Source organism: Mycobacterium sp. DL440 (assembly GCF_011745145.1).
Classification (GTDB): Bacteria; Actinomycetota; Actinomycetes; order Mycobacteriales; family Mycobacteriaceae; genus Mycobacterium.
On the sequence record NZ_CP050191.1, the window covers coordinates 2,494,818 to 2,552,488 of the forward strand.

Below are 57,671 nucleotides of genomic sequence, written 5' to 3' on the forward strand. Positions count from 1 at the left end.
TTTTTGGCCACATTCTTTTTCCCGTTTAGGGTGTGGTTGTTGTTTTTTTGATGCCAGTTTGTTGGTGTCTTTTGTTTGTGATCGGATTTTTCTGATTGAATTCTGCCTGGTTTTTGGACTGGGAAGTTTTTGTTTGGAGAGTTTGATTCTGGCTCAGGACGAACGCTGGCGGCGTGCTTAACACATGCAAGTCGAACGGAAAGGCCCTTCGGGGTACTCGAGTGGCGAACGGGTGAGTAACACGTGGGTGATCTGCCCTGCACTTTGGGATAAGCCTGGGAAACTGGGTCTAATACCGAATATGACCACACTCTTCCTGGTGTGTGGTGGAAAGCTTTTGCGGTGTGGGATGGGCCCGCGGCCTATCAGCTTGTTGGTGGGGTAATGGCCTACCAAGGCGACGACGGGTAGCCGGCCTGAGAGGGTGACCGGCCACACTGGGACTGAGATACGGCCCAGACTCCTACGGGAGGCAGCAGTGGGGAATATTGCACAATGGGCGCAAGCCTGATGCAGCGACGCCGCGTGAGGGATGACGGCCTTCGGGTTGTAAACCTCTTTCAATAGGGACGAAGCGCAAGTGACGGTACCTATAGAAGAAGGACCGGCCAACTACGTGCCAGCAGCCGCGGTAATACGTAGGGTCCGAGCGTTGTCCGGAATTACTGGGCGTAAAGAGCTCGTAGGTGGTTTGTCGCGTTGTTCGTGAAAACTCACAGCTTAACTGTGGGCGTGCGGGCGATACGGGCAGACTAGAGTACTGCAGGGGAGACTGGAATTCCTGGTGTAGCGGTGGAATGCGCAGATATCAGGAGGAACACCGGTGGCGAAGGCGGGTCTCTGGGCAGTAACTGACGCTGAGGAGCGAAAGCGTGGGGAGCGAACAGGATTAGATACCCTGGTAGTCCACGCCGTAAACGGTGGGTACTAGGTGTGGGTTTCCTTCCTTGGGATCCGTGCCGTAGCTAACGCATTAAGTACCCCGCCTGGGGAGTACGGCCGCAAGGCTAAAACTCAAAGAAATTGACGGGGGCCCGCACAAGCGGCGGAGCATGTGGATTAATTCGATGCAACGCGAAGAACCTTACCTGGGTTTGACATGCACAGGACGCCAGTAGAGATATTGGTTCCCTTGTGGCCTGTGTGCAGGTGGTGCATGGCTGTCGTCAGCTCGTGTCGTGAGATGTTGGGTTAAGTCCCGCAACGAGCGCAACCCTTGTCTCATGTTGCCAGCACGTAATGGTGGGGACTCGTGAGAGACTGCCGGGGTCAACTCGGAGGAAGGTGGGGATGACGTCAAGTCATCATGCCCCTTATGTCCAGGGCTTCACACATGCTACAATGGCCGGTACAAAGGGCTGCGATGCCGTGAGGTGGAGCGAATCCTTTCAAAGCCGGTCTCAGTTCGGATCGGGGTCTGCAACTCGACCCCGTGAAGTCGGAGTCGCTAGTAATCGCAGATCAGCAACGCTGCGGTGAATACGTTCCCGGGCCTTGTACACACCGCCCGTCACGTCATGAAAGTCGGTAACACCCGAAGCCGGTGGCCTAACCCCTTGTGGGAGGGAGCCGTCGAAGGTGGGATCGGCGATTGGGACGAAGTCGTAACAAGGTAGCCGTACCGGAAGGTGCGGCTGGATCACCTCCTTTCTAAGGAGCACCACGAGACTGCGGCCCGCCCACATCGTGTGGGGGTTCGGTGATCGCAGCGATTCGTTGGATGGACCGTTTTGACCTGTAGTGGGTCCGGTTCTGGTGCACTCAACAAACTTAGCGTGGGATGCGGGAAAGCATCTGCGGAGAATCATCAGACACACTATTGGGCTTTGAGACAACAGGCCCGTTTTTCCCCGGCCCCTGTGTGGGGTGGGAGGCGTGTTGTTGCTCCATCTTTGGTGGTGGGGTGTGGTGTTTGATTTGTGGATAGTGGTTGCGAGCATCTAGCACGCAAAATGTGTGGTCTCACCTCTTTGTGGGTGGGGCCTGGTTTTGTGTGTCATTGATGTGCAATTTCTTTTGAAACTCATTTTTGGTGTTTGTGTTGTAAGTGTTTAAGGGCGCATGGTGGATGCCTTGGCACTGGGAGCCGATGAAGGACGTTGGAGGCTGCGATATGCCTCGGGGAGCTGCCAACCGAGCGTTGATCCGAGGATGTCCGAATGGGGAAACCCAGCACGAGTGATGTCGTGTTACCCACTACTGAATACATAGGTAGTGGGAGGGAACGCGGGGAAGTGAAACATCTCAGTACCCGTAGGAAGAGAAAACAAAAGTGATTCCGTGAGTAGTGGCGAGCGAAAGCGGAGGATGGCTAAACCGTATGCATGTGATACCGGGTAGGGGTTGTGTGTGCGGGGTTGTGGGACCTGTTTTTCCAGTTCTGCCTGACTGGAGGGTAGTGAGAAAATGTCGTGGTTAACGGAAGTGGTTTGGGATGACCTGCCGTAGACGGTGAGAGCCCGGTACGTGAAAACCTGACATCTGCCTTGAACAGTGTTCCCGAGTAGCAGCGGGCCCGTGAAATCTGCTGTGAATCTGCCGGGACCACCCGGTAAGCCTGAATACTTCCCAGTGACCGATAGCGGATTAGTACCGTGAGGGAATGGTGAAAAGTACCCCGGGAGGGGAGTGAAATAGTACCTGAAACCGTGCGCTTACAATCCGTCAGAGCCCTCCTTCGTGGTGGGGTGATGGCGTGCCTTTTGAAGAATGAGCCTGCGAGTCAGGGACATGTCGCGAGGTTAACCCGTGTGGGGTAGCCGCAGCGAAAGCGAGTCTGAATAGGGCGTATCCACACAACAGTGTGTGGTGTAGTGGTGTGTTCTGGACCCGAAGCGGAGTGATCTACCCATGGCCAGGGTGAAGCGCGGGTAAGACCGCGTGGAGGCCCGAACCCACTTAGGTTGAAGACTGAGGGGATGAGCTGTGGGTAGGGGTGAAAGGCCAATCAAACTCCGTGATAGCTGGTTCTCCCCGAAATGCATTTAGGTGCAGCGTCACATGTTTCTTGTTGGAGGTAGAGCTACTGGATGGCCGATGGGCCCCACAGGGTTACTGACGTCAGCCAAACTCCGAATGCCGACAAGTCCAAGAATGTGGCAGTGAGACGGCGGGGGATAAGCTCCGTGCGTCGAGAGGGAAACAGCCCAGATCGCCGGCTAAGGCCCCTAAGCGTGTACTAAGTGGAAAAGGATGTGCAGTCGCGAAGACAACCAGGAGGTTGGCTTAGAAGCAGCCACCCTTGAAAGAGTGCGTAATAGCTCACTGGTCAAGTGATTGTGCGCCGATAATGTAGCGGGGCTCAAGTACACCGCCGAAGCCGCGGCAACGAACCTTGTGTTCGTTGGGTAGGGGAGCGTCCTGCATCCGGTGAAGCAGCAGAGTGATCTAGCTGTGGAGGGTGTGGGAGTGAGAATGCAGGCATGAGTAGCGAATAGGCAAGTGAGAACCTTGCCCGCCGAAAGACCAAGGGTTCCTGGGCCAGGCCAGTCCTCCCAGGGTGAGTCGGGACCTAAGGCGAGGCCGACAGGCGTAGTCGATGGACAACGGGTTGATATTCCCGTACCCGTGTATGTGCGTCCATGATGAATCCATTGTGCTAACCATCCAAAACCGTCGTGACCGATCCCTTCGGGGTGAGGCGTTGACGGGGCTGCGTGGGACCCCGGTGGGTAGTAGTCAAGCGATGGGGTGACGCAGGAAGGTAGCCGTACCAGTCAGTGGTTGTACTGGGGTAAGCCGGTAGGGAGTCAGATAGGCAAATCCGTCTGACATATATCCTGAGAGGTGATGCATAGCCGTTTGAGGCGAATTCGGTGATCCTATGCTGCCAAGAAAAGCCTCTAGCGAGGACATACACGGCCCGTACCCCAAACCAACACAGGTGGTCAGGTAGAGAATACTAAGGCGTACGAGTGAACTATGGTTAAGGAACTCGGCAAAATGCCCCCGTAACTTCGGGAGAAGGGGGACCCCCATATCGTCAAGGCTTTTGCGGCCGGCAGCGGGAGGGGGTGGCACAAACCAGTGAGAAGCGACTGTTTACTAAAAACACAGGTCCGTGCGAAGTCGCAAGACGATGTATACGGACTGACGCCTGCCCGGTGCTGGAAGGTTAAGAGGACCCGTTAACCCTTCGGGGTGAAGCGGAGAATTTAAGCCCCAGTAAACGGCGGTGGTAACTATAACCATCCTAAGGTAGCGAAATTCCTTGTCGGGTAAGTTCCGACCTGCACGAATGGCGTAACGACTTCTCAACTGTCTCAACCATAGACTCGGCGAAATTGCACTACGAGTAAAGATGCTCGTTACGCGCGGCAGGACGAAAAGACCCCGGGACCTTCACTACAACTTGGTATTGGTGCTCGATACGGTTTGTGTAGGATAGGTGGGAGACTGTGAAATTCACACGCCAGTGTGGGTGGAGTCATTGTTGAAATACCACTCTGATCGTATTGGGCCTCTAACCTCGGACCGTATATCCGGTTCAGGGACAGTGCCTGGTGGGTAGTTTAACTGGGGCGGTTGCCTCCCAAAATGTAACGGAGGCGCCCAAAGGTTCCCTCAACCTGGACGGCAATCAGGTGTTGAGTGTAAGTGCACAAGGGAGCTTGACTGCGAGACATACATGTCGAGCAGGGACGAAAGTCGGGACTAGTGATCCGGCACCTCTGAGTGGAAGGGGTGTCGCTCAACGGATAAAAGGTACCCCGGGGATAACAGGCTGATCTTCCCCAAGAGTCCATATCGACGGGATGGTTTGGCACCTCGATGTCGGCTCGTCGCATCCTGGGGCTGGAGCAGGTCCCAAGGGTTGGGCTGTTCGCCCATTAAAGCGGCACGCGAGCTGGGTTTAGAACGTCGTGAGACAGTTCGGTCTCTATCCGCCGCGCGCGTCAGAAGCTTGAGGAAATCTGTCCCTAGTACGAGAGGACCGGGACGGACGAACCTCTGGTATACCAGTTGTTCCACCAGGAGCACCGCTGGATAGCCACGTTCGGACAGGATAACCGCTGAAAGCATCTAAGCGGGAAACCCCCTCCAAGACCAGGCTTCTCACCCTTTTAGAGGGATAAGGCCCCCCGCAGACCACGGGATTGATAGACCAGACCTGGAAGCCCAGCAATGGGTGCAGGGAACTGGCACTAACCGGCCGAAAACTTACAACAACCAACAAACAACCAACGTTTGATGAGTTTGAAGTAAGAACACACATCTGTCTCGCAACCACACCACACATCGCACACTGCACTTGTGTAGGGAACATGAACATCATGCCCCACCACCAAAACACAAGATTTGCACTCGAAAACGAGTGAATAAAGTTACGGCGGTCCATAGCGGCAGGGAAACGCCCGGTCCCATCCCGAACCCGGAAGCTAAGCCTGCCAGCGCCGATGATACTACCCTCTCGGGTGGAAAAGTAGGACACCGCCGAACACAAATTAAGAATCGCCCCCCACGTTTTTACGTGGGGGGCGATTCGCTTTTGATTTTCAATTTCCATAGCGCATTCGATTGATATTCGGGTGATTACACGCTGCGTCGGCGCTCACATAATTATGTCGGCCGTGGCTCCTGCCAGTATCCTTTGCGGGACGGGCGGGTAGAAAGGCACACGTGGTCGGAGACAGACAGGGCGACGCAGAGCGGCGCCCGCGGCGTGCATCGAACGACCGCGCATCGAGCAACAGTTCGGGCCCTCGGCGGCACTACGATCAGCGCGGGCGGGATCAACGTGCCGGCGCCCCCCGGACCTCCGGGCCGGGCCGGGCACGGTCGGCGCAGCCCACCGAGGACGGCGATCCCAGGCAGGACGGCCCGAGACTGCCGGCCGACGTCGAGGCGAAAGAACTCGCGCCCGATGTACGTCGGGAATTGATCACCCTGGACAAGACGACCGCGGATTTCGTCGCCCGCCACCTCGTGATGGCCGGGAAGCTGCTGGATGAGGATCCCGAGACGGCGCTGGCCCACGCTCGTGCCGCCCGCAACCGGGCCGGCCGGATCGCGGTGGTGCGTGAGGCCGTCGGTATCGCGGCGTATCACAGCGGTGACTGGGCCCAGGCGCTCGCCGAGCTGCGTGCGGCGAGGCGGATGGGCAGCAAGTCGGCCCTGCTGCCGATGATCGCGGACTGCGAGCGCGGTGTCGGACGGCCCGAGCGGGCACTGGAACTGGCCCGCGGCGACGAGGCGCTCGCGCTCACCGGCGAGGATGCCGACGAGCTTCGCATCGTCACGGCTGGTGCACGTTCAGACCTCGGGCAGTTCGAGCAGGCATTGGCCATTCTGTCCTCCCCGCCGCTGGACCCGACCAGTGTGGGCCCGACCGCGGCCCGGCTGTTCTACGTTTACGCCGACACTCTGCTGGCGGTGGGACGTGGCGAGGAGGCCCTGCAATGGTTCGTCCACGCCGAGCAGGCTGACATCGACGGGATCACCGACGCGGAAGACCGGATCACGGAGCTGTCCTGACGTGACCACGCTTGCACGGCAACATGATTGCCTGCTGCTCGACCTCGATGGCACGGTGTTTCGCGGGCATGAGCCCACTGTGGGTGCACTGGAGAGCTTGTCCGGGCTGGACGCACGGGTGCTGTATGTCACCAACAATGCGTCGCGAGCGCCTGAGCAGGTCGCCGAGCATCTGCGTGAACTCGGCTTCGCCGCCGAATCCGACGACGTGGTGACCAGTGCGCAGAGTGCGGCGCACCTGCTGGCCGCCCATTTGCCGGTGGACTCAGCGGTTCTCGTCGTCGGGACGGATGCACTTGCCGGTGAGGTGAGCAAGGTCGGACTGCGGCCGGTTCGGACGTTCGACGAGGGTCCAGTCGCGGTGGTGCAGGGGCATTCGCCGACTACCGCATGGCCGGATCTGGCCGAGGCGGCACTCGCTATTCGCGCCGGCGCGCTGTGGGTGGCGGCCAACGCGGATCTGACGCTGCCGTCCGAGCGTGGCCTGCTGCCGGGCAACGGCTCGATGGTGGCGGCATTGCGGGTGGCGACCGGCCAGGAGCCATTGGTGGCCGGAAAGCCCCAACCGACTTTGATGAACGATGCCCTCAGCCGTGGGACGTTCGCGACGCCGCTGGTTGTGGGGGATCGGCTCGACACCGATATCGCCGGCGCCGTCGCGGCGGGGTTGCCGAGTCTCATGGTGCTCACCGGCGTCAGCACGGCCGGCGACGCGGTGCGTGCGGTTCCTGCCGAGCGCCCCGGGTACCTGGTCCCGGATCTGCGGGGGCTGCACGCGGATGCCGACGCGCTGCGCATCGCGGCGCAGCCGGCCTGGCGGATCGAGATCGACCGGGACACGGTGACCGTGCATGCCACCGGGCAGGATCCCCGGGACGACCTGTCGGTGGTACGGGCTACGGCGCATGCGGTCTGGAGCGCGGACCTCGACCACGCCGCTTTCACGGTGTCGGCCGGCGACGACACGGCCCGTCGCGCGCTGCAACGTTGGTCCTTGCTGTCGGTACCCATCGACTAGCGTGAGTGTCGCTATGAGTACCGATCCCGACGAACTGCGTGCCCAGGTCGCTGCGGTGTTGGCCGATGTGCCGGATCCGGCGGCGGACCCCTCTGCACTCGAAGGCAGGGACATCGACGTGGTGGCCGCGCGGCTCGAGCAGGCCCACGATCTGCTGGTGGCTGCCCTTGAATCCGTCGACAGGGGGCAACCAGGCGGACCGCAGGCGACCGGAAGGTGAGCGTCGGTGGCGCGGCGCGCTCGCGTTGATGCCGAGCTGGTGCGGCGGGGTCTGGCCCGGTCACGCCAGCAGGCGGCAGAGATGATCGAGGCCGGGCGCGTACGGATCGACGGTATGCCGGCGGCCAAACCGGCCACCGCGGTCGCCCCGGACACCAACATCACCGTGATCGCCACCGCGGAACGGACCTGGGTCTCGCGTGGCGCGCACAAACTGATCGGTGCGCTCGATGCGTTCGACGTCGCTGTCGAGGGCCGGCGCTGTCTTGATGCCGGGGCCTCCACCGGCGGCTTCACCGAGGTGCTGCTCGATCGTGGTGCCGCGGAGGTGGTGGCTGCCGATGTGGGCTATGGACAACTGGCCTGGCCGCTGCGGTCCGACGAACGGGTACACGTGCTGGAGCGCACGAATGTGCGGGAGCTGACCCCTGAGGCGATCGGCGGGCAGGTGCAGCTGATCGTGGCCGACCTGTCCTTCATATCGCTGGCCACGGTTCTTCCGGCGCTGACGGCCTGCGCGTCCGCCGACGCCGATATCGTTCCGATGGTGAAACCGCAGTTCGAGGTCGGCAAGGATCGCGTCGGCGCGGGCGGCGTGGTGTCCGATCCCGCATTACGCATCGACGCGGTGTGCACGGTCGCCCGCAAGGCGGCCGCATTGCAGTGGCATGCTGTCGATGTGACGGCCAGCCCGCTCCCCGGACCCTCGGGCAATGTCGAGTACTTCCTGCACCTGCGTGCCCAGAGCAACCGTCCGCTGGACGGCGAATTGCTCGAACAGGCAGTGCGGCGGGCGGTCGAGGAGGGTCCGCAATGACGGCTGAACGCACGATCCTGCTGGTGGTGCACACCGGCCGGGACGAGGCGACTGAAGTCGCCCGCCGGGTGGAAAAGGTGCTCGGCGACAACGGCATTGGTCTGAAGGTGCTTTCGGCGGAGGCCGTCGACCGCGGGCCGCTGCATCTGGCGCCCGATGACATGCGCGCGCTCGGTGTCGACATCGAGGTGGTCGACGCCGAGGAGCGCGCGGCCGAAGGCTGCGAGCTGGTTCTGGTGCTCGGCGGGGACGGCACCTTTCTGCGGGCCGCTGAGCTCGCGCGCAATGTCGAGATCCCGGTGCTGGGAGTCAATCTGGGCCGCATCGGATTCCTGGCCGAGGCCGAGGCCGAGGCCATCGACCACGTACTGGACAGCGTCATCGGGCGTGATTACCGCGTCGAGGAGAGGATGACCCTCGACATTTCGGTGCGGGTGGGTACCGATGTGGTGAATCGCGGCTGGGCGCTCAACGAGGCGAGCCTGGAGAAGGGCCCTCGGCTAGGAGTGCTCGGCGTGGTCTTGGAGGTGGACGGACGACCGGTGTCGTCGTTCGGCTGCGATGGCGTGCTGGTGTCGACCCCCACGGGATCCACTGCCTACGCGTTCTCGGCGGGCGGCCCGGTGCTGTGGCCGGACCTGGAGGCGATTCTGGTGGTGCCCAACAATGCTCACGCACTGTTCGCCCGTCCGATGGTCACCAGCCCGCTGGCCAGTATCGCGATCGAGATCGAGGCAAGCGGCAACGATGCCCTGGTGTTCTGTGACGGTCGCCGTCAAATGGTGGTACCGGCCGGAGGCCGGCTGGAAGTGACCCGCTGCGGTACGCCGCTGAAGTGGGTGCGGCTGGACTCGGCGCCGTTCACCGATCGGTTGGTACGCAAGTTCCGGCTGCCGGTCACCGGATGGCGGGGGCAGTAGATACCTGTGCTGTCGGAGATCCGTATCGAGTCATTGGGCGCCATCAGTGCCGCCACCGCGGAGTTCGACCGCGGGTTGACCGTGCTGACCGGGGAAACGGGCACCGGTAAGACGATGGTGGTGACCAGCCTGCACCTACTCGGCGGGGCCCGAGCGGACGCGACCAGGGTCCGTTCGGGATCTGACCGGGCCGTGGTGGAAGGCCGGTTCAGCACAATCGAACTCGGTGAGGACGTGTCCGGGAGGGTCGAGGAGATCCTGGAATCCTCCGGCGCTGAGCGTGATGATGACGGCAGTGTGATCGCGGCCCGTTCGGTGAGCCGGGCCGGACCGTCTCGGGCATATCTGGGCGGCCGCAGCGTGCCGGCCAAATCCTTGAGCAGTTTCACCGCCCAGGTGCTGGCGTTGCACGGCCAGAACGACCAGTTGCGGTTGATGCGGCCCGACGAGCAGCGGGCGGCACTGGACCGCTTCGCCGAGGTGGACAAGCCGCTGACCCGCTACCGGCGCATCCGCGACGAATGGCTGGCAGCGCGTCGTGACCTGACGGACCGTCGGCGCCGGGCCCGAGAACTGGCCCAGGAGGCCGACCGGCTCAGCTTCGGCATCCACGAGATCGACGCGGTCGCACCGCAACCCGGTGAGGACGAGGCGATCGTCGCTGACATCCGTCGTCTTTCGGAACTTGACGCGCTGCGCGAAGCGGCGCAGACCGCCCGCTTCGCGTTGTCCGGCGAGCTCGACGAGCCCACGGAGTCGACCTCCGCGGCCGACGGCGTGGGCCGGGCGCAGGCCGCGCTGGAATCCACCGATGATTCGGCGCTACAGGCACTGGCGGTCCGTCTGGCCGAGGCGATGGCGGTGATCGGTGACGTATCCGGCGAGCTCGGAGACTATCTCTCCGAATTGCCCAGCGATGCCAGCACTTTGGAGACGAAACTGGCGCGCCAGGCCGAGCTGCGCACGCTCACCCGCAAGTACGCCGCCGACGTCGACGGCGTGTTGGAGTGGTCGCGTGATGCCGCAGAGCGGTTGGCGCAGCTCGATGTGTCCGAGGAGAGTCTGGCTGCCCTCGACGGCAAGGTCGCCGAGCTGGAGGCGCAGTTGGTCACGGCTGCAGGCGAACTCACCAAGGCCAGGTCCAAGGCGGCCAAGGGGCTGGCCAAGGCGGTGACCGCGGAACTCGCCGGCCTGGCCATGGCCAATGCGGTGTTCACCATCGGGGTGGCGCCGATGCCGGCAAGGGCAGACGATTCCGCGCCGGTGACCATGCCGGACGGAGCGCTGCTGCACGCCGGTCACGACGGCGTGGACGCGGTCGAGTTCGGGTTCACCGCACACCGTGGCACCGATGTGCTGCCGCTGGCCAAGAGCGCCTCCGGTGGTGAGCTGTCCCGCGTGATGCTCGCTCTCGAGGTGGTGCTGTCGGTGTCGACGGCGGGCACCACGATGGTCTTCGACGAGGTCGACGCCGGGGTCGGCGGCCGGGCCGCGGTGCAGATCGGCCGGCGGCTGGCCCGGCTGGCGCGGACCCACCAGGTCATCGTGGTGACCCACCTGCCTCAGGTCGCGGCATTCGCCGATGCCCACCTACTGGTCGACAGCGGTGACGGCCGCGCCAAGTCCAGCGGTGTGCGGCGCATCGACGACGAGGACCGGGTCGCCGAATTGGCCCGGATGCTGGCCGGACTGGGGGAGTCCGACAGCGGCCGGGCACATGCCAGGGAGCTGCTCGAGGCCGCTCAGCAGGAGCGCAGCGCAGGCTGACCCGGGTTGGCCGGAGATAACTCGGCGGTGCTCCACCGCAACGGGCTGACGTGGGTCAACTCGACCACCTCGGAGACCGTGAAGTCGATCGCGCATTGTGCTCCGGTCGTCGAATCGGCTTTGTCCCAGCCGATTTCAGCGGTTCCGGTGAGCTGAACGGTTGATCCCGAGGACCAGTCGACCACCAACAGCCCGCACCTCGGATTGGCGCTGATGTTGCCCAGCGTCATGAACATGGAATTCCCGCGATAGTCCGGCCAGCGCAGGCGCCGGGGTGAGAGCACCTGCAGAAAGCCGGGATTGCCGCCGCGGTGTGACGCGTCGGCGTTGCCTGCCGCATCCGCCGAACCGATGAAGAAGGTGTCGGCAGTGGCGATGAGCTCTTGCTGTCGGTCGGTCAGTGACTCGCCACGCTGCATTTCGGGCAACTCCATCGAGGCTCGCACCTCGGCGATGTGCCTGCGAGAGATGTACTTCGGGCAGTTCGAATACACCTGATCGGTGTGGATCCGCAGGCCCGTGCCCACCGGTTCGGCGGAGCCGTTGACCCGCATCCGGCGTCGGGTCTGCGGTTCGATGGCGATCATCCCCATCTGCTGTCCGCTGCCCAGCACATCGCGGACCGGATCGCCCGGCGCAGGCAGCGCTTCCAGCAGGATCGTGCGCGGATCGTCGGCGTGGACGAAGCCGGGTGGGCCGGCGATCAGACTGGCCCAGACCCGGCCTCCGTCGTCGGCCGCGGCGACCACGATCATCGGCTGTTCGGAGAGGAATGCGGCGGCGGCCGCTGGAACTTCCGTGCGGATCATCCGGCTGACGCGTGCGGCGATGGTCTCCTGCCCCATCTGCCGCTGCACCGCCAACTCACCCGAGTGATACATGTTCTCCTACTCCGCTCAGAAGAATCCGCAGGTGGGGGCCGATCCGTTTGGTGCGGGAGCCGTCTGCGCCCCACTCGCCGCGTACACCTCGAGCCGGGTTCCGTCCGGGTCGGTGAAGAAGATGCCACCGGATGCGGTGCCCTCACCGTGCGCGACGACACCGTCGTGCGCGAACTCGGCGCCAAGGGTTTTCAGTGCTGCCTCGACGGTCCGAACCTCGTCGATGCTGGCCGCCTCGAACGAAAGATGGTGCAGGCCTGGTGTTTCCGTGGAGAACCTACCGTTGCTCTGCTGCCAGAGCGTCAGCCGCAGCGCGCCGCCGGCTCCCAGGAAGGCATACCGGTGCTCGCCCTCGTTGTTGACGGCCAGCGGTTCGAAGCCGAGGGCCGTTCGGTAGAAGGCGACGGAGCGGTCCAGATCGGTGACGTTGATGCCGACGTGTCCGGTGGCGAGCTGGGGCGTGGTGGTCCCGGTCATGCAGTCCTCCCAAATGGCTAACCGATGTACATGATTACATAGGTTATGGCGGATTCAGGGCCGGCGTCAACCGCCTAATCGAATTTCAACGGTTAGTTCGGCGGGTGACCGTTGGTGTCGGCGGCGCGTGGTTACCCTCAGGTATGCGTGATCCGCGCCCGCATGTCGGCGAACCTCTTGCGCTGGATCTGCTGAACACCCGGTGGATGTCGGCGGACGGACCGCAGGACCTGCTCGCTGATGCCGAAGGCCTGCGGTGCTGGTTGCTGGCCAACGGCCTGGGTGACCGCTGCGAGGCTGACGAGAAGTCGCGGGTCGCACTGGTCGCGGCCCGCGAGGCGATCCTGCGGGCCCTGCAGGCGGGATCCGTCGACGAGGTGAATGAGGTGCTGGAACGGGGCCGGATCCGGCGCACGCTGACAGCGTCGGGGCCTGTCGAGGCCGCCGATGTGTCACAGCCGGAATGGCTGGCCGGCTGGCTGGCCGCAGATGACTTGTTGCGGTTGCTGGGCGAGGTCCCCGACCGCATCAAGCAGTGTGCGCACCCGCACTGCATTCTGTGGTTCCACGACACCTCCAAGAACGGGGCGCGACGCTGGCACTCGATGGCCACGTGTGGCAACCGCGCGAAGGCGGCGCGGCACTATGCAGCGAAGCGCGATTGATACCGATTGGCTGTTACTGATGTGACAAAAGCCAACTTGTGAGGCTGGTGTTACGGCGCGCCTCCGCCTCCTGACCGGCGATGCCCGACAGAATCGGCGCATGAAGATGTCCACGCTGCTCACTCGCAATGCCAGTACGCGTCCCGGAGTGACCGGCACGGCGCGAGTGGACCGCGACATCGATCGGCTGCTGCGCCGCGTCGGCCCCGGCGACATCGTCGTCCTCGACGCCCAGGATCTGGACCGGATCACGGCCGATGCGCTTGTCGAGGCCCAGATCGCCGGTGTCGTCAACGCCTCGCCGTCCATCTCGGGGCGCTATCCGAACCTGGGGCCGGAAGTGCTCGTCGCCAATGGTGTGATGCTGATCGACGAGGCCGGGCCGGATGTCTTCCGCAAGATCAAGGACGGGGCGCGGATCCGCCTGAACAACGGCGGCGTCTACTCCGGTGACCGACGCATCGCGGTGGGTACCGAGCGCAACGATCAAGAGATCCACGAGTTGATGCACGACGCCAAGAGCGGTCTGGTGGCGCATCTGGAGGCGTTCGCGGGCAACACCATCGAGTTCATCCGCAGCGAGAGCCCGCTACTCATCGACGGCATCGGAATCCCGAACATCGACGTGGACCTGCACCGCCGCCACGTGGTGATCGTCGCCGAGGAACCCGACGCGGCCGAGGACCTCAAGGCGCTCAAGCCCTTCATCAAGGAGTACCAACCGGTGCTGGTCGGCGTCGGGGCCGGCGCGGACGTACTGCGCAAGGCCGGATACCGTCCCGCGCTGATCGTCGGCGACCCGGACAAGATGAGCGTCGAGGTGCTGCGGTGCGGTGCCCAGGTGGTGCTGCCCGCCGACGCCGACGGCCATGCCGCCGGGCTGGAACGAATCCAGGACCTCGGGGTGGGTGCGATGACCTTCCCTGCCGCGGGATCGGCGGCCGACCTGGCGCTACTGCTGTGTGATCACCACGGGGCGTCACTGATCGTGACGGCCGGTCACACCGCCTCGATCGAGGAGTTCTTCGACCGCTCGCGCCAGCGCAGCAACCCGTCGACGTTCTTGACCCGGTTGAAGGTCGGCGAGAAGCTCGTCGACGCCAAGGCGGTCGCGACCCTCTACCGCAGCCGGGTGTCCGGCGGGGCGATCGCGCTGCTGGTGCTGGCCATGCTGGTGGCCGTGGTCGTCGCGCTGTGGGTGTCGCGCGCAGACGGTGCCATATTCGATTGGGTTGTCGAGTACTGGAACCGCTTCACGCTCTGGGTGCAGGGCCTGGTCAGCTGAGTGGTAGGTGAGCTGTGATCACGCTACGTGCACACGCGATCTCGTTGGCGTCGGTGTTCCTGGCGCTGGCAATCGGGGTGGCACTGGGTTCGGGGCTGCTGTCGAACACGGTGCTGTCGGGTCTTCGTGACGACAAGTTGGAACTGCAGCACCAGATCGACACGCTCACCGACGGTAAGAATGCGTTGAATGAAAAGCTCAATGCCGCAGGAGAATTCGACGCACAGATGGCGCCCCGGATGGTGCGCGACGCATTGAAGGACAAGTCGGTGGTGGTGTTCCGCACCCCGGATGCCGTCGACGGCGACGTCGACGCCGTGTCGCGGTTCGTCCGCGACGCCGGCGGCACGGTGACCGGGAAAATCGCACTCACGAGCGAGTTCGTCGAAGCGAATTCGGCCGACAAACTACTTTCCGTGGTCAACTCGCCGATCGTGCCGGCCGGCAAACAGTTGAGCACCGCGGCGGTGGACCAGGGGTCTCAGGCCGGCGACCTGTTGGGCATCACGCTGCTGATCGACCGGAACCCGGCCGCAGCACCCGTCGATGACATGCAGCGGCAGACCGTGCTCACTGCGCTGCGCGACACCGGATTCCTGACCTATGACGATCCACACATCGGCGCGGCCAACACGGCGCTGATCGTGACCGGAGGCGGGCTGGGTGAAGACGGCGGCAACCGCGGCGCGACCATGGCCCGCTTCGCCGCCGGCCTGGCTCCGCACGGCACCGGGACGGTGCTCGTGGGGCGTTCGGGGGCGGCCTCTGGGACCGGACCGGTGGCCGTGACCAGGTCGGATGCCGGCTTGACCGCGATGGTCACCACAGTGGACGACGCCGATTCCAGCGCCGGTCAGATCACCGCGGTCCTGGCGCTGAGCGACCTCGCGGGCGGGGGGAAGCCTGGCAAGTACGGAACCGGGCAGGGTGCGACGTCGGTGACCGTCCCGCAATAGGCGGGTTTTGCCCGGGTGCGCGCGGCGCGCCAGCGACGGCTTGTCGGCGTCGGTGTTAAGGTGAACTTCCGTGGGTCGGCAGGCCACAGCTGGTTTATTGATTCCCTGCCCGTCGTCACGGAGGATGCTTTTGCCCGCCTTACGCAAGCACCCGCACACCGCCACCAAACACCTCTTCGTCACCGGTGGCGTGGCGTCTTCACTCGGTAAAGGATTGACCGCCTCGAGCCTGGGTCAGCTGCTGACCGCGCGGGGACTGCAGGTGACAATGCAGAAGCTCGACCCCTATCTGAACGTCGATCCCGGCACCATGAACCCGTTCCAGCACGGTGAGGTGTTCGTGACCGAGGACGGCGCCGAGACCGACCTCGACGTCGGCCACTACGAGCGATTCCTCGACCGCGACCTGTCCCAGTCGGCCAACGTCACCACTGGTCAGGTCTACTCGTCGGTGATCGCCAAGGAACGCCGCGGTGAGTACCTGGGCGACACCGTGCAGGTGATTCCCCACATCACCGACGAGATCAAGAGCCGCATCCTGGCGATGGCCGAGCCCGACGCGACCGGTCACCGTCCCGACATCGTGATCACCGAAATCGGCGGCACGGTCGGCGACATCGAGTCGTTGCCGTTCCTGGAGGCCGCCCGTCAGGTGCGCCACGAGGTGGGCCGGGACAACTGCTTCTTCCTGCACGTGTCGCTGGTGCCGTACCTGGCCCCGTCCGGTGAGCTCAAGACCAAGCCCACGCAGCATTCGGTGGCCGCGCTGCGCAGTATCGGTATCACCCCCGACGCACTGATCCTGCGATGTGACCGCGACGTGCCCGAGCCACTGAAGAACAAGATCGCGCTGATGTGCGACGTCGACATCGACGGGGTGATCTCCACCCCGGACGCGCCCTCGATCTACGACATCCCCAAGGTGCTGCACCGTGAGGAACTCGACGCGTACGTGGTGCGCCGGCTGAATCTGCCTTTCCGCGATGTCGACTGGACTGAGTGGGACGATCTGCTGCGCCGGGTGCACGAACCGCACGAGACGGTCCGGATTGCCTTGGTGGGCAAGTACATCGACCTCTCGGACGCCTACCTGTCGGTGGCCGAGGCGCTGCGCGCCGGCGGCTTCAAACACCGCGCCAAGGTGGAGATCCGGTGGGTGGCCTCCGATGACTGTGAGACCGACGCCGGCGCGGCGGCTGCGTTGTCCGATGTCGACGGGGTGCTCATTCCCGGCGGGTTCGGTATCCGCGGCATCGAGGGCAAGCTCGGGGCGATCTCCTTCGCCCGTAAACGCGGCCTGCCGGTGCTGGGTCTGTGTCTGGGACTGCAGTGCATCGTGATCGAGGCGGCCCGGTCGGTCGGCATCGCCGGCGCCAACTCTGCCGAGTTCGATCCGAAGACCCCGGATCCGGTGATCTCCACGATGGCCGATCAGAAGGACGTCGTCGCCGGCGAGGCCGACCTTGGCGGCACCATGCGACTGGGTGCGTACCCCGCAGTGCTGGAAGCCGGGTCCATCGTGTCGGAGGCCTATCAGGCCACCGAGGTATCCGAACGGCATCGGCACCGCTTCGAGGTCAACAACGCCTACCGGGACCGGATCGCCGAGAGCGGTCTGCGGTTCAGCGGCACCTCGCCCGACGGACACCTGGTGGAGTTCGTGGAGTACGACTCGAAGATCCACCCATTCCTGGTCGGGACGCAGGCCCACCCGGAGCTCAAGAGCCGGCCGACGCGGCCGCATCCGCTGTTCGCGGCATTCATCGGCGCATCACTGGCCTACAAGGCCGAGGAACGGCTGCCCGGGATGGAGCTTCCCGAGCAGTTCGACGAGGACGGTCGGGAAGCAGAAGCCGGCGAAAGTCCTTTGGGCGAAGCCGAAGCCGCTTCTCTTGGCTGAACACGACTTCGAGACCCTGGCCAGCGAAACCGTCTACGTCGGAAACATTTTCGCGCTGCGTGCGGACGAGGTCAGCATGCCCGGCGGCGGGTCGGCCCGGCGCGAGGTCGTCGAGCACTATGGTGCGGTCGCTGTGGTGGCCCTCGACGAGGACGGCAATGTGGTACTGGTGTACCAGTACCGTCACCCGCTGGGGCGTCGGCTCTGGGAACTGCCTGCCGGCCTCCTCGACCTGGGCGGGGAACCTCCGGAGGTGACCGCCGCGCGCGAACTCTCCGAAGAGGTCGGTCTGGCCGCCGCGCACTGGCGGGTGCTGGTGGACCTCGATTCGACGCCAGGGTTCTCCGACGAGAGCGTCAGGATCTTCCTGGCCACAGGGTTGACCGACATCGGCCGTCCCGAGGCCGAGCACGAGGAAGCTGACATGGTTGTCGAGCGGGTGCCGCTGGGGGAGGCCGTGCGGCGGGTGTTCTCCGGCGACATCGTGAATGGTATTGCGGTGGCAGGCATTCTGGCCGCGCACGCGATGCCCGACGCGGAGGCGCTACGACCGGTCGAAGCGGTGTGGACCGACCAGCCGACAGCGTTCAGGCGGCGCAAAGGTCTGTTATGACCACACCGTCGCCCCTCCGATCGGCCCTCGACGACCAACTGCAGGGCTACCTCGATCACCTGACGATCGAGCGGGGCGTGGCGGCCAACACCTTGAGTTCGTACCGGCGCGATCTGCGCCGTTATGCCGAACACCTGACCAAGCGTGGAATCGAGGACCTGGCCGCGGTGGCGGAGGCCGATGTCAGCGACTTCCTGATTGCCCTGCGTCGGGGCGACCCCGAATCGGGAGTGACCGCGCTGTCGGCGGTTTCGGCGGCCAGGGCCGTGGTCGCAGTCCGCGGACTGCACCGGTTCGCCACGGCCGAGGGCATCACCGAACTGGATGTCGCCCGCGGGGTCAAACCGCCCACCCCCAGTCGTCGGCTGCCCAAGAGCCTCACCCTCGACGAGGTGCTCGCCTTGCTCGAGGCCGCCGGCGGGGAGAGCGAGGCCGACGGTCCGCTGACGCTGCGTAACCGTGCACTGCTGGAACTGCTGTACTCCACCGGTGCCCGCATCTCCGAGGCGGTCGGACTCGACGTCGACGACATCGACACGCACGCGCGTTCGGTGCTGCTGCGCGGCAAGGGCGGTAAGCAGCGGCTCGTACCCATCGGACGCCCGGCGGTCACTGCGCTCGACGCGTACCTGGTGCGGGGGCGTCCGGATCTGGCCCGCCGGGGCCGCGGCACCCCCGGAATCTTCCTCAACGCCCGCGGCGGCCGGCTGTCCCGCCAGAGTGCCTGGCAGGTGTTGCAGGATGCGGCCGCTCGGGCCGGCATCACCTCGGCAGTGTCGCCGCACACGTTGCGGCACTCGTTCGCGACGCACCTGCTCGACGGTGGCGCCGACGTGCGCGTCGTACAGGAACTGCTGGGCCACGCTTCGGTCACCACTACGCAGATCTACACCATGGTCACCGTGCACACGCTGCGCGAGGTATGGGCGGGTGCACACCCGCGCGCGCGTTAACCCAGATACTCCGACTCCAGCACCAGATCGGGCAGCAGGGTCTGGTATTCGGCATGTGTCTTGTGCTGGGTGGTGTCCCACAGCGAGCCCTGATGCGCACTCATGTAGGCCAGGTACTTCGGCGCCCCCGGCAGCTTCACGTTGTCGGCCACCACGATCGAGCCCCGGTGCAGCCAACCGCGGTCCAGCAGGCTCTGCAGGTCCGGCAGGTAGGCGTTCTTGTCGTGGTCGAGGAACACGAAATCCAGCCCGCCGGTGTCGAACCCGCTCGCAACGAGCGCGTCCAGCGTGCGACCGCCGTCACCGATGGTCCCGACGACGCAGGTGATCCGGTCGGCCACCCCGGCGTGGGTCCAGATGCGTCGCGCGATGTCGGCGTTGGTGGGGGAGAACTCGACCGAGAACACCCGGGCAGCGGGCGCGGCGCGGGCGATGCGCATCGCGCCGTAACCGCAGTAGGTGCCCAGCTCGAGCGCCAGGCGCGGGTTGGCCCGGACGACTGCGGAGTCGAGCAGCGCACCCTTCTCGTCGCCGACGTTGATCAGGAACGACTTCTCGTAGGCGAACTTGTCGATGGTGGCGATGGCGTCGTCGAGGTCACCCGCGCGGGCGTTGGCCACGACATAGTCGGCGGCCGCGGCCTCCCTGCCATCGCCCCACTGCCCGGTCCGGGCGAAGTGTCTGGCGCCGATTCCCATCCGGATGAACGACCACCGCAACAGCGGTAGCCGCTGTTTGAGACTCATGACGCACACCATATGCGCCGGTTTGCCCGCGGGTCTGCCCGTTCTGGCTGCGTACCGACGTTAAACTTGCCGGGATGTATGCCGAGACTGCGGGATGCCCGACCAGGAGTGGTGGGGTATGACCGACGACGGCGGACATGACGGGCTGTTCGAACACAGCTCACCCGAACTCGGCCTGACCGGCCGGCCTCCGCGAGACATCCCCGAACCGCCGGCCCGTTCGACACACGGCCCGGCCAAGGTCATCGCGATGTGCAATCAGAAGGGCGGGGTTGGCAAGACCACCTCGACCATCAACCTGGGTGCCAGCCTGGCCGAGTACGGTCGCCGGGTGCTGCTGGTGGACCTCGATCCGCAGGGCGCGCTGTCGGCGGGCCTCGGGGTGCCGCACTACGAGCTCGAGCACACTGTGCACAACCTGCTGATCGAACCGCGGGTGTCCATCGATGAGGTGGTGATCAAGACCCGGGTCAGCGGCATGGACCTGGTGCCCAGCAACATCGACCTGTCGGCCGCCGAGATCCAGCTGGTCAACGAGGTCGGCCGCGAGCAGTCCCTGGCCCGGGCCCTCTACCCGGTGCTCGACCGCTACGACTACGTGCTGATCGACTGCCAGCCCTCGTTGGGTCTGCTCACGGTCAACGGGCTGGCCTGCGCCGACGGTGTGATCATCCCCACCGAATGCGAGTACTTCTCGCTGCGCGGATTGGCTCTGCTGACCGACACCGTGGCCAAGGTCCACGACCGGCTCAACCCGAAACTGTCCATCAGCGGCATCCTGGTCACCCGCTACGACCCGCGCACGGTCAACGCACGCGAGGTCATGGCCCGGGTGGTGGAACGGTTCGGCGACCTGGTGTTCGACACCGTGATCACCCGGACCGTGCGTTTCCCGGAGACCAGCGTGGCCGGCGAGCCGATCACCACCTGGGCGCCCAAATCGGGCGGTGCCGTCGCCTACCGGTCGCTGGCGCGCGAAGTCATCGACCGGTTCGGCGCGTGAACGATGTCCTGAACACCCCGGCCACTCCGACCGGCGATCCTGCCGAACCAGCTGCCGCGGCCGGGGATGAGCCCGCCACCGGTGATCAGCAGAACCGCTTCCAGGTTCGGCTCACCAACTTCGAGGGACCGTTCGACCTGCTGTTGCAGCTGATATTCGCGCACCGCCTCGATGTCACCGAGGTCGCATTGCACCAGGTCACCGATGATTTCATCGCCTACACCAAGGAGATCGGCGCCCGGCTCGAACTCGACGAGACCACGACGTTCCTGGTGATCGCGGCCACGCTGCTGGATTTGAAGGCGGCCCGGCTGCTGCCGTCGGGCGAGGTCCACGACGAGGAAGATCTCGCCCTGCTAGAGGTCCGTGACCTCTTGTTCGCGCGGCTGCTGCAGTACCGGGCGTTCAAGCATGTCGCGTTGATGTTCGCCGAACTGGAGGCCGCGGCGCTGCGCAGCTACCCGCGTGCAGTGTCGCTGGAGGACCGTTTCTCCGACCTGCTGCCCGAGGTGATGCTCGGCGTCGATGCCGGCAAGTTCGCCGAGATCGCGGCCGCCGCCTTCACCCCGCGTCCGGTGCCCACAGTCGGCATCGATCACATTCATGCGCCCAAGGTTTCGGTGCCTGAACAGGCGCACCGCATCATCGCCCTGCTCGAACAGCGCGGGATCGGCGAATGGGCCAGTTTCTCCGAACTGGTGGCCGAGTGCACGGACGGATTGCAGATCGTCGGCAGCTTCCTGGCGCTGCTCGAACTGTTCCGGGCCAGGGCGGTAGCATTCGAGCAACCAGAAGCGCTTGGAGTGCTCCAGATTTCGTGGACCGGAGATCGGCCGACCAGCGAACATCTGGCAACCGCTGATGCGGAAGAATAGCGAGAACAATGACTGACGAGATCTCCGATTCCGGAGAGCGGTCCGATGATGCCCCGGGTGATGTGATCCCGGTCGGAGATGACCTGGGCGTCGACGTGGCGACGGTTCCCGAGCTTGAGGACGGTGAACTGGGCGCGGTGCTCGAAGCGCTGCTGCTGGTGGTGGACACCCCGGTGACGGTGGATGCGCTGGCCTCGGCCACCGAACAGCCCGCGTACCGGGTGATGGCCAAGCTGCGCCTGATGGCCGAGGACTTCGGCGCGCGTGACAGCGGCATCGATCTGCGCGAGGCCGCGGGGGGCTGGCGGATGTACACCCGAGCGCGCTATGCCCCGTACGTCGAGCGGCTGCTGCTCGACGGCGCCAGGTCCAAGCTGACCCGGGCGGCGCTGGAGACCCTCGCGGTGGTGGCCTACCGGCAGCCGGTGACCCGGGCGCGGGTGAGCGCGGTGCGCGGTGTCAACGTGGACGCGGTGATACGCACGCTGGTGGCACGTGGCCTGATCACCGAGGCGGGCACCGATTCGGATTCGGGTGCGGTGATGTTCGCCACCACCGAATTGTTCCTGGAACGGCTGGGCTTGTCCTCGCTGACCGATCTGCCAGACATCGCGCCGCTGCTGCCCGATGTCGACGTGATCGACGATCTGAGCGAATCACTCGGCGACGAGCCGCGTTTCGCCAAACTCAACGGCGGCTCACCCGGCAGCAATCAGCCGCTGGCCTTCGACGTGGACAAGGACTGACATGGCTGAAGAAGGCGTACGGCTGCAGAAAGTGTTATCCCAGGCGGGAATTGCCTCCCGGCGGGTGGCTGAGCGGATGATCACCGACGGCCGCGTCGAGGTGGACGGCAGATTGGTGACTGAGCTCGGTACGCGGGTCGACCCGGCGGTCGCCGAGATCCGGGTGGACGGCTCACGGGTGGTCATCGATGACACGCTCGTCTATCTGGCGATCAACAAGCCGATCGGCATGCTGTCCACGATGTCCGACGAGCGTGGCCGCCCGTGCGTGGGAGATCTGGTGGAGCACCGGGTTCGGGGCAACAAGAAGCTGTTTCACGTCGGCCGCCTCGACGCCGACACCGAGGGGCTGCTGCTGCTGACCAACGATGGGGAGCTCGCGCACCGGCTGATGCACCCGTCGTACGAGATCCCCAAGACCTACGTGGCGACCGTGGTCGGTACGGTGCCGCGCGGGCTCGGGAAAAAGCTGCGCACCGGCGTCGAACTCGACGACGGCCCGGCACACGTCGACGACTTCGCGGTGGTGGACACGGTTCCCGGCAAGACTCTGGTGAAGGTCACCCTGCACGAGGGCCGCAACCGCATCGTGCGGCGCATGCTGGCCGCGGTGGATTTCCCGGTGCAGGAACTGGTCCGCACCGACATCGGTTCGGTGGCGCTGGGGGACCAGCGGCCGGGCAGTATCAGGGCGCTCAGCCGCAAGGAAATCGGCGAGCTTTATCAGGCGGTGGGAATGTGAGCGGATCTCTGGTGGTGGCGGTCGATGGACCGGCGGGGACCGGAAAGTCTTCGGTTTCAAGAAGTTTGGCGCAAGCCCTGGGAGCGAGCTACCTGGACACCGGCGCGATGTACCGCATCGTCACGTTGGCGGTCCTGCGCGCCGGGGCCGACCTGGACGATGCCGCGGCGATCGACGCGGTGGCCTCAGGTGCGGTGATCGGTGTGGGCTCGGATCCCGGTGAGGACCGCGCGTTCCTGGCCGGCGAAGACGTCTCGGACGAGATTCGCGGTGACGAGGTGACCCGCGCGGTCTCTGCGGTCTCGGCGGTACCTCAGGTGCGTGCCCGGTTGGTCGATCTGCAGCGCGAGTTGGCGTCTGCGGGTGGACGCGTGGTGGTCGAGGGCCGCGACATCGGAACTGTCGTGCTGCCCACGGCCGACGTCAAGATCTTCCTGACCGCCTCGGCCGAGGAGCGGGCCCGGCGTCGCAATGCCCAGAACCTCGCCAGCGGCCTGCCCGACGACTACGCGACCGTGCTCGCCGATGTGCAGCGGCGCGACCGCCTGGACTCCACGCGGGCCGTTTCCCCGCTGCGGGCAGCCGAGGATGCGCTGGTGGTCGACACCAGTGAGATGGACCAAACACAGGTCGTGGCATACCTTCTCGACCTGGTGACCCAGCATGCGGGGGTGCGCCGATGAGCTCCGATGGTGACGGCACCTGGTCGGACGAGAGCGACTGGGAGTTCAGCGACGAGGTCGCCGAGGTTCTCGAGGAGGCCGCCGCGCCGCCTCCGGTGCTGGCCGTGGTCGGCCGGCCCAATGTGGGGAAATCCACTCTGGTGAACCGGATCCTGGGGCGTCGCGAAGCCGTCGTGCAGGACATTCCCGGGGTGACCCGCGACCGGGTGTCCTATGACGCGAACTGGCTGAACCGCCGTTTCATGGTGCAGGACACCGGGGGATGGGAACCCGATGCCAAGGGTCTGCAGCAGTTGGTGGCCGACCAGGCGCTGGTGGCGATGCGCACTGCCGACGCGATCATCCTGGTGGTCGACGCGGTCGTCGGTGCCACCTCGGCCGACGAGGCGGCGGCCCGGATGCTGCGTAAGTCGGGCAAGCCGGTTTTCTTGGCGGCCAACAAGGTTGACACGCAGCGCGGTGAGTCCGACGCCGCGGCACTGTGGTCGCTTGGTATCGGCGAGCCGCACGCGATCAGCGCCATGCACGGCCGGGGCGTGGCCGATTTGCTGGACGTGGTGATGGAAAAGCTGCCGACCGTCTCGGAGGTGGCCGGCGGCGGTGTCGGCGGCCCGCGCCGGGTGGCGCTGGTGGGCAAGCCGAACGTGGGCAAGAGCTCCCTGCTGAACCGGCTGGCCGGTGACGAGCGTTCGGTGGTGCACGACGTCGCGGGCACCACGGTCGATCCCGTCGACTCGCTGATCGAATTAGGCGGCAAGACTTGGCGTTTCGTCGACACCGCGGGTTTGCGCCGCAAGGTCGGGCAGGCCAGTGGGCACGAGTTCTACGCCTCGGTGCGCACCCACGGTGCGATCGATGCGGCCGAGGTGGCGATCATGCTGATCGATGCCTCCCAGCCGCTGACCGAGCAGGACTTGCGGGTGCTGTCGATGGTCATCGAGGCCGGGCGTGCACTGGTCGTCGCGTTCAACAAATGGGACTTGGTCGACGAGGACCGGCGCTACCTGCTGGACAAAGAGATCGACCGTGAGCTGGCACAGGTGCAGTGGGCGCCGCGGGTCAACATCTCGGCCATGACCGGCCGGGCGGTGCAGAAGCTGGTGCCGGCGCTGGAGACATCACTGGCGTCCTGGGACAAGCGGATCTCGACCGGTCAGCTCAACAACTTCCTCAAAGAGATCGTGGCCGCAACGCCGCCGCCGGTGCGCGGCGGCAAGCAGCCCAAGATCCTGTTCGCCACCCAGGCAGCCACCCGGCCGCCGACCTTCGTGCTGTTCACCTCCGGGTTCCTGGAGGCCGGCTACCGCCGGTTCCTGGAGCGCCGCCTGCGTGAGACGTTCGGATTCGAGGGCAGCCCGGTGAAGATCAACGTCCGGGTCCGGGAGAAGCGCGGAGCACCCAAGAAGAAGCGCTGAACCGGGCCGATAGGCTGGCCCGAGTGTCCGTCACCCACATGATCCTGATCGCGCTGGCCGGTGTCGGTGCGGGCGCGATCAACGCGGTCGTCGGGTCCGGCACGCTGATCACCTTCCCCACGCTCGTGGCGCTGGGCTTTCCGCCGGTCACCTCGACGATGTCCAATGCCGTCGGGCTGGTCGCCGGCGGGGTTTCGGGCACCTGGGGCTATCGCCGCGAGTTGCGTGGTCAGTGGAAGCGGCTGCGGTGGCAGATTCCCGGATCGCTGATCGGGGCCGCGCTGGGCTCCTGGCTGCTGCTGCACCTGCCGGAAAAAGTGTTCGTCACGGTGGTGCCGGTGCTGCTGATATTGGCGCTGGCCCTGGTGGTCGTCGGTCCCCGGATCCAGGCCTGGGCGCGGCAACGCGCCGAGGCGTCCGGTCAATCTGCCGACCATGTGAGCACACGCCGGATGGCGCTGCTGGTGCTCGGCACGTTCGCCGTCGGTATCTACGGCGGCTACTTCACCGCGGCCCAGGGAATCCTGCTGATCGCGGTGATGGGTCTTCTGCTGCCCGAGTCGATCCAGCGCATGAACGCCGCGAAGAACCTGCTGTCGTTGTTGGTCAACATCGTGGCGGCGCTGGCATACACGATCGTCGCATTCGACCGCATCAGCTGGGCGGCAGCGGGCCTGATCGCGGTCGGTTCGCTGATCGGCGGTTTCCTCGGCGCGCATTACGGACGCCGGCTGTCGCCGAATGCGTTGCGCGCCGTGATCGTGGTGGTGGGACTGATCGGCCTGTACCGGTTGTTGAGCCTGTAGGGCAAGGCCTTGCCTGTCCGAAGGCTCAGGTAAAGTCACGTCGACTGTCGAGCAGGAAGGGGTGACCGGTGGCTGAACTCGCCTACCGCACCGCACCGTCTGCTCTGGCTGCCCTCGAGCCCTTCTGGCCCTCGCGCCGGCTGATGGCTTTCGACGAGTGGTGTTGCGCGGGTCTGTAGACACGCGCCCAACATTCCGTCGGGTCACCCGGGGCGGTGACCACAATCGAAAGCAGCCGAACCCATGCGTTCGCTTCTGATCTTCACGCTCGTCGGCCTCGGGGCCCAGTTGGTCGACGGTGCGCTCGGAATGGCGTTCGGTGTCACCGCCTCGACCCTGCTGGTGCTCAGCGGGGTGGCGTCGGCACAGGCCAGCGCCGCGGTGCACCTGGCTGAGGTCGGGACGACGCTGGCCTCTGCGGTGTCGCACTGGCGCTTCAAGAACATAAATTGGCCGATGGTGGCCAAGCTCGGCCTTCCCGGCGCTGCAGGTGCGTTCGCAGGTGCCACGGTGCTGTCGTCGTTGTCGACAGAGTCTGCGGCACCGCTCATGGCGGCGATCCTGCTGGGCATCGGACTCTACGTGCTGTTGCGGTTCTCGCTGGGTAAGCCGCTGAACCTGGGGGAGCACGGCACCAGTCACAGCGCGAAGTTCCTCGCCCCGCTGGGCTTGTTCGGCGGCTTCATCGACGCTTCCGGTGGCGGCGGGTGGGGCCCGGTGACCACCAGCACCCTGCTGTCGCAGGGCAAGACGGCACCGCGGACGGTGATCGGCTCGGTGAGCGCCTCGGAATTCCTCGTGTCGGTAGCGGCATCGGTCGGCTTCCTGATCGGGCTCCGCCAGGAATTCCTGGAGAACTGGCCCGTGGTCCTCGGGCTCATGGTCGGCGGCGTGATCGCCGCACCGTTCGCCGCATGGCTGGTCAGCCGCGTCAATCCGGCGCTGCTCGGCACGGCCGTCGGTGGGGTCATCCTGCTGACCAACAGCCAGAAGCTGGTGCATTACTTCGGTATCCACTGGCCGTGGTCGAGCGGGATCTACGTGGTCATCGTGGCGGGCTGGGCGGCTCTGGTGGTCCGGGCATGGCAGACCTCGCGGGCGCCGCGCGATGTCGAGGATTCGGTCGTCGCCGCGGTCGAGGAGCCGGCGGCCCGGGGCTAGTCGGTCCCTTTCGCGGGCTGCGGCAACCCGACGTACATCGTCTTGTGCAGCGACAGCACGTGATTGCGGGCTATCTCGGAGGCCGCCGGGCTGTCACGTCGGCGCAGCGCCTCCACCAGCTGGGCGTGCTCGCGGTTGGACTCATGCAGGTAGTTGATGGGGTACGGGATGAAGTAGCGGTACAGCCCGTGCAGCACGTCGCAGTAGGTGTTCATCGCCCAGCCGAGACCGCTTGCCGCGGCGACTGATTCGTGGAAACGCTGATCGGCGTGGTGGAAGCCGGTCCAGTCGGTGGTCGCGGCCGCCTCGGCGACGATGGCCGCGAGTGCGTCGAGTTCCTCATCGCCGGCGGCCTGCGCCGCGGCGGCACTGAGCGCATCCTCGGCGAGCGCGCGCAGGTCGATGAGGCGGCGCACCTCGGCGGCATCGGCGCGGAACGTGGCCGACGGACGATCGGTTCCGGGCGTGACACGGGCACCGCTTCGGGCGACGAACGTTCCGCCGGCCCGGCCCCGGCGGCGGACCACCAGGCCCTCGTCGGCCATCGACTGCAGGGCCCGGCGGACGGTGGCGACGCTGACGTCGAGGGCTTCGGCGATATCGGGTTCGGCGGGGAGCCGTTCCCCACCTGCCATGAGTTCCAACTCGATGGCCAGCTCGAGACGCGCCCGCACCGTGTCGACCGCACTGAGTCGGGTGATGCCCGCGACGGCGGGGGCGCTCAGCGCCGGGTGCGCGTCACCGACCTGCAACGTCATGGCACTCAGGGTACGTGAGCTATTGCCTTATTTGTTCGTGCTGAACTAATATCTCCGCTAAATTCGCTCATCCTGGGTTATTAATTCTTCGGAGGTTCTGTGTCCGGATCGATCACGGTGGCCGCCGTCCAGGCGGCACCGCTGGACATGGCCGGGCTGCCGGTGTTCGGCCGGGACGACACCGTCACGCAGTTCGCCGCCGATGTGCTTCGAGTGCGGTCGGCGGTGACCGGGCCGGCACTGATCGTCTATCCGGAGATCCACCTGTTCGGCACCGAGGACACCGACATGTTGGCCGCGGCGGCCGAACCGCTGGACGGTCCCCTGATCGCGGCCCTCGGTGAGATCGCCCGGGCCGCCGATGCGTGGCTGGTTCCCGGCTCAGTGTGCGAGCTGGGCGAGAACGGCGAATTATTCAACACTGCACCAGTTTTCGCCCCCGACGGACGGCTCATGGCGTCCTACCGCAAGATCTTCCCCTGGCGGCCGTTCGAGAAGTACACGCCGGGCAGCCATTTCGTCACCGCCGACATCCCTGACGTCGGCCGACTCGGACTGTCCATCTGCTACGACGCCTGGTTTCCCGAGGTCAGCCGCCACCTCGCCTGGATGGGTGCCGACATGATCGTCAATGTCGTCAAGACCACCACCGAGGACCGGAGTCAGGAGTTGGTGCTGGCCCGCGCCAATTCGATTGTGAACCAGGTGTTCACAGTGAGTGTCAACTGCGCCGGACCGGTCGGCAAGGGTCGCAGCATCATCGTCGACCCGGAAGGCGTTGTGCTCGAAGAGAGCTCGGACGATACGCCTGGGGTGTTGTGCCGGCGCATCGACTTCGGAGCCGTCGCCGCCGTCCGCGAGCGCGGCACCGCCGGGACCAACCGGATGTGGGACCAGTTCGGGCCGTCGGACCGCCCGATCCCACTGCCGCTGTACGACGGCCGCATCGACCCGCAGCGCTGGTCACCGTCGAACCACCACGCCGAATGAAAGGCACCCCATGACACCACCCTCCGCAGGGCAACCGACCCTGGTGCGGGCCCTCGGGTTGCGCTCGCTGGTGCTCTTCGGTCTGGCGTACATGACGCCGTTGATCGTGCTCGGTATCTTCGGGGTGGTCGCCTCCACCACCGCCGGGGCGTCAGCATCGGCCTATCTGATCGCGTTGGCGGCCATGCTGTTCACCGCATCCAGCTACGGCAGGATGGCGACCGCGTACCCGGTGTCGGGGTCGGCGTACACCTACGTGCGCCGCACCATCGACCCGCGCGTCGGATTCCTCACCGGCTGGGCAGTACTGCTCGACTACCTGTTCCTGCCCATGGTCATCTGGCTGATCGGGGCGGCGTATCTGGACGCCCAGTTCCCGGGCATCCCCGGCTGGCTGTGGGTGCTTGGCTTCATCCTGATCACCACCGTGCTCAACGTCGTCGGCATCAAGGTGGCCGACAAGGCCAACTATCTGCTGATGGCGTTCCAGTTGCTGGTCATTGTGTTGTTCGTGGGGCTGTCGGTGGCCTCGGTCTACCGCAGCAGCGGTGCCGGGGGACTGATCAGTGCAAGCCCCTTCGTCGGGATCGGTGCCGGCATAGGGGGAGTGACGGCCGGAGCGGCCATCGCCGCCTACTCCTTCCTGGGCTTCGATGCCGTGACCACGTTCACCGAGGAGGCCGTCGAACCGCGCAAGAACATGCCCCGCGCCATCATGCTCATCGCGCTGATCGGCGGTTCCATCTTCCTGGTCATCGCCTACACCACCCAATTGGTGCACCCCGGTGGGGAATTCGCCGATTCGTCGTCGGCCGCGCTCGAGATCGCCAAGCAGATCGGCGGCAATCTGTTCGGGGCGGTGTTCCTCGCGGGCCTGATCCTCGCGCAGTTCGCTTCCGGCATCGCCGCGCAGGCCTCGGCGTCGCGGCTGCTGTTCGCGATGGGTCGCGACGGCACCCTGCCGCGGTCGGTGTTCGGCACGCTGAGCGCCAAATTCCGCACCCCGGCGGCCAACCTGGTGATGGTCGGCGTGGTGGGCCTGCTGGCGATGTTCCTCGATGTCGCGACCTCGACGTCATTCATCAACTTCGGGGCGTTCGTCGCGTTCACTCTCGTGAACGTGTCGGTCATCGTCTACTACTTCCGCCGACGGACCGCCGGCGAGGGGCACAACCCGCTGCTGTACGTCCTAGCCCCCGCGATCGGTGCGGTCATCACGTCGTATCTGCTGACGCAGCTCGACCACCGGGCGATCATCCTCGGGCTGTGCTGGCTGGGCCTCGGCATCGTCGTCCTGGCTGTGACGAGTCGCGGCTTCAAGGCGCTGCCGCCGGAGATCGCGGCCGACGAAGCCGAGGCGGTGATCACCCAACCCGCGGCGCGGTGAGCGCCGACGTGTGACCGGTGGGGCGGATTAGAAGGAGGGCGGGCGGCTGCGGTAAGCTTTCGACTCGCTGCCGGTGCAAGCCGGAAGCACGCGGGCTGTGGCGCAGCTTGGTAGCGCACTTGACTGGGGGTCAAGTGGTCGCAGGTTCAAATCCTGTCAGCCCGACAGATGTAGTAGCAGGTCAGAGGCGGTTTCGGAGAAATCCGGAGCCGCCTTTCCGTTGTGGGAATCAAGCTGGGCGACAACGCTTGTTTAGATCGCCGATCGACCGACTGCCGCCTCGCTGTGACTACATCGCCCGAGCGGAGAACGAACCGTAATTCCGGAGGGCCGAGTATCGCTACGGTTCAGCAGTTGTGGAGGGCGATGTCCTTGGCCACGTACGGGTCGTAGCCGCGGCCAATGACGTAATTTGTGACAGCGCGAATGCAGTCGCTGCTGCCGCTGGTTGTGGCAATGTCGGCGACCGTCGCACACGTAGCGTCACGGTAGGTCCCTACGTGGTGCACTTCTTGTGGAATGAGTAGGTTGCCGAGTTCGCAGTAGTCATCAGCATGGGCTGTGGGAGCCGCCCCTAGGAACGGCAGGAGCAGGGCCGCGGCGACGCCGGCAAAATGCTTGGTCACCACGCCAGTATGGTCGCTCGACAGTCGCACCGGGTCCGAAACTTCAGCGCAGTGCAGCGGTGGGCAGTCGTACCTGGTCTGCCAACGGGGATGTGGGCGATGGCTCCCTGACGTTGTGCGAACCAGAACTATCCCGACGCCGCCCGACGAACCTCGGCTTCATCGGCCACCAATTCCAAGCTGTCACCGACGTACACCGTCACCACGGCCGTCGCCTGGAACAGCCCGTAGAAGTCGTCGGTCCGGGCAAACGTGTGCGCGCGGGAGAACAGCGGCTGCACGTCGAACACCTTCACCCGAAGCTTCTCACGCGTGAGTCTGCCCAATTCCCGGCCGGATTCGGGATCGGTGATCACCTGATCCGACTCGGAATGCACGGCGAAGATCATTCCCGGCGTCACACCCGCCTCGGCCCCACGGTTGAGGACCAACGTGTAGTCGTCCTCGATGAGGGCGACCTGGCCGGAGAGGGCGTGCTCGGTCATGATGCAGCCAGGGAAGTGTTTTCGCGCAACGACTTTGATACTGAGCCGACCCGGATTCGCGGCCGCGCGTCATGGTCGTCCACCGAGAGCACCGCATCGAATGCCGTGTCCTGCTCGGTCCCGAGCGTGAGTTCGACTGCGGTCTTGGCCTGGAAGAGGGCGATCATCGCGTGCTGTTGCCGCTCGGCGCCGAAGGCGTTGAGGGCGAGCGTGAGCTTCTTGTCGACGTATTCGATCGAACGCTGCAGGTCTGGTGTCGAGACTCCGACGGCGGGGCTTTCCACGCGCGCCGAGGGCTGACCATTGACTGCGCTGTACCAGCGGTGCCCGAGCGCGCCGAGGGTGATCGAGCACAGCGGGATCACCACGACGATGCACGCGAGGCCGACAGTGCCGTCCAGTGCGATCGCGCCGACGATGCCCAGGAGCGTGAAGATGCCCATCAGGGTCAGCACGCGCACGGCCGGCGGCACTGCCTCGATCGCCAGGGACAGCTGTCGAGCGGTGCGGGCGCCATATCGAGCAACCGAGGCGATGAATCCCATGATGGCGGCTACGACCTTGCGGGCGATCCGTCCGACCTCGTCCGCCTGCTCGCGCGTCACCGGGGACTTGGGCATCGTCCAGCCGCGCTGCTGCGCGGACGGGGGACTGGCAACGGCTTCGGGTTCATCCGGCACGGCGTCGGTTTCCGGTCCGGACGTCGGCGGCACTGGTTCAGCGTTGGTCACATTTGCATCAACAACCACATCTGCATCATCGCGCTGTTGCTCGCAATGATGGTTCCGGCGCGCCGGAAGATCCGCAATTTCACCGCGGCAAAGGTGAACCCGACGGAGACGTGGGGCGACAGGTTTGGGCGTTCCGTGGCGAATCGCTTTTCGACGTGGTCGGAGCGGGCTATTAATCAATGGTGAGCAACCATCATGTGAACCTGACCCCGCAGGAAGAAACGTTGATCGCCGAGAGCAATCCCGAGGCGCTCGCCCGCATGGACGAAAAAGCGCTGAAAGATCTGCAGCGACGGCTCAGACAAGCGCGCGAGAAGAACTTCAGCCTGTTGCGCCGCCAGGGGGCTGCCCGAGTAGAGGCGGAAGGTGCCCGTGGTTCCGCCCAGCCGGCCAGCGAAAAACGCAGCGAAAAGGTGGACGTCTTCGGCGAGGCGCTGGCCCGCGTGAGCGAGCGCCTCGAAGCCGTCGGCGACACCGAGTAGCAGCCGGCGCGGCACACAGCATTCGGGGGTAGCGTTTCCTAGCGGGGCTAGGTAACCGCAGGCGAGCAGAGGAGCGGCACGTGGATCTCGGAATCTGGGGTGACCTCACGATTCTCGCCGGCGTGGTGGCGGTGACGTTGGCCGCGTGTGTGTTCGTGTACCTCGGCCGGTTGGAGAAGCGAACCCCGGCGTCCTTGGGTGAGAAAGTGGGCGCCCACAAGGCGGTGCTCGCCAAACTGCGCAAACGCGAACCGATGTCGCAGGACGAGTTCGATTACGCGACCGAACTGGTGAACGACGCTCGCTCGCCGCTTGCCTACGCGATGCCCGCCGTCCTTTTCACGATGGGCTTCTTCTACGTGGTCGGCTGCCTGTACATGTTGCATCGAGACGGCGGCAACCCGTCCTTCCGGACATTCATCGGCGGGATCCCGATGTTGACCTCCATGAACATCGCCGCTCAACTCCGCCGGGTCGCGGGGCTGAAGGGGAAGCTGCGCGACGTTCAGGTGACGGACGAAGCAACGGACGAGCTCAGTCCTGCTGCGAGAGGCTGACTTCCGTCACTTCTGGGACGGAGCGGCCGCGTCATCGTCCTCCCACAGCAGGAGCTGGCGAACCGATGCACGCGATCCGTACGGCTGCAGCATCTGACTCGCCGGCCGCGGCCGGACCCGCAGGGGCCACCAGAACCACCGGCCGAGCAGTGTTGCGATGGTCGGTGTCATGAACGACCGCACGATCAGTGTGTCGAACAGCAGACCGAGGGCGATCGTGGTGCCGATCTGACCGAGAACCCGCAGGTCGGCGAAGATGAATGAGGCCATGGTGGCGGCGAATACCAGACCGGCCGACGTCACCACCGCCCCGGAGCCGGCCATCGATCTGATGATGCCGGTGTTCAACCCCGCGTGTATCTCCTCCTTGAACCGGGAGACGAGGAGCAGGTTGTAGTCCGAGCCCACGGCCAACAACAGGATGACCGCCAGCGCCAGCACGATCCAGAACAAGTCGATGCCGAACAGGTCCTGCCAGATCAGCACCGAAAGTCCGAATGAGGCGCCCAGCGACAGTGCCACCGTGCCTACGATGACGAGTGCGGCGACGACGCTGCGGGTGATGAACATCATCACCAGCAGAATCAGGCTGAGCGCCGCGATGGCGGCGATCATCAGATCGTATTTGGCGCCGTCCTGAATGTCCTTGTAAGTCGCCGCAGTGCCGGCGAGGTAGATCTTGGATCCGGCCAGCGGCGTGCCCTTGACGGCTCCCTGGGCGGCATGCCTGATGGCATCGATGTGCGAAATGCCTTCCGGCGTAGCCGGATCCCCGTCGTGGGTGATGATCATCCGGGCGGCCTTGCCGTCCGGCGACATGAACAGCTTCATACCGCGCTGGAATTCGGGGTTGGTGAACGCCTCCGGCGGTAGATAGAAGGAGTCATCGGTTTTTGACGCGTCGTACGCCTGGCCGAGCGCGGTGGCATTCTCCAGCGCGGCCTCCGTCTGGGCGTTGATGCCCGAGTTGGTGGCGTAGTTGGTCATGGTCAGATCGCGGTTGGTCTGCTGGCTGGCGATCTGAGGCGGAATGAGCGCGAGCAATTTCGGTTGCAGCGCATCCAGTTTCGAGATGCTGCCCGAGACATTGGCCAGCTGGTCGGTCAGTTCGTCGATACCGTCGAGCGCATCGAAGACCGACCGCAACGCGGCGCACATCGGGATGTCGAAACAGTGCGGCTCCCAGTAGAAGTAGTTGCGCAGCGGTCGGAACTGGTCGTCGAAGTCGGCGATCTTGTCGCGCAGGTTCTGCGCCGTGGCGACCGTCTGCTGGAACGCCCTGGCCTGTTCGTCAGTGACGGCGGCCGACTGTTGTTGGAGGGCATACTGCTGGCGCAGAACGTCGATCGAATTGTTGATCACGCCAACCTGTTTGAGCAGATCGGCGGTGCGGGCCTGCTGGAAGGGCAGATTGTTGATCTGTTGTGCGCTGCCCGCACTGATCTGGAACGGGATCGACGTGTGGTCCAGTGGGGTGCCGAGGGGTCGGGTGATCGACTGGACCTGGGCGATGCCATCGGTGTGGAAGACCGCCTTGGCGACGCGTTCCAGCAGGATCATGTCGGTCGAATTGCGCAGATCGTGATCGGCTTCGATCATCAGCAGCTCGGGGTTGAGCCGGGCCTGAGAGAAGTGGCGTTCGGCGGCGGCGTAACCGACGTTGGCTGGAGCGCTGGCGGGCATGTAGGGCCGCGCGTCGTAACTCGTCTGGTAACGCGGCAGGGCGAGCAGGCCGATGAGGGCCACGGCGATCGTCACCGCCAGGATGGGGCCGGGCCAGCGCACGATCGCCGTCCCGATGCGCCGCCAACCCCGGGTGCGCATCGGCCGGGCGGGCTCGAACAACCCGAAATGGCGGCCGATGACCAGCAATGCCGGTGCCAGGGTCAACGCCGCCGCCACTGCGACCAGGACGCCGGTCCCGGCGGGTATACCCAGGCTCTGGAAATACGGGAGCCGGGTGAAGGTCAGACACAGCACCGCACCGGCGATCGTCAGGCCCGAACCCAAGATGATGTGCGCGGTTCCGTGGTACATCGTGTTGAACGCGGTGACGCGGTCCTGCCCGGCATGACGCGCTTCGTGGAACCGGCCGAGGATGAAGATCGCGTAGTCGGTGCCGGCGGCGATCACCAGGAGCGTCAGCAGATTGGTCGAATACGTCGACAGCTCGATGATGCCGGCGTTCGCGAGCACCGCGACGACACCTCGGGACGCGGTCAACTCGATCATCACCGTGAAGATCACGAAGAACACCGTGGTGAGCCGACGGTAGAGCGAGAACAGCATCAGGGCGATCACGCCGATGGTGATCAGGGTGGTTTTCAGGGTGCCGTGGCGGCCCACCTCGAACTGGTCGGTGACCAGGGGCGCGGCGCCGGTGACATAGGCCTTGACGCCCGGTGGCGGTGTTGTCTGGTTGACGATGTTGCGCACCGAGTCGACGGACTCATTGGCCAGTGACTCACCCTGGTTGCCGGCGAGGTACACCTGTACCAATGCGGCCTTGCCGTCGGTGCTCTGTGAGCCGGCGGCCGTCAGCGGATCGCCCCAGAAGTCCTGAATGTGCTGGACGTGTTTGGTGTCCTGGCGGAGCTTCTGGATCAACCCGTCGTAGTAGTGGTGCGCATCGGCGCCGAGCGGTTGATCGCCCTCGAGGACGATCATCGCCGAACTGTCGGAATCGAACTCGTCGAACACCTTGCCGATGCGCTTCGCGGCTTGCAGCGACGGCGCGTCCTGGGGGCTCAGCGACACGTTGTGCGATTCGGCGACGGTCTCGAGCTGCGGCACGAAAACGTTCGTCACCACCGCCAGGCCCAGCCAGAACAGCGCGATGAGTGCCGAGAACCGCCGGATGAAGTCCGGAACCCGGTGGGTGTTCATCCCGACTTGTCCAGGCACGAGGTGTAGGCGTTCAAGGTGTTCACCAATCTCTCGTCCTTGACCACGTCGTCGATCTTGATCCGGCACCCGATCGAACTGCTGTCGCCCTGGGCCTGGACATTGACGAACACCGCGGGCTGCGTGGTGGTCGTGTCATACGCCCACGGCAGGGTGACGTCGTCCGCGCGCTGTGGTTGGGCGTTGACGTCCAGGTAGGTGATGGTGGCTACTGTGCCGGGCGGGCCGAAGACCTCGATGACCACATGCTTGGGGTTGAACGGAACGATGTCGTTCACCGAGCCGCTGGGCGTGGCGGTGACGTCGTGGGAGGCGAAGATGCCGTGCAGCCGGTACACCACGAATCCAGCCACCAAGAGCACGACGATGGCCACCAGCACCATCCAGCGTTGGCCGAGTCGCCGAATGAACGAAACCCGTTGCATCCGTGACCCTTTCGTAGGCGGCGACCAGGCGCGGACGGTAGGGGAAGCTCCTCTAGGACGGCTAATCAACTAGGTTGACGTTATGGCACGCAGCCGGACATCACAACCGTGTGGGTCCGGAATGTTCCTGTGTGAAAGCTGGGAATGTGGACGGCAACGCCGCCAGTCGCAAGGGCTACGTCAGATACGTTTCGTGCCCGGTGGGGAATCCGCCGCCGTTGGTGGCGATGTGCACGTGGTCGAAGTGGTTGGCGGTGATCCCGCCGCGGTCCGACATCATTCTGGGCGCCTTGCCGCGGGAGTAGATGTGCTGGCGGAAGATCACGTGGTTCACCCCGAACCGATCCGCATTGTCGAGGGCGTACGCGACGATCTTGTCTCCGAGCGCTTTACCTTCCGGGGTGGCGTAGTTCGGGATCATCACGTCGATCGCCTGCCCGTTCGGGTGCCACTTCATGGAATCGGCCCGGACCCCGCCGATGTCGAGAATCTGGGGGAATCGCGCGCTGACTGCGCGGGCGGCCAGAATGGTCTCGACCTGTAGGCCCTTTTCGGAGGCCCGGCCGGCGGGTAGGGGGAACCTCATGTTCCGGCGTACGGCCCGCTCGGCCGGTACCGCCGGGGCGGCAGGTGCGGCGACAGGCTGGACGGCCGCTGCCGGCACGACTTCGGTGTCGCCCTGGGTGGCCGGCGCGGTGTCTGCGCCGACGACGATGAGTGCGGCGGCAGGCACGACGACCGCAGCCATGGCTGCGGATCGGCGACGCCGATCCTTTTTCAACTGGTGTCTACCCACGAGGACCGGACCCTACCGGCGGGTGGAACGATCCCCGGAATCGCGAAGTTCTCTGGTGCTGTCGATGGCAACCAGTTCGGCGGTTATGCGTCAACCGCGGCTTGACGCGCTGGGGTACCGGGGGAACCGGAGGTGAACAATGACCCATGTCCGGAGAATCGGCAGGTCAGACATCATTGTACGGCCGGCTGTCGGTCCAACTTTTCGGGGGTCGGTTCGGTGTCGGAGGTGGCTTTGGCGCGGTCGCACGGAGTGACCTGCGTCCGGGGCGGCAAAATTTATGGCATTTACCACATCTGTCGCTCAACAGTGCCTCCGGAGAGGCTGACGACGGCGTAATTTGAGCGAATCTGGCCCGTCGAAAACGGGGAGGGCGACCCATGACAGATGTCGACTACTGCGTAGTGGGTGCGGGGTTCGCGGGTCTGACCGCGGCCCTGCGGCTGAAGCAGGCCGGCCGCTCGGTGGCGCTGCTTGAGGCACGTGATCGGGTTGGTGGCCGCACCTTCACCGAGGTGCTGCCGGACGGCACGTGGATCGACCGGGGCGGGGCCTGGATCGGACCGGGCCAAGACCGCATCAAATCGCTGATGGCCGAGTTCGGCGTCGACGAATACAAGGAGTATGTCGACGGCAACGCGATGATGGTCCTCGACGGCAAACAGCACCGCTATTCCGGCACGATTCCGTGGGCGATGAGTCCGTGGGCGATCGCCAACCTCGGCGCCGGACTGCTCGAGGTGGAGCTGATGTGCAAGACGATTCCCTTCGAGGCCCCGTGGACGGCGAAGAAGGCGGTCGAGTGGGACCGGATCAGCCTGGGCGAGTGGATCAACCGTCATATGCGCTCCAAACAGGCGCGCGAGATGCTCGACATGGCGCTCGCAGGGGTCTACACCTCGGCGGGATCCGAGGTGTCGCTGTTGTGGGCGCTACACCAGATGGGGTCGGGCGGTGGCCCGGGCTTCGTCATCTCCAACAAGGGCGGTGCCCAGGATGCGCGGGTGCGCGGCGGCATGGCCGCCATCTACGGACCGATGGCGGCTGAACTGGCTGGGGCGCTGCATCTTTCGCAGCCGGTGCGTCTGATCGCGCACGACGACGATGGTGTGACGGTCCACGCCGAGGACATGACCGTGCGGGCGCGGCAGGCGATCGTCGCCGTCCCCTTGGCTGTGGCGAACCAGATCCACTATGAGCCAATGCTTCCCGTGGATCGAATGTTTCTCCATCAACGGATGCCCAGCGGTGCGGTATTCAAGATCTCGGTCGTCTATGACACGGCATTCTGGCGGGCCGACGGGCTGTGCGGGCAGTCCGCCGCACCCGGCAGTCCCGCGACGCTGACCATCGACGCGTGCACCGACACCGGCACCCCGGGGATCATGTGCGTCATCACCGAAGGTCCTGCCGCCCGTCGGCTCGGGCTGCTGGATGCTGCGGAACGCAAATCCGTGGTGATCGGCGAGCTGATCGACCGGTTCGGTCCGAAGGCCGCGTCTCCGATCAGCTACCACGAGCAGGATTGGACGACGGAGCGCTACTCGGGTGGCGGGATGATCAGCCACGCACCGCCCGGTGTGCTGACCGAATTCGGACATACCCTCCGGGAGCCGTGCGGGCGCATTCACTGGGCCGGCACGGAGAGTTCGGCCGTCATGTGCGGGTGGATCGACGGCGCGGTTCGGTCGGGTGAGCGCGCTGCCGCGGAGGTGATGGCGGCCGAGAGCGTGGCGGCCGCGTAATAACCCCGCGTAGCGCGTTGGCGAGGGTTACCGTGCAATTCGGACCAGCCTGCGGCGAGGTGATGTCGAGTGCACAGCGGTGAGTTGGAGAGTCGGCAGACACTCACACTCGACGAGTCCGTGCTCGCTGACGCCGAGGAACAAGATCGGCCGGTCGTCGATTTCCTGCGGGCCACACCGGGCCGGATAGCGGTGCTGGCCGTCGTTCTGGTGGCGGCAATCCTGATTGTCGGCGTGGCGGCGTCGGTGACGGAGTCCAGTCGGCAACGCCAACTCGGGACCCAGCGGTCGCACACCGAACCGCTGGCCGATGCAGCGCAACGGATCTACAGTGCGCTGTCGTCGGCCAACACCACCGCGGCCACCGCGTTTCTGGCCGGTGGCGTCGAACCGCACGAGGTCCGTGAGCGTTACGACACTGCCATAGGGGAGGCGTCGGCCGGATTGGTCACCGCATCGAATGGTGTGTCGCCCAACGACATCCGATCGCTGACGTTGCTCACCGACCTGTCCAACCAGCTGGCGGTGTACACCGGCATGATGGCGACCGCTCGTGCGACCAACCGCGGCGGCCGCCCGATCGGTGTCGGGTACCTCAGCGAATCGTCCACGTTGCTTCAGGAGTCCATCCTGCCCGATGCCGAGCGGCTGTACCGGACGCAGGCTGAGGCCGTCACGGCATCGGGACGGTCGGCCGCCACACCGCGCGTGTTGATCGCGGGAGCCGCGCTCGTGGTGGGGTTGCTGGTGGTGGCGCAGGTTTTTCTCGCCAGGAGCAGTCATCGGCGCCTCAACCCCGGCCTGGTGGTGGCGTCGGTGTTGATGATCGTGCTCGCGGTGTGGGTGGCAGTGGTGGGGTTGGTGGTGACGCATGCGGTCACCAGTGCCCGCACGGAAGGCGGCGAGCCACTGGAATCGGCGGTGACCGCCCGGATTCTTGTCCAGCAGGCCCGTGCCGACGAGATCCTCGGACTGCTCAAACGCGGGTCCGACCCGCTCTCCGACATCCGATTCGAACAGCGCACCACCGATGTCGGGCGGATTCTCGACGCGCACCCGGTAAATGGGGCGCAAGACGCACTGCAGGCCTGGAAGGCCTCGCACGCCGAGGCTCGGAGACTATTGGGCAGCGGCGATTACGCCGGGGCCGTGATGATCGCGCGGGACACCGGGTCTCAGCATTCCACGGCCCAGTTCGACCGGCTGGATGAAGCTTTGGGGGCTGACATCGGCCGCCTGCGCGATCGGCAGCGCGACGGGATCACCCGCGCCTACGCGGCGCTGAGTGCGCTTCCTGCCGGTGCCGCGGCCATCAGTGTGCTGGCCGCACTTGCGGTCGCCGCCGGTGTCGCGCCGAGGCTGAGCGAGTACCACTGATGCGGGCCGTCGCCGGACTTCTCGTCCTCTCCGCGACCGTGGCGGCGGGATGTTCCACGGCGCAACCACTTGCCCAGGTGTCCGCCTCGCTCACCACGGTGCCGCTGCCGAGCGGCGCCGCCGTGGCGTCGCGGGTGCCAGGTCTCCCGGTCGAGAGTTGCGATGCCACAGCGAGTTTGCGCCCTTCGACAGTGTCCGGACCGGCGGTGCAGGCGATTCGGCAGCGGGGCCGCCTGGTGGTCGGGATCGACCAGAGCACCAATCTGATGAGTTTTCGCGATCCGGTCTCGGGTGAGCTGCAGGGCTTCGACGTCGAGATCGCGCACGAGGTGGCCCGCGACCTGCTCGGCGATCCCGGCAGGGTGGAGTTCCGGCTGTTGACCTCGCCCGAGCGCATCAGCGCGGTACAGGACGGGGCCGTCGACATCGTCGTGAAGGCGATGACGATCACCTGCGCTCGCGCGGAGCAGATCGCCTTTTCGACGGTGTATCTCGGTGCGCAGCAGCGGTTGCTGGTGCCGAAGGATTCGCCGATCGAGGGGCCGGGAGATCTGGCCGGGAAGCGCGTTTGCTCACAGGTGGACACCACCTCGCTGGCCACGGTCGCCCGGGTTGCGCCCGAAGCGACCCTGCTCGGGGTTCAGAACTGGGACGACTGTCTGGTGGCGCTGCAACAGGGACAGACCGATGCGGTCAGTACCGACGACTCGATACTGGCCGGCATGGCGGTCCAGGATCCCAACCTGCAGCTGGTAGGCCCCAGCCTGCAGGGCGAGCCTTACGGCATCGGGATCAACAAGTCCCGCGAGGATCTGGTCCGGGCGGTCAACGGCACCCTGGAACGGATAAGGCGGGACGGGACCTGGTTGTCGCTGTATCGCAAGTGGCTCAACGTTCTCGGCGCTGCGCCGCGTCCGCCGGAGCCGAGGTACCGGGACTGACATGGCAGGAGAAGAAGGCACGCGAGCCGTCCTGGTGACCGAATCGGCACCGGTCAAGGCCGAGGGCGCGACAACCCGTCCGCGGCTGCGTACCGGCCGGCGGCGCGTCGGCGACGGCCTGGTCGAGATCCCGATTCGGGAGGACATCGAACCTGCCGGTGCCGTCCTCACCAATCCTGTTGTTGCCGAGGCGAAGCGGGATTGCCCCGGATGCGGGCGCCCGGTGGGACGGGGGAGTGCCGGACAGCCTGGCCTCAGCGACGGGGTGTGTCCGCAGTGCGGCACCGTGTTTTCGTTCTCACCGCAGCTGGAGGCCGGTGAGTTGGTGGCAGGTCAGTACGACGTTCAGGGGTGCATCGCACACGGCGGTGTCGGCTGGATCTACCTCGCGATCGACCGCAATGTCAGCGATCGGTGGGTGGTGCTGAAAGGCCTACTTCAACCCGGGGGACAGCAGGCGCAGGCGATCGCCGTCGCCGAACGGCAATTCCTCGCGATGGTCAACCACCCCGGCATCGTCAAGATCTACAACTTCGTCGAACACCCCGGATTCGACGGACGCCCGGTCGGCTACATCGTGATGGAGTACATCGGCGGAACCACGCTGGAAGCTGTCCTGGAGAAGCAGCAGCCCGCCGCGGGCGGAGAAGCCAGACAGATGATGCCGGTGGAGCAGGCCCTCGGGTATCTGCTCGACGTCATGCCCGCGCTGTCCTATCTGCACTCTCTCGGTCTGGTCTACAACGACCTCAAGCCGGACAACATCATGCTTACCGAGGACAATATCGAGTTGATCGACATGGGTGCGGTGTCCGGCGTCGAAGAGTGCGGATACATCTACGGCACCAAAGGATTTCAGGCACCCGAGATCGTCCGGACCGGGCCCACCGTCGCCACCGACGTCTACACGGTCGGCCGTACGCTGGCCAAGCTGACCGTCGACCTGCCCAACGACCGCTACGCCGAGACGTTGCCCAACAGTGACGAGGTACCGCTGTTCGAACGGCACGAGTCCTTCTACCGGCTGCTGGTCCGTGCCACCAACCCCCGTCCAGCACAGCGGTTCTCGTCGGTGGACGAGATGGCCCACCAGTGCCGGGGCGTGCTGCACGAAATCCTCGCCGAACAAACGGGGGCACCGAGTCCCCGAACATCGACGCTGTTCAGCCCGCCACATGCCACATTCGGCGCCGATCTGGCGTTGCGGGGGACCGACGTGTTCGTCGACGGCCGGCGGCGCACAGCGGCGCTGCACGCCCGCGACGTCGCAGCTGCCCTTCCGAGACCGATGTCGGCCGAGGAGTCCGACGAGGACTGGCGAATCGAATGGGACGACGGGATCGACGGCCTGCGGACCGGTGATCTGGAGGCGGCCCTGGCTTGTTTCGAGCGTGACGTCGCACTGCTCCCCGGTGAAGCCGCACCCAAGTTGGCGGCGGCCGCGACGGCGGAGCTGCTGCTCGGAGCGGATGACGTACCGGATGCGAAACGCTTGTGGCAGTTGGCCGAACGGAACTACCGAACCTTGTGGCGTACCGACCACGCGATGGTGAGTGCGGCGTTCGGCCTGGCCCGTGTCCTCGCCGGTCACGGTGATCGGGCGGGCGCGATCGAAGTGCTCGACCAGGTTCCGATGACCTCACGCCATTTTGGTGAGGCCCAACTGACCTCGGCAGTGCTGTTGCTCGATGGGCGGCCCAGCACGGAGATCACCGAGGCAGACTTGCGCGATGCCGCGCGGCGCGTGGGCGGCCTGCCTGAGACCGAGGCACGCGTTCTGCAGATCCGTGCGTTCGTCCTCGGCAACGCACTCGACTGGCTCCGCTCCGGCGGTGTGAACGCCTCCGGCGAACCGCTTCTCGACCATGCCTTCGACTACCGGGGACTACGCGTCGGTGTCGAGGAGGCGCTGCGGGAACTCGCGCGGCACTCGCCGCGGCGGCGTCACCGCTACCGGCTTGTCGACGTGGCGAATTCGATTCGGCCGCCCAGTTGGACGTGAGGCCTACACGTCCGTCCGGGTCACGCCTCGGACCACGGCGACGCAGAGGGTGGCGCATTCGGCCGCGAGTTCCTCGGTTGTTTCGGTGGGATCCTCGAGCCAGGCTTCGATGATCTGGTTCACGCCGCCGACCATGAACTGTGCGCCACGGCGCAATCCGGCCGGGCTCGGAGCCGCCGACTGCAGCACATCCGGTGCCAGCTGCACGATCAGGCCCGTGATCATCTCCAGGATGTGCGTGCGGTGCTCCGTCAGACCCGGGACGCTGCTGACATCGCCGGTGGCAATGCGGTGGATGTGCGGGTCGGCCGCGATGATGTCGAGGAATGCGGTGAGCGCCGACCGGAGTTTGTCGGTCAGGGTTCCCGGGTCGCCGACGCCGGCGTTGACCAGCGCGGTCAACAACTGATCCCGCACATCGTCGGAAATGGCGAACAGCAATGCGTCTCGGGTCTCGAACTGCTCGTAGAAGTAGCGTGACGTCAACCCGGCGGCACTGCAGACGGCACGCACGGTCACCTCGGTGATCCCGGATTCGCCCCAGATCTGTCGTCCGGCGGCGAGCAGCTTGCTCCGTCGTTCGGTCCGGCGGTCGGCTGCGCTGATGCCGCCGTATCCGCGTACCACCTGTACGCGCTTCATTGACAACACCCTACCGGGCGCCTAAATTCTGACTACGTACGTAGTCAATCGTGGGGCTGTTCTGTCCAGTTCGAACAAGCGCTTCGCCGAGACGATGCGGTGGGCGATGGACGTCATCGCCGACGGAGGTCTCGAGCCGTTGGGCGTCGGTTACCGGTCCACCTGATCCGCAGCGTCGCGGCGATGACATCGCTGGGCGGTATGGAACGCGCGGTCTCCCGCGGGCAACATCGGCGAGTCGGCAGTCCACGTGAGCAACGCAGCCTGATTCTGCGTCCTAGCGGCTCATCGACCCCAGGAAGTAGGACTCGTGCCCGGTGGGATATCCGCCGCCGTCGGTGGCGATGTGTACATGGTCGAAGTGGTTGGCCGTCTCGTTGCCGTAGTCCGCGGTCCAGTGCGGAGCGCCGATCCCGGGATAGAGGCCCTGACGCCAGATCACGTGCAGCACACCCCAGCGTTGGGCGTTGGCGAGGGCGAAACCCGCGATCTGATTTCCGAGCTCGATGCCGCCCTTGGAGTGATAGTTCGGGATCATCACGTCGATGGCGAGACCGTTGGGGTGCCACTTCAGCGCATCCTGGCGATACCCGCCGATCGTGGTGATCTCGGGGAACATCACGGCGATGGCGCGAGCCACCCAGATCGTCTTGACCTGAAGCCCACCCTCGGGTGCCGGACCTTTCGGCAGGGAGAACTGGAAGTCGCGGGCTACGACGGGCGCGCTGGCCGCCACCAACTCGGCCTGAGCGGGGACCGGCGCCGGTTGCTGATTGCTGGGCGGTGTTGCCGATGGGGCCTCCGGGCAGCATGTCGACTCGGTGTTCTGCACGTACACCATGCTCGCCGCGAGGGTGACGGAGGCGGCAAGCGCCAGCAAGCGTCCCCGCCCCCTAGCCAACCGTCGTTTCCCCACGGCAGCAATCTACTGCTGTCATCGCCTCGGCGGGCAATGTTCGCCATCCGAATGACGAGAATCTGTTAGCTGTCAGCCCACGCCCCCGGAGGCGTAGGGATACCCCGGCGGGTCGCCTTCGTCGGTCATGTTCACTTCTTCCGTCACGCAGTCGCCGAAACCCGCAGTCCCTCACATCCGCTCGCCGGCAGGACGAACTTGGCACCCACATCGGCGGCCCGGTCCTGCCACGGCTCGGTGAACTGGCTGCGGTAGTTGCAGTAGAACGTGGGCGGCCGTGCCGACCCGAGAATGATCCTGGCGATCGCGGCGTGATCCGGGTGCGCGAAATTGTCCCCGTTGGTCGAGATCAGATACCGCTTGGCCGCGATCGCATCGATCAGCTCTACGGTGACGTTGGCCCGGCTGCAGTGGTGCGGCAGCTTCACCAGATCCAGCCGAACACGTTCCTCGCCAACCGCTGTGGCGTACTTGCTCAAGGACTGCACGAGCACATCGGAGTGGGCGTCCGCGCCCAACAAGGCGCGTCGGTCCTCATATTCGACGATGAACGCAATACTCGACCCGTTGGCCTCCGAGTTGTCGGCGGTCGACGCCTTCGCCATCGTCCGCAGGATCTGGTCGGTGAGCTTGTCGGGTAGCGGTGGGACTTCCTTGTGGCGGATCGGCGGTGTCCGCGCCTCCAGCGGTGTTCCCTCGCCGGGTACCAAACCTGCTGCGGTGACCACTGATCGCCATTCGGTCGCCATCTTCTTCAGCTTCTGCCCGGTGGGGGACAACAGATGGACGGCGGCACCGCCGGGCAGTTCGATGACGGGAAGCTCCGTCCTTGAGGCCGAAACCACCACCGGCCCACCGACCTTGGTGCTGACCCGGTCGGGGAACGGGTTGTTCCAGCGGAACGGACCGTCGTTGATCCGCTGGGTGAGTCGCTCGCCGTCGACGGGCCCCAGCACACTGCCGCCACGTTCACAGTGCACGAATCCGTTGAACCAGATGTCCCGGATCCGGTGGCGCAGATCCGGATCGGCGAGGATCTGCAGGCTCCCGCCGATGTGATCCTCGTCGACATGGGTGATGACCATCGCCTCGTAGGTTTGGTCGGGCCTTGCCTTGAGGCGTTCACGCACGGCATCCCAGGAACGCGCGGTGCCGCCGTCGATGAGTATCCGGTGCGTGTCCGCGTTGGTGCCGTACTCGACGACGATGGCATCGCCGTGACCGCCGGGCAGCATCTCGATGGCCAGCATGACTTCTCCTACCCGACCAGCTCGAGGTCGATCTCACCGACGGCGACCAGCAGCAGGCCCACCAGGAGCCCGCCGGCGACCAGGTCGCGGCGGGCCTGGGTCAGCGCCGATCCCAACGTGATCCCGTCGATCGCCGCGTTTGCGAACAGCGCGGAGACAACAGCGATAGCGGCCTGGGAAGCGTGCTGGCCCTTGAACTTTGTCAGTGTCGCCACCACCGCTGCGGCGCCCTTGCGGATGAAGGTCGCGGGAAGCGCGCCGAAGACGTCACCTGAAATCGCGGAGTCGCAGGCGAACAACAAGACGACCGGTGCGGGATTGGTGGGGAGTCCGAGCTCGCGCGGCGAGATGTCCGGTTGGGACAGGGTCGAATGGCCGCCGATCTCGATCCGGAACTCGGACTGGGACTGGTCGGTGTGGCCCAGCACGACCAGCAGTTGCGGGTTGGTCTGCTTCACCGCCGTGCGCCACTTCGGCCAGGTCGATACCCGCGTGCAACTGGCGGGACCTACCCGCTGGGTGAGTGCGGACTCCAGTAGCTCCGACGGCAGTTGATCTGCCGGACTGCCGATGTCGGCGCGGTTGGCCGCTGCGTAGACAACGGGCCGCAAGGCCAGTTCAGCGAGCTTCGGGCGCGATTCAGTGGCCGGTACCCGGCCGAGTCGCACCGTCCGGGCGATGACCCGGTTCATTCCCCAGAACGCCCACGGGCACACCCGTTTGTTGGAGCGGGTCCTCGTGCACCCCTGCGCGGCGGGCCGTTGGCCGGCGCAATCGCACAGGGCCGCGGTCTCGGTCGGAGCGGGGCCGTCGTAGGCCAGCTCGAAGGGCAGGACGGTCGAGTCCGGGCGCACCATGACCGAGATGGTTCGGGCGTCCTGCAGGCCGAGTTCAGCGAGTTTGTCGGCAAATTGGCTGCCGCGCCGGGCGAGCAGGATCAGCAATCTCACCGCTTCGGGATCGGTGATCGCTCCGGGGGCGGAGTCGTTACCCAGCACCTGCGACGCCACCTGCTCGAACACCTTCGACCAATTCTCTGCGTCGGCAAGGGGAATGCCGTCGGCATGGTTGGTGCCGAGCACGGACAGCGTCACACCGTTGTCTTCGAGCGCGACATCCGCACCGGTGACCGCGGTGGGTTCCGAGGGTGAACTCAGGCCGATCGGCCAGAACTGGATCTCGTCGTCCGGCAGTGCGCTGCTGCGGACGACTGCGACGATCCGGCCTGCACGGATCGGCCGATTGCGGTACAGCACAGTGATGTTCAGCTGCAGAATCGTTCCATCGTCACCGGCCCGCACCGGGAATGCCGCCGTGGTGCTCGGACGGGTGTGGTCCTGCGGCAACACCATGGGCCGGGTGGCGTGAAATGTTCCGTCGTCGCTGGTTACATCGATGACCAGGTCGGCCGCTCCGTCCAGGTCGAACTCGACATCCTCTTCGTCGAAGTCGATGCCCCGCTGACCGCGGCGGGGGACGGCGATCCGCACCGCGAGCGTATGGTCTTGTCCCGGCGTCAGCACCGTGCAGACCGCATTGTCGCGGAAAAACTCGGCGATGAGCTGTCGTGGAGTATCGGTGTCGGTGTTCACAGGGGGTGCGACGTGGGCCACCGGGCCGTCGATGCCGCTGCGTGCGGCGTCGAAGGCAGCCGCCACATCCGGCATCGAGGCCATCACCTGTAGGCCCGTGATGTGATCCCATTGCGCCAGCCGAATGGCATCTTCGGCGGTGACGACGCGGACGTAGAGCACCGAGACATCGTGATCCTGTGCGCGTCCTACGGTCTTCCGCCACGCAGTATGGAGCCGGGGTGCTACTTGTGCCGTCAATTCCAGGTCCGGTGCCACCCAGTACGGTGGGTCCGTTGACCCGCCGGGGCCCGAATCCGCGCACATCTCGATCAGTTTGTCGAGCCTTTTCAACAGTTCGTCGACGTTCAACTGCGGCCCCAGCGAGTCGTTTCCCGTCAGCAATCCGGCAGCGAACAATACGTCGACAGGTATTGCTTCACCGGAGGTCATCGCCGGAATCTCCTACTCGACGCGTCGATCAGGAACTGATCAGAGTATCCATGGGCAGAGCTCGTCTGTCCGCTATTCAGATGAGGGCCGGGCGTCAGTCGAAACCATCTGTTTCTGCTTGCAAATAAATGGCTTTGAGTCATTTATGGGATCGGAGTGAACAATGGCATGGCGCAATTTCTGACCGGTAACCGAGGCTGTCTCTCGGATGCGGTGAGAACCAGTCCGTCCGGTGCCCACAACTCTTGGGATCTGCGTGATTCGATCGGCCTGAGCTGAACTCCGCGCAAAGGGCATGGCCAGCGAGTATCGATAATTGACGGCGCTATTTCCCGCTGGTTCGCGTTGACAGCTAACTGGGTCGTACTTAATCTCCCGCCCAAGCTGGCCAACGATAGGAATGACTGTGGGATCCGCACCGGAGTGCTCGCGCCGCGAGGCAATGACGCCGCTGTCGTCGTCGCGTGTCGACGTCTCACGGCGACCGGGGTAAACCCCGTGCCTCCCATTTTCGGCGCCGGGTCATGACAGCGGTTTCCTGGGCCAAACCCGCTTTCGCAGTCGGTGATTTCGTCGTCCTGGCCGGCGAGACCTTCGCCGCGATGGTGCGCCCGCCGTTCGCCTGGCGCGAGCTGCTCGATCAGATCTGGTTCGTGGCGCGGGTGTCGATCGTGCCCACCGTCGTGCTGTCCATCCCGTACACGGTGCTGATCGTGTTCACCCTCAACATCGTTCTGCTCGAGGTCGGAGCCGGTGACCTGTCCGGTGCCGGCGCAGCCCTGGCGTCGGTGACCCAGGTCGGTCCGGTGGTGACCGCGATCGTCGTGTCCGGCGCGGCCGCCACCGCGATGTGCGCGGACCTGGGCGCGCGCACGATCCGCGAGGAGATCGACGCGATGAAGGTGATCGGCGTCAACCCGGTGCAGGCGCTGGTGGTGCCGCGGGTGATCGCGGCGACTTTCGTTGCGCTGATGCTGTATTCGGTGGTCGCAGTGGTCGGGCTCACCGGAAGCTACATGTTCGTGGTGTACGTCCAGCACGTCACGCCCGGGGCGTTCGTCGCCGGTCTGACACTGCTGACCGGCCTGCCGCAGGTGGTGGTGTCTTTGGTCAAGGCGCTGTTGTTCGGGCTGTCGGCCGGCCTGATCGCCTGCTACAAGGGACTGTCGGTGGGCGGCGGCCCGACCGCTGTCGGCAACGCGGTCAACGAGACCGTGGTGTTCGCCTTCATGGCGCTGTTCTTCATCAACATTCTGGCCACTGCGTTCGGGGTGAAGGTGGCTCCGTGACAACCACTTCCGACGAGCGTGGACCGGAGATCCTGCATCGGGCCGTCGACGGCACGCGCCGCGTCGGGGAGCAGACCGCGTTCTACGGCCAGGCGCTGTTGTCCACCGGTGATGCGTTGCGGCGCTATCCGGGTGAGGTTCTTCGCCTCATCGCCACCATGGGCATGGGCACCGGGGCCCTGGCGGTGATCGGCGGGACCGTCGTGATCGTCGGATTCCTGACCCTGACGACCGGCGCCCTGATCGCCGTCCAGGGCTACAACACACTGTCCAACGTCGGAATCGAGGCTCTCACCGGGTTTCTGGGTGCCTTTCTCAACGTCCGGTTCATCGCTCCGGCGACGGCAGGTGTGGCATTGGCCGCCACGATCGGCGCCGGGGCCACCGCGCAACTGGGTGCGATGCGGATCAACGAGGAGATCGACGCGCTGGAAGTGATGGGCATCCGGGCGATCACGTACCTGGCGTCCACCCGCATTGTCGCGGGAGTGATGGCGGTGGTGCCGATCTATACGGTCGCGGTACTGATGTCGTTTCTGGCCACCAGGTTCGGTACCACGATCATCTACGGTCAGTCACGCGGCGTGTACGACCATTACTTCACCACGTTCCTGCATCCTGCCGACCTGGTGTGGTCGTTCACCGAGGCGCTCGCGATGGCGGCCGCGGTGATGGCCATCCATACCTACTACGGCTACACCGCCACCGGTGGACCCGCCGGGGTCGGTGAGGCGGTCGGCCGGGCGGTCCGCACATCGATCACCGCCGGGGTGTTCATCCTGTTGACCATCACACTGTCCGTCTACGGGCAGTCCGGCAACTTCCACCTGTCCGGGTAGGCGCGATGACCAATTCACCCAGGCGAGAAAAGATCGATCCCATCTGGTGGGCTCCGGTCCTGGTCATCGTGATCGTGGCCGTGACTGCCCTGACCGCACTGTTGTTCACCGGCACGCTGCGCCGCACCGTCCCGCTCACCCTGGTCTCCGATCGGGCCGGCCTGGTCATGGAGGACGGCGCAAAGGTCAAGCTGCGAGGTGTCCAGATCGGCGAAGTGTCGTCGATCGCAGCCGAAGCCGCGGCAGGGGAGTCCGGCGCAAGGCTCAGACTCAAGATCGATCCCGACGACTTCGCTTATCTCCCGGGCAATGTCGAAGCGGAGATCAAATCCAGCACCGCCTTCGGAGCCAAATATGTCGACCTCATCGTCCCGGAGGCCGGTGCGAGTCCAGAGCCTTTGCGCCCCGGGGCGGTGCTGCACTCACGCAACGTCACCGTCGAGGTCAACACCGTATTCGAGAACCTGCAGTCCGTTGTCACCGCGATCGACCCGGCGAAACTCAATGCGGTGCTCTCCGCCGTCGGGGAATCCCTGCGCGGAAAAGGGGAAGTCATCGGCCAGGCCATCTCCGACGCCAACAAGGTGCTGCTCGCGGTGAACCCCCGGATGGACACCATCCGTCAGGACTGGCAGTTGTTCGGAGGGACGACCCAGGCATACTCCGTTGCCGCGCAAGACATCCTGTCGATCCTGGACTCCTTCTCGACGACGGCGAACACCATCAGCAGCCACGCCGGGGCGCTCGACGAACTTCTGCTGTCCGCGGTCGGCTTCTCCCGCTCGGGTGTCGATACCCTCGGCGCAAACCAACCCAACCTCGTACGTGCGCTGAACCTGCTCGACCCGACCACCGCGCTGTTCATGAAGTACTCGCCGACCTACACCTGCCTGTTCCAGGGGGCGGTCTGGTTCCTCGAACACGGCGGCCGGGATGCACTGGGTGGCAACGGGAAATCGGTGATCATGGACGCCGCGTTGCTGGCCGGCGACGACCCCTACCGGTATCCGGACAACCTTCCGGTGGTCAACGCGAAGGGCGGGCCCGGGGGTAGGCCGAGTTGCGGCTCGCTGCCGGACGTCAGCAAGAACTTCCCGGTGAAGTACCTGGTGACCGACACCGGGTTCGGCACGGGACTGGATGTCCGGCCCAACCCGGGCATCGGGTTTCCCGGCTGGGCCAACTATTTCCCGGTCACCCGCGCGGTGCCGGAACCGCCGAGCATCCGCTATCCGGGCGCTCCGGCGCCGGGCCCGTTGCCGCCGTATTCGGGCGCACCTGCCTACGGCGCCCCCGAATACGGACCGGACGGAGCGCCGCTCTACCCGCCGCCGCCACAGGAGGGTCAGCCATGAGACGTGCAACGATCCGTGTCGCGACGCGGGTGGTGCTGTTCACCGGGCTGAGCCTGGTCTTCACCTTCATCCTGGTGACGGTGTTCGGGCAGTTCCGGTTCGATTCACGCGCTTCCTACAGCGCGGTGTTCACCAACGTGTCCGGCCTCAAGGGTGGCAATTTCGTGCGCATCGCGGGTGTCGAGGTGGGCAAGGTCAAAGACCTCACCCTGCACAAAGACGGGACGGTCACCGTCGACTTCGCCATCGACAAGACTCTGACGCTGACCGAGGGAACCCGCGCGGCGGTGCGTTACGAGAACCTGATCGGCGACCGTTACCTGTCCCTGGACGAGGGGCCCGGATCGGTTCGTAAACTTCGACCGGGACAGTCGATTCCGGTGGATCGCACAACTCCCGCACTGGACGTGGACGCCCTGATCGGCGGGTTCCGGCCGTTGTTCCGCGCGCTCGACCCGGATCAAGTCAACGCCCTGTCCGGGGAGCTGCTCAAGGTGTTCCAGGGGCAAGGCGGCACCATCTCATCGGTTCTGGCCCAAACCTCGGCGTTGACCACCACGTTGGCCGGGCGCGACCAACTCATCGGTCAGGTGATCACCAACCTCAACACGGTGCTCGGCACGTTTGCCAAACGCGACGAACAGTTCGCCGAAGGCCTGGACAAGCTGTCGGAGCTGGTTGCCGGGCTGGCCGAGCGCAGATCCGACATCGCCACCGGGACGGCCTATATCAACGCTGCGGCCGGCTCGGTGGCCGACTTGCTGACCACCGCGCGCGAACCGATCAAGGAGGCCGTGACGCAGACGGATCGGTTCTCGGGGCAGATCATGGCCGACCGGGACTACGTGGACGACTTGGTCAAGACCCTGCCCGACGCCTACCAGGTGCTCGCCCGGAACGGTCTCTACGGCGACTATTTCGGCTTCTACCTGTGCGACGCGATTCTCAAGCTCAACGGAAAAGGCGGCCAGCCGGTATATGTCAAACTCGCCGGCCAGGATTCGGGACGGTGCACGCCGAAATGACGAGACTCACACTCAAGCCGCTGGCAGATCGCAGCCGGCCGGCGATCGGTGCGGTGGCCATCCTCTTGCTCGCTGCCGCGGTGGTGGCGGCCTTCTCCTACGACAAGATTCCGTTCATCAAAGGCACCTCCGATTACTCCGCATACTTCGCAGAGGCCGGCGGTATCAAACCCGGTAGCGATGTGCGGGTTTCGGGACTGAGCGTGGGCCGGGTCTCGGAGATCCGGCTTCAGGGCGCCCGGGTTCTGGTGGACTTCACGGTCCGCGACGGAGTCGAACTGGGGGAGCGTACGGAGGCGGCGATCAAGACCGAGACCGTGCTCGGAACCAAGGTGCTCGAGCTGACTCCTCGCGGCGACGGCACGCTGAGCGGACCCATCCCGATCGAACGGACGACGTCGCCCTACGATCTGCCCTCCGCGCTGGGTGATCTGACCACCACGATCAGTGGACTCGACACCACTCGATTGTCCTCGGCGCTCACCACATTGGCCGAGACGTTCCGTGACACCCCGCCGGATCTGAAACTCGCACTGCAAGGTGTGGCCCGGTTCTCGGACACCCTCAATGTCCGAGACGCGCAGCTGCGCAACCTGTTGGCCAACGCCAACAAGGTCACCGGTGTGCTCGCCAAGCGCAGTGACCAGATCGCCAACCTGGTGGTGACCACCAATGCACTCCTGGCCGAACTACTGTCCCAACGCGACTCGGTCGACGCGTTGATGAACAACCTCACCGCGGTGTCACATGAGCTCTCTGGTCTGGTCGCCGACAACCACGCGCAACTCAAGCCCGCCGTCGACAAGCTCAACGGGGTGCTGGAGATCCTGGACAACCGCAAGGGTGAACTGCAGCGCACGCTGTATCTGCTGCGTCGGTATGCGATGTCGTTCGGCGAAGTACTCGGGGCCGGACCGTTCTTCAAGGCCTCGCTGGTCAACCTGTTGCCCGGGCAGATCGCCCAGCCCTTCGTCGATTCCGCGTTCTCCGACCTGGGCCTGGATCCCAATGTGCTGCTGCCATCCCAACTGGTCGACCCGGGTACCGGCCAGCCGGGTACCCCGCCGCTGCCGATGCCGTACCCGCGCACCGGACAGGGCGGGGAACCGAACCTGAACCTGCCCGACGCGATCACCGGCAAGCCGGGAGATCCGCGTTACCCGTACCGGGAACCACTACCCGCTCCGCCGCCGGGTGGGCCGCCGCCCGGACCGCCCGCATTGGCCCCCGCGCCAGGAGAACTCCCGCCGCCCAGTTTCGGGCCGCCGGTACCGGCGGAAGGCGGGCAGTGACCATGTCGACGCGCGTACTGCGGATCGGAATCGCTTCGGCGCTGAGCGTCATCCTGGTCGTCGCGATCACCGTGGTGGCCACCCCGTGGTGGGATCGGGTCAGGGACAACACCTTCACCGCCTACTTCGCGAATACCAACGGGCTCTACACCGGGGACGAGGTGCGTATTCTCGGCGTGGCGGTGGGGACCGTCGAGAGCATCGAGCCCCAGCCCGACGCCGCCAAGGTCACCTTCACGGTGGACGAGCAATACCCGGTGCCCGCCGACGTCCAGGCGGCGATCCTGTCGCCGTCACTCGTCAGCGCCCGCGCGCTCCAGCTCGTTCCGGCCTATGAGAGCGGTCCGAAACTGGCCGACGGCGCGTCGATTCCACGGGAACGCACCGCGGTGCCCGTCGAATGGGACGATCTGCGTCAGCAGTTGGAGAAGCTCACCGACTCCCTGCAGCCCACCACCCCCGGCGGGCCCAGCCCGGTCGGCGAGTTCGTCAACAGCGCGGCAGGCAATCTGCGCGGCCAGGGCGATACCGCCCGGGACACGGTGATCAAACTGTCCCAAGCGGTTTCGGCGCTGGGCGATCACAGCTCCGACATCTTCAGCACCGTCCGCAACCTGCAACTGCTGGTATCCGCGCTGACCTCGAGCAGCGATCTGCTGGCGTCGTTCAACACCAACCTGGCCGACATCAGCACCGTGTTGAGTAACACCCCCGACGAGGTGGCCAACGCCACTCAGGCCCTCGACATCGCGGTCAACGACCTGCGCGGGTTCGTCGCCGAGAACCGCGAGGGCCTCGGCGTCACGTTCGACCGCCTCAACACGATCACCACCGCACTCAACGACAGCCGTGCCGACGTCAAGCAGGTCCTGCACATCGCGCCGACGGTGTTCCAGAACTTCATGAACATCTACCAGCCGGCGCAGAGCGCGGTGACCGGGATCCTGGCACCGGTCAATTTCGCGAACACCGTCCAGTTCATTTGCAGCGCAGTACAAGCCGCATCCCGGAAGGACTGGGAGCAATCGGCGAAGTTGTGCGTGCAATACCTCGCGCCCATCATCAAGAACCGCCAGTACAACTTCCCGCCGCTCGGGATCAATCCGTTCGTCGGGGCATCAGCGCGGCCCAACGAGATCACCTACAGCGAGGACCGGCTGAATCCGCACCTGCCGCCACCGCCTCCTGCATCGCCCGCGCCGATCCAAACCGATCCCGCACTGGGGCTTCCCGGCCTGATGCTCCCCGGGGGGACTCCATGAGGCGGCTGGTGGTCGCGGCATTCGTCGTCATGTGCCTGTCGGTGATCCCGGGATGTGAATGGCGCGGGCTGAATTCACTGAGTCTGCCGGGAACCCAGGGCAACGGTGACGGCTCGTACACCATCCAGGCGCAGTTGCCCGATGTGGTGGTGATCCAGCAGAACACCCGCGTGCGCGTCGGAGACGTCAACGTCGGCAATGTCACCAAGATCGAAGTCCAGGACTGGCATGCCCTGGTGACCATGCGCATCGACGGCGGCGTCCACCTGCCGGCCAACAGCACCGCCAAACTGGGACAGACCAGCCTGCTGGGCTCCATGCACATCGAGCTCGCGCCGCCGGCGGGCGAGGCGCCGCGTGGCGAACTCGCCGACGGCTCGGTGATCCCGCTGTCGGCCGCCGCGACCTATCCGACCACCGAGCAGACACTGGCGTCGGTGTCGGTGCTGCTCAACGGCGGTGGGCTGGCCCAACTGCAGGAGATCAACCAGACCTTCGCGAAGGCGCTGGCCGGCCGGGAGGACGACATGCGCAGTCTCCTCGGCCAATTGGACACCTTCATCGCCGGGCTCAACGCCCAGACCGATGACATCATCACCGCCACCGAGCGGCTCAACTCGCTGGCCGGTCAGGTGGCGGCCCGGGACGACACCGTCGACACCGCGCTCACCACGATCCCGAAGGCGCTTGCGGTGTTGTCCGAGCAGCGCACCAAGATCGCCGATGCCGTCGACGCACTCGGAAAGTTCAGTGCGATCGCCACCTCGACTGTCGCCCAGACCAAGGAATCACTCGTCAGCAACCTGCGCAACATCGCACCGGTGCTGCGGGAACTCGCCAACGCCGGACCCGCACTCACCCGGGGCCTGGACTTCCTGTCGACGTATCCGTGGGTCAAGAGCACGGTGGCCAACTGGTTCCGGGGCGACTTCGCCAACATCACGCTGGTGGTCGATCTGACGTTGAGCCGGATCGACAGCAGCCTGTTCACCGGAACCCGGTGGGAAGGCAACCTCACCGAGCTCGAGATGCAATGGGGCCGAACGATCGGCCAGATGCCCAGCCCGTACACGGCCGGCAACCCATTGATCGCTCCCTACCGGTGGGGGGCGTACTGACATGATCCGGCTGTCCCGTCAGGTGTGGATCCAGTTGGCGATCCTGTCCACGATCACCGTCGTCGCCGTGGGCATCATGGCATTCGGCTTCGTCAACGTCCCGGCACTCCTCGGATTCGGCCGGTACACGGTCACGGTCCAACTTCCTGCCACCGGCGGACTGTATCCGACCTCGGTGGTCACCTACCGCGGTACCGAGGTCGGTAGGGTCAAATCGGTCGGCGTCACCCGTGCCGGAGTCGATGCGGTGCTGACCCTGGACTCGGACATCGCAGTGCCGTCCCCGGTTTCGGCCGCCGTGCACAGCCGGTCCGCGGTCGGGGAGCAGTTCCTCGAACTGACTCCCGACCGCGGCGCAACCGGCACCTTGCGCGACGGCGACGTCATCGGCGTCGACAAGGTACGCATCCCGGCCGACATCGGGAACCTGCTCGATGCGACCAACAAAGCGCTGCAGGCCATTCCGCCGGACAATCTACGCACGGTGGTGGACGAGTCGGCCAAGGCCGTCGGGGGACTGGGGCCCGAGCTGTCTCGCATCGTCGACGGGTCGACCGCACTGGCCATAGAGGGCGGTAAGAGCGTCGATCAGCTCGGTCAGTTGATCGACCAGTCCCGACCCGTACTGAATTCTCAAGTACAGACCTCTGATTCGATTGCAACGTGGGCGCAGCGGATGGCCTCGATCACGGGCCAGCTGAAAGCCAGGGACGCGGCGTTCGCGGACCTGCTGACGGTCGGCGCGCCGGCGCTCGGGGAGGGCAAGGCGCTGTTCGACCGGGTGGCGCCCGCCCTGCCGGTCCTGCTGGCCAACATGGTGAGCCTCGGTGACATCGCGGTGACCTACCGCAACGATCTGGAGCAGTTGCTCGTCCTCTACCCGCAGGGGACCGCCGTGATGTCGGCGATCACCCTGGCCAATGCCGATACCAAACAGGCCTACCGGGGCATCTACCTCGACTTCAACCTCAACCTGAATCTGCCGCCGCCGTGCAATACCGGATTCCTCCCGGTCCGCCAGCAGCGATCACCGTCCGATCAGGACTACCCGGAACGCCCGGCGGGCGAGCTGTATTGCCGCGTACCGCAGGATTCGGACCTCAATGTGCGTGGCGTGCGCAACATCCCGTGCGAGACCAAGCCATGGAAGCGCGCACCGACTGTCGAACTGTGCGAGAGCGACCAGGAGTACATCCCGCTCAACGACGGGTTGAACTGGAAGGGAGACCCCAACGCGACGCTGTCCGGTCAGGGAGTGCCCCAGTACGCCCCCGGCACGGATCCGCGTCTGCTGCCCCCGCAGGGAACCGGTACCGCACCGCCGGTGGCCT

50 protein-coding genes, 1 tRNA gene and 3 rRNA genes (1 of these 54 only partly in view) are annotated in these 57,671 nt (G+C 65.4%); 40 read left to right on the forward strand and 14 right to left on the reverse strand.

Features of this window, described 5'->3' with window-relative positions:
- Positions 1-130: 130 nt before the first annotated feature.
- From HBE63_RS12085 to recN, 9 genes are all read left to right on the forward strand, one after another.
- Positions 131-1,650 (forward strand): 16S ribosomal RNA (locus HBE63_RS12085).
- Between the two features lie 391 nt (positions 1,651-2,041).
- Positions 2,042-5,168 (forward strand): 23S ribosomal RNA (locus HBE63_RS12090).
- Between the two features lie 157 nt (positions 5,169-5,325).
- Positions 5,326-5,439 (forward strand): 5S ribosomal RNA (gene rrf, locus HBE63_RS12095).
- The 16S, 23S and 5S rRNA genes sit together here, the layout of an rRNA operon.
- A gap of 180 nt (positions 5,440-5,619) precedes the next feature.
- Positions 5,620-6,474 carry a tetratricopeptide repeat protein gene (locus HBE63_RS12100; RefSeq protein ID WP_166904958.1) on the forward strand — a complete coding sequence of 285 codons (855 nt, stop codon included), beginning with the start codon at positions 5,620-5,622 and terminating at the stop codon, positions 6,472-6,474.
- Position 6,475: 1 nt separating this feature from the next.
- Positions 6,476-7,492 (forward strand): HAD-IIA family hydrolase, encoded by a 1,017-nt coding sequence (locus tag HBE63_RS12105; protein ID WP_166904959.1) that lies wholly within the window; start codon positions 6,476-6,478, stop codon positions 7,490-7,492.
- A gap of 13 nt (positions 7,493-7,505) precedes the next feature.
- Entirely contained in the window at positions 7,506-7,712 is a 207-nt protein-coding gene (locus HBE63_RS12110) for a hypothetical protein (RefSeq protein ID WP_166904960.1), read from the forward strand.
- A gap of 6 nt (positions 7,713-7,718) precedes the next feature.
- Entirely contained in the window at positions 7,719-8,528 is an 810-nt protein-coding gene (locus HBE63_RS12115) for a TlyA family RNA methyltransferase (RefSeq protein WP_166904961.1), read from the forward strand.
- Complete coding sequence (locus HBE63_RS12120; protein WP_166904962.1) at positions 8,525-9,448, forward strand: NAD kinase; 924 nt, start codon at positions 8,525-8,527, stop codon at positions 9,446-9,448. The genes HBE63_RS12115 and HBE63_RS12120 overlap by 4 nt, the downstream gene beginning before the upstream one ends.
- 6 nt (positions 9,449-9,454) lie before the next feature.
- Complete coding sequence (recN, locus tag HBE63_RS12125) at positions 9,455-11,215, forward strand: DNA repair protein RecN (protein WP_166904963.1); 1,761 nt, start codon at positions 9,455-9,457, stop codon at positions 11,213-11,215.
- Here recN and HBE63_RS12130 read toward each other — a convergent pair.
- Together HBE63_RS12130 and HBE63_RS12135 are read right to left on the reverse strand one after the other, a co-directional pair.
- Positions 11,191-12,096 (reverse strand): pyridoxamine 5'-phosphate oxidase family protein, encoded by a 906-nt coding sequence (locus HBE63_RS12130; RefSeq protein ID WP_166904964.1) that lies wholly within the window; start codon positions 12,094-12,096, stop codon positions 11,191-11,193. The two genes, recN and HBE63_RS12130, sit on opposite strands and share 25 nt — an antisense overlap.
- 15 nt (positions 12,097-12,111) lie before the next feature.
- Entirely contained in the window at positions 12,112-12,573 is a 462-nt protein-coding gene (locus HBE63_RS12135) for a VOC family protein (protein ID WP_166904965.1), read from the reverse strand.
- Between the two features lie 143 nt (positions 12,574-12,716).
- Between HBE63_RS12135 and HBE63_RS12140 the strand changes: the two genes are divergently transcribed.
- The 6 genes from HBE63_RS12140 (at position 12,717) to xerD (ending at position 18,945) form a co-directional block, all read left to right on the forward strand.
- Entirely contained in the window at positions 12,717-13,238 is a 522-nt protein-coding gene (locus HBE63_RS12140; RefSeq protein ID WP_166904966.1) for a CGNR zinc finger domain-containing protein, read from the forward strand.
- 100 nt (positions 13,239-13,338) lie between these two features.
- Complete coding sequence (steA, locus tag HBE63_RS12145) at positions 13,339-14,523, forward strand: putative cytokinetic ring protein SteA (RefSeq protein ID WP_166904967.1); 1,185 nt, start codon at positions 13,339-13,341, stop codon at positions 14,521-14,523.
- A gap of 14 nt (positions 14,524-14,537) precedes the next feature.
- Positions 14,538-15,479 (forward strand): copper transporter, encoded by a 942-nt coding sequence (locus HBE63_RS12150; protein ID WP_166904968.1) that lies wholly within the window; start codon positions 14,538-14,540, stop codon positions 15,477-15,479.
- Positions 15,480-15,603: 124 nt separating this feature from the next.
- The gene (locus HBE63_RS12155) at positions 15,604-17,379 is read left to right on the forward strand and encodes a CTP synthase (RefSeq protein ID WP_166904969.1); all 1,776 of its coding nucleotides are present in this window, start codon (positions 15,604-15,606) and stop codon (positions 17,377-17,379) included.
- Positions 17,372-17,992 (forward strand): NUDIX hydrolase, encoded by a 621-nt coding sequence (locus HBE63_RS12160; RefSeq protein WP_166904970.1) that lies wholly within the window; start codon positions 17,372-17,374, stop codon positions 17,990-17,992. Before HBE63_RS12155 ends, HBE63_RS12160 begins: the two co-directional genes overlap by 8 nt.
- Positions 17,989-18,945 carry a site-specific tyrosine recombinase XerD gene (gene xerD, locus HBE63_RS12165; RefSeq protein WP_166904971.1) on the forward strand — a complete coding sequence of 319 codons (957 nt, stop codon included), beginning with the start codon at positions 17,989-17,991 and terminating at the stop codon, positions 18,943-18,945. The genes HBE63_RS12160 and xerD overlap by 4 nt, the downstream gene beginning before the upstream one ends.
- On the opposite strand, the gene HBE63_RS12170 is transcribed toward xerD, so the two are convergent.
- A complete protein-coding gene (locus HBE63_RS12170) occupies positions 18,942-19,691 on the reverse strand; it encodes an O-methyltransferase (RefSeq protein ID WP_166904972.1) in 750 nt (249 codons plus the stop codon). The two genes, xerD and HBE63_RS12170, sit on opposite strands and share 4 nt — an antisense overlap.
- Positions 19,692-19,809: 118 nt before the next feature.
- Between HBE63_RS12170 and HBE63_RS12175 the strand changes: the two genes are divergently transcribed.
- The 8 genes from HBE63_RS12175 to HBE63_RS12210 all read left to right on the forward strand — a co-directional run bounded on the left by HBE63_RS12175 (position 19,810) and on the right by HBE63_RS12210 (position 27,122).
- Complete coding sequence (locus HBE63_RS12175) at positions 19,810-20,694, forward strand: ParA family protein (protein ID WP_166904973.1); 885 nt, start codon at positions 19,810-19,812, stop codon at positions 20,692-20,694.
- Positions 20,691-21,569, forward strand: a complete 879-nt coding sequence (locus tag HBE63_RS12180; protein WP_166904974.1) for a segregation/condensation protein A — start codon at positions 20,691-20,693, stop codon at positions 21,567-21,569. The genes HBE63_RS12175 and HBE63_RS12180 overlap by 4 nt, the downstream gene beginning before the upstream one ends.
- A gap of 8 nt (positions 21,570-21,577) precedes the next feature.
- On the forward strand, positions 21,578-22,315 hold the full coding sequence (scpB, locus tag HBE63_RS12185; protein WP_243858614.1) for an SMC-Scp complex subunit ScpB: 738 nt from the start codon (positions 21,578-21,580) through the stop codon (positions 22,313-22,315).
- Between the two features lies 1 nt (position 22,316).
- On the forward strand, positions 22,317-23,057 hold the full coding sequence (locus HBE63_RS12190; RefSeq protein WP_166904975.1) for a pseudouridine synthase: 741 nt from the start codon (positions 22,317-22,319) through the stop codon (positions 23,055-23,057).
- On the forward strand, positions 23,054-23,740 hold the full coding sequence (gene cmk / locus HBE63_RS12195; protein WP_166904976.1) for a (d)CMP kinase: 687 nt from the start codon (positions 23,054-23,056) through the stop codon (positions 23,738-23,740). Before HBE63_RS12190 ends, cmk begins: the two co-directional genes overlap by 4 nt.
- Positions 23,737-25,155, forward strand: a complete 1,419-nt coding sequence (gene der, locus HBE63_RS12200; RefSeq protein WP_166904977.1) for a ribosome biogenesis GTPase Der — start codon at positions 23,737-23,739, stop codon at positions 25,153-25,155. Before cmk ends, der begins: the two co-directional genes overlap by 4 nt.
- Positions 25,156-25,193: 38 nt before the next feature.
- Entirely contained in the window at positions 25,194-25,961 is a 768-nt protein-coding gene (locus tag HBE63_RS12205) for a sulfite exporter TauE/SafE family protein (protein ID WP_371815023.1), read from the forward strand.
- Between the two features lie 243 nt (positions 25,962-26,204).
- Positions 26,205-27,122: a sulfite exporter TauE/SafE family protein gene (locus tag HBE63_RS12210; protein ID WP_166904979.1), complete on the forward strand. Its 918-nt coding sequence runs from the start codon at positions 26,205-26,207 to the stop codon at positions 27,120-27,122.
- Here the strand turns inward: HBE63_RS12210 and HBE63_RS12215 are convergent.
- Entirely contained in the window at positions 27,119-27,880 is a 762-nt protein-coding gene (locus HBE63_RS12215; RefSeq protein WP_208301352.1) for a FadR/GntR family transcriptional regulator, read from the reverse strand. The genes HBE63_RS12210 and HBE63_RS12215 overlap by 4 nt on opposite strands.
- 99 nt (positions 27,881-27,979) lie before the next feature.
- Here HBE63_RS12215 and HBE63_RS12220 point away from each other — a divergent pair, with 99 nt between their 5' ends.
- The 3 genes from HBE63_RS12220 (at position 27,980) to HBE63_RS12230 (ending at position 30,422) form a co-directional block, all read left to right on the forward strand.
- Positions 27,980-28,870, forward strand: coding sequence for a carbon-nitrogen hydrolase family protein (locus tag HBE63_RS12220; RefSeq protein ID WP_166904980.1), 891 nt, complete (start codon positions 27,980-27,982; stop codon positions 28,868-28,870).
- A 10-nt stretch (positions 28,871-28,880) separates the two neighbouring features.
- On the forward strand, positions 28,881-30,257 hold the full coding sequence (locus tag HBE63_RS12225; RefSeq protein WP_166904981.1) for an APC family permease: 1,377 nt from the start codon (positions 28,881-28,883) through the stop codon (positions 30,255-30,257).
- Positions 30,258-30,348: 91 nt separating this feature from the next.
- Positions 30,349-30,422, forward strand: a tRNA-Pro gene (locus HBE63_RS12230).
- A gap of 182 nt (positions 30,423-30,604) precedes the next feature.
- Here the strand turns inward: HBE63_RS12230 and HBE63_RS12235 are convergent.
- The 3 genes from HBE63_RS12235 to HBE63_RS12245 all read right to left on the reverse strand — a co-directional run bounded on the left by HBE63_RS12235 (position 30,605) and on the right by HBE63_RS12245 (position 32,099).
- A complete protein-coding gene (locus tag HBE63_RS12235) occupies positions 30,605-30,883 on the reverse strand; it encodes a hypothetical protein (RefSeq protein ID WP_166904982.1) in 279 nt (92 codons plus the stop codon).
- A 128-nt stretch (positions 30,884-31,011) separates the two neighbouring features.
- Complete coding sequence (locus HBE63_RS12240) at positions 31,012-31,368, reverse strand: hypothetical protein (RefSeq protein WP_166904983.1); 357 nt, start codon at positions 31,366-31,368, stop codon at positions 31,012-31,014.
- Positions 31,365-32,099, reverse strand: a complete 735-nt coding sequence (locus HBE63_RS12245; protein ID WP_166904984.1) for a hypothetical protein — start codon at positions 32,097-32,099, stop codon at positions 31,365-31,367. Before HBE63_RS12245 ends, HBE63_RS12240 begins: the two co-directional genes overlap by 4 nt.
- 179 nt (positions 32,100-32,278) lie before the next feature.
- On the opposite strand from HBE63_RS12245, the gene HBE63_RS12250 reads away from it, so the two are divergent.
- Positions 32,279-32,581, forward strand: a complete 303-nt coding sequence (locus HBE63_RS12250; protein ID WP_166904985.1) for a hypothetical protein — start codon at positions 32,279-32,281, stop codon at positions 32,579-32,581.
- An 80-nt stretch (positions 32,582-32,661) separates the two neighbouring features.
- Positions 32,662-33,138 carry a hypothetical protein gene (locus HBE63_RS12255; RefSeq protein WP_166904986.1) on the forward strand — a complete coding sequence of 159 codons (477 nt, stop codon included), beginning with the start codon at positions 32,662-32,664 and terminating at the stop codon, positions 33,136-33,138.
- 6 nt (positions 33,139-33,144) lie between these two features.
- On the opposite strand, the gene HBE63_RS12260 is transcribed toward HBE63_RS12255, so the two are convergent.
- From HBE63_RS12260 to HBE63_RS12270, 3 genes are all read right to left on the reverse strand, one after another.
- Positions 33,145-36,024 carry an RND family transporter gene (locus HBE63_RS12260; RefSeq protein ID WP_166909699.1) on the reverse strand — a complete coding sequence of 960 codons (2,880 nt, stop codon included), beginning with the start codon at positions 36,022-36,024 and terminating at the stop codon, positions 33,145-33,147.
- Complete coding sequence (locus HBE63_RS12265; protein ID WP_208301353.1) at positions 36,021-36,467, reverse strand: MmpS family transport accessory protein; 447 nt, start codon at positions 36,465-36,467, stop codon at positions 36,021-36,023. The genes HBE63_RS12260 and HBE63_RS12265 overlap by 4 nt, the downstream gene beginning before the upstream one ends.
- Before the next feature lie 175 nt (positions 36,468-36,642).
- Complete coding sequence (locus tag HBE63_RS12270; protein WP_243858616.1) at positions 36,643-37,215, reverse strand: hypothetical protein; 573 nt, start codon at positions 37,213-37,215, stop codon at positions 36,643-36,645.
- A 428-nt stretch (positions 37,216-37,643) separates the two neighbouring features.
- Between HBE63_RS12270 and HBE63_RS12275 the strand changes: the two genes are divergently transcribed.
- The 4 genes from HBE63_RS12275 (at position 37,644) to HBE63_RS12290 (ending at position 43,328) form a co-directional block, all read left to right on the forward strand.
- Positions 37,644-39,008 carry an FAD-dependent oxidoreductase gene (locus HBE63_RS12275; RefSeq protein WP_166904988.1) on the forward strand — a complete coding sequence of 455 codons (1,365 nt, stop codon included), beginning with the start codon at positions 37,644-37,646 and terminating at the stop codon, positions 39,006-39,008.
- A 69-nt stretch (positions 39,009-39,077) separates the two neighbouring features.
- On the forward strand, positions 39,078-40,385 hold the full coding sequence (locus HBE63_RS12280) for a hypothetical protein (RefSeq protein WP_166904989.1): 1,308 nt from the start codon (positions 39,078-39,080) through the stop codon (positions 40,383-40,385).
- Entirely contained in the window at positions 40,385-41,326 is a 942-nt protein-coding gene (locus HBE63_RS12285) for a glutamate ABC transporter substrate-binding protein (RefSeq protein WP_166904990.1), read from the forward strand. Before HBE63_RS12280 ends, HBE63_RS12285 begins: the two co-directional genes overlap by 1 nt.
- A gap of 1 nt (position 41,327) precedes the next feature.
- Positions 41,328-43,328: a serine/threonine-protein kinase gene (locus HBE63_RS12290; RefSeq protein WP_166904991.1), complete on the forward strand. Its 2,001-nt coding sequence runs from the start codon at positions 41,328-41,330 to the stop codon at positions 43,326-43,328.
- A 3-nt stretch (positions 43,329-43,331) separates the two neighbouring features.
- On the opposite strand, the gene HBE63_RS12295 is transcribed toward HBE63_RS12290, so the two are convergent.
- From HBE63_RS12295 to HBE63_RS12310, 4 genes are all read right to left on the reverse strand, one after another.
- Positions 43,332-43,970, reverse strand: a complete 639-nt coding sequence (locus tag HBE63_RS12295) for a TetR/AcrR family transcriptional regulator (RefSeq protein ID WP_166904992.1) — start codon at positions 43,968-43,970, stop codon at positions 43,332-43,334.
- 277 nt (positions 43,971-44,247) lie between these two features.
- On the reverse strand, positions 44,248-44,886 hold the full coding sequence (locus HBE63_RS12300) for a glycoside hydrolase (RefSeq protein WP_166904993.1): 639 nt from the start codon (positions 44,884-44,886) through the stop codon (positions 44,248-44,250).
- Between the two features lie 143 nt (positions 44,887-45,029).
- A complete protein-coding gene (locus HBE63_RS12305) occupies positions 45,030-46,136 on the reverse strand; it encodes a ComEC/Rec2 family competence protein (protein ID WP_166904994.1) in 1,107 nt (368 codons plus the stop codon).
- An 8-nt stretch (positions 46,137-46,144) separates the two neighbouring features.
- Positions 46,145-48,160 (reverse strand): hypothetical protein, encoded by a 2,016-nt coding sequence (locus HBE63_RS12310; protein WP_166904995.1) that lies wholly within the window; start codon positions 48,158-48,160, stop codon positions 46,145-46,147.
- Between the two features lie 524 nt (positions 48,161-48,684).
- Between HBE63_RS12310 and HBE63_RS12315 the strand changes: the two genes are divergently transcribed.
- The 8 genes in view from HBE63_RS12315 to HBE63_RS12350 are tightly spaced (at most 5 nt apart) and all read left to right on the forward strand, a layout consistent with a single transcriptional unit that may run on beyond the window.
- Entirely contained in the window at positions 48,685-49,449 is a 765-nt protein-coding gene (locus tag HBE63_RS12315) for an ABC transporter permease (RefSeq protein ID WP_166904996.1), read from the forward strand.
- Complete coding sequence (locus HBE63_RS12320; protein WP_243858618.1) at positions 49,446-50,288, forward strand: ABC transporter permease; 843 nt, start codon at positions 49,446-49,448, stop codon at positions 50,286-50,288. The genes HBE63_RS12315 and HBE63_RS12320 overlap by 4 nt, the downstream gene beginning before the upstream one ends.
- Before the next feature lie 5 nt (positions 50,289-50,293).
- Entirely contained in the window at positions 50,294-51,643 is a 1,350-nt protein-coding gene (locus HBE63_RS12325) for an MCE family protein (protein WP_166904997.1), read from the forward strand.
- Entirely contained in the window at positions 51,640-52,668 is a 1,029-nt protein-coding gene (locus HBE63_RS12330; RefSeq protein ID WP_166904998.1) for an MCE family protein, read from the forward strand. Before HBE63_RS12325 ends, HBE63_RS12330 begins: the two co-directional genes overlap by 4 nt.
- Complete coding sequence (locus HBE63_RS12335; protein ID WP_166904999.1) at positions 52,665-53,960, forward strand: MCE family protein; 1,296 nt, start codon at positions 52,665-52,667, stop codon at positions 53,958-53,960. The genes HBE63_RS12330 and HBE63_RS12335 overlap by 4 nt, the downstream gene beginning before the upstream one ends.
- Positions 53,957-55,222: a virulence factor Mce family protein gene (locus HBE63_RS12340; protein ID WP_243858619.1), complete on the forward strand. Its 1,266-nt coding sequence runs from the start codon at positions 53,957-53,959 to the stop codon at positions 55,220-55,222. Before HBE63_RS12335 ends, HBE63_RS12340 begins: the two co-directional genes overlap by 4 nt.
- A complete protein-coding gene (locus tag HBE63_RS12345; protein WP_166905001.1) occupies positions 55,219-56,340 on the forward strand; it encodes an MCE family protein in 1,122 nt (373 codons plus the stop codon). Before HBE63_RS12340 ends, HBE63_RS12345 begins: the two co-directional genes overlap by 4 nt.
- A gap of 1 nt (position 56,341) precedes the next feature.
- Positions 56,342-57,671, forward strand: partial view of an MCE family protein gene (locus tag HBE63_RS12350; protein WP_166905002.1) — the 5' portion only. 128 nt of this gene lie beyond the right edge of the window; the window shows 1,330 of its 1,458 coding nt (coding positions 1-1,330); its start codon is at positions 56,342-56,344; its stop codon lies beyond the right edge, outside the window.

Bases quoted from the DNA above. Each gene is read 5' to 3' on its own strand.
- HBE63_RS12260 (WP_166909699.1), bottom strand. From the start codon at position 36,024: ATGAACACCCACCGGGTTCCGGACTTCATCCGGCGGTTCTCGGCACTC.
- HBE63_RS12210 (WP_166904979.1), top strand. From the start codon at position 26,205: ATGCGTTCGCTTCTGATCTTCACGCTCGTCGGCCTCGGGGCCCAGTTG.
- HBE63_RS12315 (WP_166904996.1), top strand. From the start codon at position 48,685: ATGACAGCGGTTTCCTGGGCCAAACCCGCTTTCGCAGTCGGTGATTTC.
- HBE63_RS12215 (WP_208301352.1), bottom strand. From the start codon at position 27,880: ATGACGTTGCAGGTCGGTGACGCGCACCCGGCGCTGAGCGCCCCCGCC.
- HBE63_RS12205 (WP_371815023.1), top strand. From the start codon at position 25,194: ATGATCCTGATCGCGCTGGCCGGTGTCGGTGCGGGCGCGATCAACGCG.
- HBE63_RS12285 (WP_166904990.1), top strand. From the start codon at position 40,385: ATGCGGGCCGTCGCCGGACTTCTCGTCCTCTCCGCGACCGTGGCGGCG.
- HBE63_RS12330 (WP_166904998.1), top strand. From the start codon at position 51,640: ATGAGACGTGCAACGATCCGTGTCGCGACGCGGGTGGTGCTGTTCACC.
- HBE63_RS12170 (WP_166904972.1), bottom strand. From the start codon at position 19,691: ATGAGTCTCAAACAGCGGCTACCGCTGTTGCGGTGGTCGTTCATCCGG.
- HBE63_RS12295 (WP_166904992.1), bottom strand. From the start codon at position 43,970: ATGAAGCGCGTACAGGTGGTACGCGGATACGGCGGCATCAGCGCAGCC.
- HBE63_RS12275 (WP_166904988.1), top strand. From the start codon at position 37,644: ATGACAGATGTCGACTACTGCGTAGTGGGTGCGGGGTTCGCGGGTCTG.
- scpB (WP_243858614.1), top strand. From the start codon at position 21,578: ATGACTGACGAGATCTCCGATTCCGGAGAGCGGTCCGATGATGCCCCG.
- HBE63_RS12290 (WP_166904991.1), top strand. From the start codon at position 41,328: ATGGCAGGAGAAGAAGGCACGCGAGCCGTCCTGGTGACCGAATCGGCA.
- HBE63_RS12190 (WP_166904975.1), top strand. From the start codon at position 22,317: ATGGCTGAAGAAGGCGTACGGCTGCAGAAAGTGTTATCCCAGGCGGGA.
- HBE63_RS12265 (WP_208301353.1), bottom strand. From the start codon at position 36,467: ATGCAACGGGTTTCGTTCATTCGGCGACTCGGCCAACGCTGGATGGTG.
- HBE63_RS12240 (WP_166904983.1), bottom strand. From the start codon at position 31,368: ATGACCGAGCACGCCCTCTCCGGCCAGGTCGCCCTCATCGAGGACGAC.
- HBE63_RS12310 (WP_166904995.1), bottom strand. From the start codon at position 48,160: ATGACCTCCGGTGAAGCAATACCTGTCGACGTATTGTTCGCTGCCGGA.
- HBE63_RS12130 (WP_166904964.1), bottom strand. From the start codon at position 12,096: ATGTATCACTCGGGTGAGTTGGCGGTGCAGCGGCAGATGGGGCAGGAG.
- HBE63_RS12135 (WP_166904965.1), bottom strand. From the start codon at position 12,573: ATGACCGGGACCACCACGCCCCAGCTCGCCACCGGACACGTCGGCATC.
- HBE63_RS12120 (WP_166904962.1), top strand. From the start codon at position 8,525: ATGACGGCTGAACGCACGATCCTGCTGGTGGTGCACACCGGCCGGGAC.
- HBE63_RS12225 (WP_166904981.1), top strand. From the start codon at position 28,881: ATGACACCACCCTCCGCAGGGCAACCGACCCTGGTGCGGGCCCTCGGG.
- HBE63_RS12175 (WP_166904973.1), top strand. From the start codon at position 19,810: ATGACCGACGACGGCGGACATGACGGGCTGTTCGAACACAGCTCACCC.
- HBE63_RS12325 (WP_166904997.1), top strand. From the start codon at position 50,294: ATGACCAATTCACCCAGGCGAGAAAAGATCGATCCCATCTGGTGGGCT.
- HBE63_RS12345 (WP_166905001.1), top strand. From the start codon at position 55,219: ATGAGGCGGCTGGTGGTCGCGGCATTCGTCGTCATGTGCCTGTCGGTG.
- HBE63_RS12140 (WP_166904966.1), top strand. From the start codon at position 12,717: ATGCGTGATCCGCGCCCGCATGTCGGCGAACCTCTTGCGCTGGATCTG.
- xerD (WP_166904971.1), top strand. From the start codon at position 17,989: ATGACCACACCGTCGCCCCTCCGATCGGCCCTCGACGACCAACTGCAG.
- HBE63_RS12335 (WP_166904999.1), top strand. From the start codon at position 52,665: ATGACGAGACTCACACTCAAGCCGCTGGCAGATCGCAGCCGGCCGGCG.
- HBE63_RS12110 (WP_166904960.1), top strand. From the start codon at position 7,506: ATGAGTACCGATCCCGACGAACTGCGTGCCCAGGTCGCTGCGGTGTTG.
- HBE63_RS12270 (WP_243858616.1), bottom strand. From the start codon at position 37,215: ATGGCTGCGGTCGTCGTGCCTGCCGCCGCACTCATCGTCGTCGGCGCA.
- HBE63_RS12250 (WP_166904985.1), top strand. From the start codon at position 32,279: ATGGTGAGCAACCATCATGTGAACCTGACCCCGCAGGAAGAAACGTTG.
- HBE63_RS12155 (WP_166904969.1), top strand. From the start codon at position 15,604: ATGCTTTTGCCCGCCTTACGCAAGCACCCGCACACCGCCACCAAACAC.
- steA (WP_166904967.1), top strand. From the start codon at position 13,339: ATGAAGATGTCCACGCTGCTCACTCGCAATGCCAGTACGCGTCCCGGA.
- HBE63_RS12305 (WP_166904994.1), bottom strand. From the start codon at position 46,136: ATGCTGGCCATCGAGATGCTGCCCGGCGGTCACGGCGATGCCATCGTC.
- der (WP_166904977.1), top strand. From the start codon at position 23,737: ATGAGCTCCGATGGTGACGGCACCTGGTCGGACGAGAGCGACTGGGAG.